The 44434-nt window shown below is 48.5% G+C and carries 34 protein-coding genes, 11 tRNA genes, 1 rRNA gene and 3 other annotated features (1 of these 49 only partly in view); of the genes, 1 reads left to right on the forward strand and 45 read right to left on the reverse strand.

Annotation, left to right across the window (positions count from 1 at the left end; all coding sequences use genetic code 11):
• The 26 genes from BFJ94_RS15970 to BFJ94_RS16100 all read right to left on the reverse strand — a co-directional run.
• A protein-coding gene (locus BFJ94_RS15970; RefSeq protein WP_120463556.1) for an alpha/beta hydrolase crosses the window boundary here: on the reverse strand, positions 1-713 show its 5' portion. The gene continues 151 nt to the left of window position 1, outside the view; 713 of the gene's 864 nt are visible here — the first part of the coding sequence; it begins with the start codon at positions 711-713; its stop codon lies beyond the left edge, outside the window.
• A 99-nt stretch (positions 714-812) separates the two neighbouring features.
• Complete coding sequence (locus BFJ94_RS15975) at positions 813-1814, reverse strand: hypothetical protein (RefSeq protein WP_120463557.1); 1002 nt, start codon at positions 1812-1814, stop codon at positions 813-815.
• Positions 1815-1823: 9 nt separating this feature from the next.
• On the reverse strand, positions 1824-4823 hold the full coding sequence (locus BFJ94_RS15980) for a carbamoyltransferase C-terminal domain-containing protein (RefSeq protein ID WP_120463558.1): 3000 nt from the start codon (positions 4821-4823) through the stop codon (positions 1824-1826).
• Positions 4813-5088, reverse strand: coding sequence for an acyl carrier protein (locus tag BFJ94_RS15985; protein WP_162944302.1), 276 nt, complete (start codon positions 5086-5088; stop codon positions 4813-4815). The genes BFJ94_RS15980 and BFJ94_RS15985 overlap by 11 nt, the downstream gene beginning before the upstream one ends.
• Positions 5063-7732, reverse strand: a complete 2670-nt coding sequence (locus tag BFJ94_RS15990) for a hypothetical protein (RefSeq protein WP_120463560.1) — start codon at positions 7730-7732, stop codon at positions 5063-5065. Before BFJ94_RS15990 ends, BFJ94_RS15985 begins: the two co-directional genes overlap by 26 nt.
• A 6-nt stretch (positions 7733-7738) precedes the next feature.
• Entirely contained in the window at positions 7739-8401 is a 663-nt protein-coding gene (locus BFJ94_RS15995; RefSeq protein WP_120463561.1) for a dTMP kinase, read from the reverse strand.
• Positions 8402-9583, reverse strand: coding sequence for a nucleotidyltransferase domain-containing protein (locus BFJ94_RS16000; RefSeq protein ID WP_120463562.1), 1182 nt, complete (start codon positions 9581-9583; stop codon positions 8402-8404).
• Positions 9584-9608: 25 nt separating this feature from the next.
• Complete coding sequence (locus tag BFJ94_RS16005; protein ID WP_120463563.1) at positions 9609-11192, reverse strand: bifunctional metallophosphatase/5'-nucleotidase; 1584 nt, start codon at positions 11190-11192, stop codon at positions 9609-9611.
• A 31-nt stretch (positions 11193-11223) separates the two neighbouring features.
• A complete protein-coding gene (locus BFJ94_RS16010) occupies positions 11224-12036 on the reverse strand; it encodes an ABC transporter permease (protein WP_205571031.1) in 813 nt (270 codons plus the stop codon).
• A gap of 4 nt (positions 12037-12040) precedes the next feature.
• Positions 12041-12829 carry an ABC transporter permease gene (locus tag BFJ94_RS16015; protein ID WP_120463565.1) on the reverse strand — a complete coding sequence of 263 codons (789 nt, stop codon included), beginning with the start codon at positions 12827-12829 and terminating at the stop codon, positions 12041-12043.
• Positions 12813-13811 carry an ABC transporter ATP-binding protein gene (locus tag BFJ94_RS16020; protein WP_120463566.1) on the reverse strand — a complete coding sequence of 333 codons (999 nt, stop codon included), beginning with the start codon at positions 13809-13811 and terminating at the stop codon, positions 12813-12815. The genes BFJ94_RS16015 and BFJ94_RS16020 overlap by 17 nt, the downstream gene beginning before the upstream one ends.
• A 15-nt stretch (positions 13812-13826) precedes the next feature.
• Positions 13827-14420 (reverse strand): anthranilate synthase component II, encoded by a 594-nt coding sequence (locus BFJ94_RS16025; RefSeq protein ID WP_120463567.1) that lies wholly within the window; start codon positions 14418-14420, stop codon positions 13827-13829.
• Between the two features lie 5 nt (positions 14421-14425).
• The gene (pabB, locus tag BFJ94_RS16030) at positions 14426-15823 is read right to left on the reverse strand and encodes an aminodeoxychorismate synthase component I (protein WP_120463568.1); all 1398 of its coding nucleotides are present in this window, start codon (positions 15821-15823) and stop codon (positions 14426-14428) included.
• Positions 15804-16691, reverse strand: coding sequence for a phosphatase PAP2 family protein (locus BFJ94_RS16035; protein ID WP_120463569.1), 888 nt, complete (start codon positions 16689-16691; stop codon positions 15804-15806). Before BFJ94_RS16035 ends, pabB begins: the two co-directional genes overlap by 20 nt.
• A gap of 15 nt (positions 16692-16706) precedes the next feature.
• Complete coding sequence (locus BFJ94_RS16040; RefSeq protein WP_120463570.1) at positions 16707-17429, reverse strand: DUF2461 domain-containing protein; 723 nt, start codon at positions 17427-17429, stop codon at positions 16707-16709.
• Positions 17410-18576 carry an aminoacyl--tRNA ligase-related protein gene (locus BFJ94_RS16045; RefSeq protein WP_162944304.1) on the reverse strand — a complete coding sequence of 389 codons (1167 nt, stop codon included), beginning with the start codon at positions 18574-18576 and terminating at the stop codon, positions 17410-17412. The genes BFJ94_RS16040 and BFJ94_RS16045 overlap by 20 nt, the downstream gene beginning before the upstream one ends.
• A 27-nt stretch (positions 18577-18603) precedes the next feature.
• Entirely contained in the window at positions 18604-20013 is a 1410-nt protein-coding gene (locus BFJ94_RS16050) for a class I adenylate-forming enzyme family protein (protein ID WP_120463572.1), read from the reverse strand.
• A gap of 29 nt (positions 20014-20042) precedes the next feature.
• Entirely contained in the window at positions 20043-21047 is a 1005-nt protein-coding gene (locus BFJ94_RS16055; protein ID WP_120463573.1) for an aldo/keto reductase, read from the reverse strand.
• Complete coding sequence (locus BFJ94_RS16060; protein ID WP_162944305.1) at positions 21032-22681, reverse strand: carbamoyltransferase family protein; 1650 nt, start codon at positions 22679-22681, stop codon at positions 21032-21034. The genes BFJ94_RS16055 and BFJ94_RS16060 overlap by 16 nt, the downstream gene beginning before the upstream one ends.
• A 59-nt stretch (positions 22682-22740) precedes the next feature.
• Positions 22741-23631 carry a PEP/pyruvate-binding domain-containing protein gene (locus BFJ94_RS16065; protein WP_162944306.1) on the reverse strand — a complete coding sequence of 297 codons (891 nt, stop codon included), beginning with the start codon at positions 23629-23631 and terminating at the stop codon, positions 22741-22743.
• On the reverse strand, positions 23628-24635 hold the full coding sequence (locus tag BFJ94_RS16070) for a hypothetical protein (RefSeq protein ID WP_120463576.1): 1008 nt from the start codon (positions 24633-24635) through the stop codon (positions 23628-23630). Before BFJ94_RS16070 ends, BFJ94_RS16065 begins: the two co-directional genes overlap by 4 nt.
• Complete coding sequence (locus BFJ94_RS16075) at positions 24625-24954, reverse strand: PEP-utilizing enzyme (RefSeq protein WP_162944307.1); 330 nt, start codon at positions 24952-24954, stop codon at positions 24625-24627. Before BFJ94_RS16075 ends, BFJ94_RS16070 begins: the two co-directional genes overlap by 11 nt.
• A 2-nt stretch (positions 24955-24956) precedes the next feature.
• On the reverse strand, positions 24957-25220 hold the full coding sequence (locus BFJ94_RS16080; RefSeq protein WP_120463578.1) for an acyl carrier protein: 264 nt from the start codon (positions 25218-25220) through the stop codon (positions 24957-24959).
• 6 nt (positions 25221-25226) lie between these two features.
• Positions 25227-26510 (reverse strand): coproporphyrinogen-III oxidase family protein, encoded by a 1284-nt coding sequence (locus BFJ94_RS16085; protein WP_120463579.1) that lies wholly within the window; start codon positions 26508-26510, stop codon positions 25227-25229.
• 523 nt (positions 26511-27033) lie between these two features.
• On the reverse strand, positions 27034-28044 hold the full coding sequence (locus tag BFJ94_RS16095; protein WP_120463581.1) for an MraY family glycosyltransferase: 1011 nt from the start codon (positions 28042-28044) through the stop codon (positions 27034-27036).
• Positions 28045-28106: 62 nt separating this feature from the next.
• Complete coding sequence (locus BFJ94_RS16100) at positions 28107-28697, reverse strand: AAA family ATPase (protein WP_120463582.1); 591 nt, start codon at positions 28695-28697, stop codon at positions 28107-28109.
• 902 nt (positions 28698-29599) lie between these two features.
• On the opposite strand from BFJ94_RS16100, the gene BFJ94_RS16110 reads away from it, so the two are divergent.
• Entirely contained in the window at positions 29600-30049 is a 450-nt protein-coding gene (locus BFJ94_RS16110; protein ID WP_120463584.1) for a VOC family protein, read from the forward strand.
• An 833-nt stretch (positions 30050-30882) separates the two neighbouring features.
• Here BFJ94_RS16110 and glmS read toward each other — a convergent pair.
• From glmS to rrf, 19 genes are all read right to left on the reverse strand, one after another.
• Positions 30883-32715 carry a glutamine--fructose-6-phosphate transaminase (isomerizing) gene (glmS, locus tag BFJ94_RS16115; protein ID WP_120463585.1) on the reverse strand — a complete coding sequence of 611 codons (1833 nt, stop codon included), beginning with the start codon at positions 32713-32715 and terminating at the stop codon, positions 30883-30885.
• Positions 32716-33629: 914 nt separating this feature from the next.
• Positions 33630-34970 (reverse strand): phosphoglucosamine mutase, encoded by a 1341-nt coding sequence (gene glmM, locus BFJ94_RS16120; protein WP_120463586.1) that lies wholly within the window; start codon positions 34968-34970, stop codon positions 33630-33632.
• A 35-nt stretch (positions 34971-35005) separates the two neighbouring features.
• Positions 35006-36394, reverse strand: coding sequence for a CdaR family protein (locus BFJ94_RS16125; RefSeq protein ID WP_162944308.1), 1389 nt, complete (start codon positions 36392-36394; stop codon positions 35006-35008).
• Positions 36387-37220, reverse strand: coding sequence for a diadenylate cyclase CdaA (gene cdaA, locus BFJ94_RS16130; RefSeq protein ID WP_120463588.1), 834 nt, complete (start codon positions 37218-37220; stop codon positions 36387-36389). The genes BFJ94_RS16125 and cdaA overlap by 8 nt, the downstream gene beginning before the upstream one ends.
• Before the next feature lie 230 nt (positions 37221-37450).
• Positions 37451-38068, reverse strand: a complete 618-nt coding sequence (locus tag BFJ94_RS16135) for a zf-HC2 domain-containing protein (RefSeq protein ID WP_120463589.1) — start codon at positions 38066-38068, stop codon at positions 37451-37453.
• Between the two features lie 132 nt (positions 38069-38200).
• Positions 38201-38797 (reverse strand): RNA polymerase sigma factor SigW, encoded by a 597-nt coding sequence (gene sigW / locus BFJ94_RS16140; protein WP_120463590.1) that lies wholly within the window; start codon positions 38795-38797, stop codon positions 38201-38203.
• Positions 38798-39054: 257 nt separating this feature from the next.
• Positions 39055-41850: a phosphoenolpyruvate carboxylase gene (gene ppc, locus BFJ94_RS16145; RefSeq protein WP_120463591.1), complete on the reverse strand. Its 2796-nt coding sequence runs from the start codon at positions 41848-41850 to the stop codon at positions 39055-39057.
• 744 nt (positions 41851-42594) lie between these two features.
• Positions 42595-42668, reverse strand: a tRNA-Gly gene (locus BFJ94_RS16150).
• 13 nt (positions 42669-42681) lie between these two features.
• Positions 42682-42758, reverse strand: a tRNA-Pro gene (locus BFJ94_RS16155).
• Between the two features lie 26 nt (positions 42759-42784).
• Positions 42785-42861 (reverse strand) — tRNA-Arg (locus BFJ94_RS16160).
• Between the two features lie 9 nt (positions 42862-42870).
• A tRNA-Gly gene (locus BFJ94_RS16165) sits at positions 42871-42945 on the reverse strand.
• 5 nt (positions 42946-42950) lie between these two features.
• Positions 42951-43034: transfer RNA gene (locus tag BFJ94_RS16170), tRNA-Leu, on the reverse strand.
• 31 nt (positions 43035-43065) lie between these two features.
• Positions 43066-43141 (reverse strand) — tRNA-Lys (locus BFJ94_RS16175).
• A 6-nt stretch (positions 43142-43147) separates the two neighbouring features.
• Positions 43148-43222, reverse strand: a tRNA-Gln gene (locus BFJ94_RS16180).
• A gap of 10 nt (positions 43223-43232) precedes the next feature.
• Positions 43233-43308: transfer RNA gene (locus BFJ94_RS16185), tRNA-Val, on the reverse strand.
• Positions 43309-43334: 26 nt separating this feature from the next.
• Positions 43335-43409, reverse strand: a tRNA-Glu gene (locus BFJ94_RS16190).
• Positions 43410-43416: 7 nt separating this feature from the next.
• Positions 43417-43492: transfer RNA gene (locus BFJ94_RS16195), tRNA-Thr, on the reverse strand.
• Positions 43493-43495: 3 nt separating this feature from the next.
• Positions 43496-43571, reverse strand: a tRNA-Asn gene (locus BFJ94_RS16200).
• A 5-nt stretch (positions 43572-43576) separates the two neighbouring features.
• A 5S ribosomal RNA gene (gene rrf, locus BFJ94_RS16205) occupies positions 43577-43693 on the reverse strand.
• A 68-nt stretch (positions 43694-43761) separates the two neighbouring features.
• Positions 43762-44015: a sequence feature (23S ribosomal RNA rRNA prediction is too short), on the reverse strand.
• Positions 44016-44034: 19 nt separating this feature from the next.
• Positions 44035-44194: a sequence feature (23S ribosomal RNA rRNA prediction is too short), on the reverse strand.
• 19 nt (positions 44195-44213) lie between these two features.
• Positions 44214-44382 (reverse strand) — a sequence feature (23S ribosomal RNA rRNA prediction is too short).
• Positions 44383-44434: the final 52 nt, after the last annotated feature.

Here is a 44434-nt window from a genome sequence, read left to right on the forward strand (position 1 = left end):
AGCGATTGCTCATAAGGCACATCAGTGTCCCGGTCGCCATGCAGCAGCAGGGTCGGCGGATAATCGTGGGTCACGCCAAGGATCGGACAATAGGCTTGCAAAGCATCTAAATCCTCGGCACGATCATATCCCGTCACTTCCTCAACCCAATTGCCATTTTGACGACAGTACATGTAATAGTCATATCGAGCCCAGGAGCCTTCCGATGCGACAACGTTCCCGATCGATGCTTTTGCCCTCTCCAGCGTCACCTTCGGCCGCCGATTATAGAACGAGCTCGGCTTCATAATCCAATCTCCGATAATATCGCCATATCCATAGAAGGATACGATCGCCTTCGGTCTAATCTCTTCAATGGTGCCAGCCAGTAAGCTCAAATAGGCCCCTGCCGAGCTGCCGATCAACGCGATTCGCTCGGGGTCAAATCGATAGTGGGGTACGGCCTGCTCCCGAACCCAACGGACAGCATCCTTAAGATCCTCTACAATATCCGCCAGCTTCGCTCCTGGCGCAAGGCGGTAATCCACACTGACAATAGAGTATCCGGCATTCTTGTACCATTGAATTTGCTGCAATGGCAGCCAGCTTCTGGAGCCAAAGATAAACCCGCCACCGTGCAGGTACACCAGTACCGGAGAGCCTGCTCCATGAGCATAGACATCCGCTCTGATCTGACAATTATCCAACTGTTTATAGATTTTAGTCTCTTTCATAAGACACCTCATCTTTAGACATGGGAATGAGCGGAGCCAGGTAAATCCCATTACTCCGCTCACCCTATAATACTTCTTACATCACCGATATCTGCTTAATTAGAGGCCGGTCTGGACACTCAGGCCCCAGCCGAAGAACTCGCTCTGGGACACCTCAGCCGTCACTGTATTCTCACCTGGCTGCCATTGCACCGGAATCCGGGCAAAGCTTGAGCGGACCCGGCCATCACTCGCTGGAGGATTCCAATTCCAATCCCCTTGATATACTTCCTTATCATTGACCCATAGCCGGATATGATCGCTGAATCCGAGGCTTAGGATCGACTCCCGCCCTTCCGGAACCGTAACGGTTCCCTTCACCAGCACAGTTGAGTCCGGCCCTGCCTTGTGAATTCTATTAATATTCAACGTCCCGTTCTCTTCCACGACAGAGGTTGTCCATTCCTGTTGGTCAGCTAAGCTACTCCCACGAGAGTACGGCTGAGAAATCTGCCATTCGGTAATGAAGGAGTCCGACTGTAATTGCCGCTGATCCGCCAGTCTCTGCTCAATCGGAGCCGCAGGAGTAATCTCCTCAATCGTAAAATTACGAATATAACTCGAGAGGAAATTCCAAATACCTACTTTTCCCGGAGCCCCCCCATGCTGCAAATTCTTAATCACAAGCTGCGGCTCTGGATCATCACCTAAATATACCGTTGCCCCGTTCGGCTCTACGTCAACCGTGAACTTCCTCCATTCACCGGTTGTATTCGGCAGGGGCTTCTGATAGGAAGGGCCATTATAGACCTGCCAGGTCATAGATCCATTCATCACCGGATCATATTGAATCTCCTCAGGGGCCAAATAGATCAGCTCGAAGTTCTCCGCATCCCGGGCGCCAAAGGCAAAGCCGATGAAGCCTACATGCTCAGGAATCACTACATCCGCCTGCAATCGATAAGAAGCGAAGGGTACCTCTTCCTGTAAAAAGATCGCGGAATTCACCTTATGAAGATGCAATGCTTCGCATCCCTGCCAGTGGCCAGGACATGCGCCAGAGTCTCCTAAATCGAACTTGCTCAAATCATCGTGCAGGTTGAACATTAACTTCGTCTTCATCAGAACACCTCATTCATTTATATTTAAATTGAAGAATTGCCAGCGGAATATATCGCCATATGCAGGTCTGGCGCGTTTGATGAATAATTCATAGCCTGAGTACGACTGATTATAAGCAGCATGGATCGTCTCCGTGATCGAATCAATATCCGGCCAGAGGATTTGAAGCTCATTCACCCCATCCTCAGACAGATCCTCCTGGTCGATATCCACCGAATAATTGCTCCATGTTGCAAATAAAGGAAGCCGGGCTATCCTCTTCTTGTTCATAAGCAGCTCAGCATAGACCGGTTCGTCCTCGTCATGACCATGACCTATCGGTCCACGAAGGGTTAATTGTCCACGCAACTTGCTCTTAGGATCAGCGATAAGATAAAAGGTAGAGATGCTGCTGCGCGCGCTATAGTAGCATTGATCCTTACTGTTATAGTCCACGGACTTCGAGCCGGAGAACACGGTAAAATAACTATTTTCCCGATAATACGTCTCCAACAGGTTCACCGACCGATGAGGCAAAGGCTGATGCTGCTCGATCCGCAGCACGTTCATCTCCGCACGGATATCCATCCCTTCCTCTACGAGACATTGAGTCATAGCTCTGGCCAGCCCCAGATCGAGTACCATACAATCCGTGAATTGGCGCAGAATCACATATTGCTTCGTGCACACCGTCTCATATTGGCGATTCAGCACCCAGGGTACCTTTCTTGAGGTCAGGTCGATAAAGGAGCGGAACCAGTCGGTCATCCCCGGCCATAATGTGATAGCTTGCTTGCAGTGATAATACAGAATCTCATACGGTTGATCCCCGATATGTGCACTATGAACCGCAGCATAGAAATGCGACTTGCTCACGGTCTCCGAAGCAGGCCTGTGGAAGGAAGGAGCGACTTCTCCTGATCGTCTTCCAAGCGACTGCAATATTTGCTCCGCTGTGTAGCTCATCGCCAGCTCAATTCCTCGGGGATTCAGATGACAATAATCCAGGAATATATTGAATGAAGGCAGTTCCCCCTCTAAATCCTCAGCGAATCGATCCGGCAAATCCACCGTCCTGATGCCAAAATACTCAGCATGCTTAAGAATCTGCTCGCGGATGAAACTAGTACAGGCTGGGGGCGGCCCAATACGATACATATTCGTATCCCTGGCCTTCTCCAGAGAACGACGTGCCTCATCCAGCATTCCGGCATTATCATAGACTTCGGCCAACAGTTGGTATCCAAGCGGGTTCGCACTGTTCAATTGAACCATTCGTGCAGCAAGCGGGGACAATTCCTCGAACCTTCCAGCTTGAAGCAGCTCCTCCGCCTGTAGTCTCAGCGCATGCCATTCCTCGCTCTCTTCCCCTGGCCAGGACAATGTTTTCTCAGACTCATTGCTCTTCCAAGCCTGCAAATTAAATTCCGGAATGATGAAAATGACCGGGATACCCCTGAGGATAAATGGCTCGTACAGCTTCTCAAAAAAAGCTCTGATCAGCGCATCGCTCTTCTGCTCAAACACCGCTCTAATTACTTCATAACGATGGGGTTCATGAAGCGATTGAAGGATGGTGCTTACCTCCCCCTCATTAAGAGCCCAGAGCGATTTTCGCCAATTATCCCCGGCATAGATGACCAGGACATCGGGCTCCAGCAGACTGCTCTGTAGACATACGCTCTGCAGATCACGCAGTCGAATGCTCACCCGAGCGATATCAACGACCTCCATCTCCTCTGCGCCCAGCGTTCCATTGAGCAACTCCTCCAGACAGGTCGCTGGGTTATGAAAGGGATCGAGCAAGAACCCTCTCGCCCCGGATTCCCCGGCGAATCCAATTCTGGTTCGCGCCCCTTTTGGGGGAATACGCTCCACCTGAGCCCAATGACAGAACTCATGCCGATTTCGCGCATCGCGTACAAACTCCCCTTGGCTGCCCGGTGCTTGCCGTCGCCAAATCCCCACTTTCTCCTCAACGCTCTCTGTCAACAGGGTTCTGGGTGGCAGAGGAGTCTGTAGATCGGCCAGCACCTCCCGGATAAACCGGGCTTCATTGCGCTCACACTCCAAAATAAAAGAGCCTATGACCAACACATCCAAATCTGTGGACAAAAAGGCACATACCGCATCCGCCGGACTTTCCACCCGAGGTTCACCATGTACCTGAAAGGGCAAATGCATAAGGCTGAAATTTCGCCCCTGCCCAGTAATTTGTTTCAATACGCGATCAAGCAGAGGATTATGATCAGGCAGGCCTACAATCTCATGAACTGCAGCAGCCCTATCCAAGCCTTCCTCATATGTCATGGCTTGTAACCGTTCAACGATCGACCCTTGATCCACTCCTGCATCAGCCAGATACAGGATAGAGCGATTGCCTTGAGATCGTGGGCCGAATTCCATTCTTCCTTGGAACCAGCCGACCAGGCGACCTTCCTCTAATAGTTGAGCCGTCCGCGAGATCAGTCCAGCCGAATCCCCCCTGAAATCAGCAAAATCCAGTGCAGCCGCTTCAAGAATGCGAACAATATCCTCGTCAGGATGCTCCGACCCTAAGTAGACATGTTCTAACGGAGTAATGACCTCTCCAGTAAGCCGAGCGTACGAAGCTGCCGCAGCCAATACAGCCGTTCCTCCTCCAATACTCATGCTCTCCTGCTGTATTTCTCCTTCCGCTAATGAGCGGGTACTGGCCGTATACAGCACATCTTGATTTATAAATTCAACAGGCCCCTCAAAAGCCAGTAATTGTCTAACCAGCAGCTCGGTCTGCTTCAGCCGTTGGTCGACCTCATCGCCAGCCCCCGCTTCCAAAGCGTCCATATAAATAGCAATGAGACTAATATCCGTAATCGATAGACCCGCGCTGTCCAGACAAAATCGGAAGGACTTGCTAGGCATCCTGGCAGCATCCTGGCTGCGTGAGAATACTTCCTCCTGGGCCGCATAACGTATCACCCCATCTTGAACCAGACAGCACGCGGCTTCGTCAGGTGCCAGCGAGATTCCGACAAGATTAAGACTCATCGGCGTCCCCCAGCTTCTGATAGATATACTGTGATATTTTCTCAACCGTTGAGAAATTCTCAAATACGAGCGAACTCTGATCCACACAGATACCGAACTCTTCCTCCAGGTCGAACAGCAAATTTACAATCTTTAACGAGTCGATGCCGTGATCATTCTTCAGGTTGGACTGCTCATGAACTCTATCCGGATTGTGAAGGGCGTTACGGCCGACGACCTCAATTACTTTATTCTTAATTTCATTCATATCCATTAGCGTTGGCATGAGCGTGCACCCTTTCATGATTGAAATAGTGGAATTGGCCTTCATTCCATAGGATTGCGCTGCAGTAGAACATAGGGTTGGAATCATAGCTATTAAAAAGATCTAACAGCTGCTGTTCCGCAACCGAGCCGTTTACAATAACTAGCAGTAAGTAACGCCTCGGGTTCAAATAACTAGTCGTTCGAATCAGCGCCACATATTCCCCCTGATAGCTTCTGCCCTGGAATACCAGCTTATTGGGCGACAGCTTCAGCTGCAGAGATCCGGTATCAAACGGCAGTGCTTCGCAGCTATCGAATTCGGCATCATGATAATAGACGATATGGCTATTCTCCAGAGCACCCACCTGCTCATCGAGGCGATGCTGAAGCATATACTTATAATTTCTTGCCCGCTCTCGCAGCGGCTGCTGCAGCAAATGAGTCATGGTGCGGATATACCGCTTCTTGTTCGGATCCGGCTCAGGCACGATGACGGTGCATTTATCGGCATATACGGCTTTGATTCCCATAGCGCTCTGATCCGGCTCCAGCTTCTCCCTCATCAGCTCGTAGGGCACTTGGCTCAGCTGCTCAACCGTAAAGCTCATCTTCCCGCCGCCAGCTGCCAATTGAATTCGAATCAAGCTGTAATCATGCAGCTGCAATGACGCTTCCTCCCCATTCACTCTCAGAACCGTATTAATGCCTAAATCCATCGCATTCCGGTCTATTAAGAGTCGAATGCTCCGGGCCTGATCCGTGTCTACGACAATTTCGCCAGGCTGAACCGCGGCGCGAACTATCGTCCGCTGGCACACATCGGCGACCGCCTCGATTCTCAACCAATAGGATGTATTGTAGATCGGCTCATGCATATGAAACACAATTTCCCGAGGATTCCGGTCCCTTATATGCTGCTGCATTAAGCGGAGCACCTCTCTCGACTGAAAGACCTCAACCGCTTCCTTATGCGAGAAATAATTATAGAGGACATTCCGCACCCGGGGCATATAAGCACTGGATTGCAGAATCCGGGTCGTGTTGAAAATATCATCTTCGATATTCAATAGCTGATATACAGGGGTTGTGCCCAGATTTTCGAGTATCGAATAATCAGGATTATTGATATCCGCCCGGAACGTGCCGACGATATTCATGACAGCGGCGAACTTGCCGGGAAAGCGGGTGGCCAACCCGAAAATTCTCAAAGCACCGGAGCAGACTCCCATCAGATAGACCCGATCCCGATCTACTCCATAATCCTCAATGATCTCTTCGATAAACCGCATAATATCCATTTCATTAATATAATCCTTGTTATAGCCGCCCCTTGCGTACATGCAAGCCCAGATGACATCCTCAAAGCGGTTGTGATACATCTCGTCCGTTCCTTCAGGAACCGTGTTGACCATCGTTCCAAAGGGCATACAGAACACCAGCGGAAACGCCTCTTCCCGCTTATAATTGCGGGGCAGAAATACCGTATAAGCGAGCTTGGCCCCATCGATGCTACTCGTACTAAGGGCCGTCTTGATTCCTCTTGGCGAGAATTTCCCTGCATCGACATCTGCCCCCGCCTCCAGCTTGCTCACCGCATCCTCATATTCCCTTAGCAAATGATAATAGATACGATCATAATGCAGCTCTACCTTCCCATGGTTAAGCCCCTTATCATTCATAGCGAGACTGAGCATGTAGCGATAGAGCTCCAATTGATCTGAACCCATCCCACAAGCAGCCAACCCCTCCAGCAAGCGTTCTCTCTCATCCTCATAATCTCCGATAAAAATATAGGCGGTCGACAAAGCCTCTTCCGTGCTGCTCTCCCCTGCTGAGACGATGAGTTCCACTACTCCTGAGGCGGCCTGGCTTAAATCGATACTCACGGGCGTACCCATGTATACGTCACTCGAATGCCAGATCACGCCCTGACGATTTCTCACTTCCAGCTTCAGCCGTTCAGACTCGCTATTCTGCAAATCATAAGGAAGGATGAGACAGGATACCCGCTTGTCGGTGCAGAAAGGGCGGTCCGGCAGTACATAATAGAGAGATTTCATCTCTTCGAGCTTGGCCGGTGTAAACACCAACTGCTCCCGATCCATCTCCAGCAGCAGGGATACCGGCTTATACGAGATCGTAAATCCGTATTCCCCTTCTGGAAGCGAACGAGTCTCATCATTCACAGCACGTTCCAGCAGAATCGTGTTCACGCCCTGCTTCAACCTGGCAATGATCTGAAACGGCTTGACATGATATTGGAAGGTACTGTGATTGATTAAATGACCGTTGAGCCATACCGTTACAGGCAGCGAGGAACGAGTGAAAATGAACACTTCCTGTTCAACAGGGCTATAGATGGAGCAGAGACAATAGATGCGCTTGTCCTCATCGATCTGGAACATGGATTCCAGCAGATTCTCTCTGCCATCCGCTGATTTGTAATAACGCCAGCTATTCTCCCTTTGCTGCTGCGAGGCGAAGGATACCTCATGCTCCAATAGAATAGGGGACGCCAGGGTCAACGAATCCTCCCCAGGGTCGCTCACACTTCTCACCAGCCATTTTGTCAGAAAATTAGGTACATCTCCGGAGAAAGTAACCGGATAATGGCTATGATTCACTATCAGCTCTAATTCATCGGCATCCTGCTTAAGCCGCACCTCTGCTCACCTCGCTTTCGTCTCCATGAACTGATGATCCGTAAAATACGAATCGACGTAAAACAGCATTTCATCCCATCCATCACGAAGGATGTGGACTTGCAGCGATTGACTTCTCATTAACTGTGAGAAGATGCGGTGATAGATTCGCCGGCATCTCCTCAAATAAAACAAATCCTTGTTTTTAATCTGTTCATTGCTTAGAATGGCTTGATTCATATGAAATAGCTTCTTGCCTCTTAACAGCATTCTCTGATAGCACTCTTCTGGACTACGATCGACAAAGAACACCAGATCCGGCTTTCTGGCCCACTTCAACAGCCAGTTTCCGAATTTAGGGTTAGCCTGATTGGCCTCATCCCTGACTAATCCAGTGTATATATACCTGTCACAGATGAGTGTATGACCCCAAGCTAGTTTTGGGATAATTATACAAAAATAATCTACCATAAAAGATATCCATTGTAAAAAACTATATATATTAGTAGTTAACCATCGCTTTTTAACCAGGTAGGCAGTCAGAGCACGGATCACACGATTTGAATTCCATTCAAATACATAAACGCTGTGACCATATAGAAGCAAATGCGGCGCCAGTTGTTCAATCAAATGGCTCTTGCCGCACGCGCTAATCCCTTCTACTACGACCAAATGGCCAGTTCTCCGCAACTACCCTTCACCACCAACCTGGATTTGCTCTTTTCTACTGCTCCAGAAGCGATCCCTCGGCCCCATCATCTCCTCACTGACTTGAAGCACCCGCGCAGAATCGAACATTCTAGTGAAGAAATCGGCCTCCCATCGGGCCGTGGTCTCATTCTCGATACCGTACTCGTCCAAATAGCCTTTATCCTCCGGCTCAAGAGCCTCCATCACCCATGAAGGAATGACCTCGCCATAGATATAATTGACATAATAGAAAGCGTAATAGATGACCTTCTCACAGCCATGCTCCTCGCAAAAGGCGAGTAATTGATCCCATTTGATCTCATGCTCATATTTCTCAATGTACAAGAGGATGTCCGAGAATTTATACAGCTTCAAATCGCGAAGATCCGCGATCCAGTTCAGCATCACCGCTTCCTTATACAGATGGCAGGATAACTGAATGAGGAAATCCTCATGATTCAGAACATAGCTCTTATAACCGAATACCTCTACTTCTCTCAAGCGGGACAACAGCAGCGGGGTAGAAATCCGATACGGGCAGTTGCCCTTCCACAATATATCGTGATTCAAATCCACCTGCAGCAGACTGACAAAAGGATGCTCTGTTTTCTTGAGACATTCCTGAAGCTCATGGGTCGCCATCTGATGCATCATCTTCTGCTTGCGCGTCCCCGGGATAATCATATCCGTGTTCCTGTCATATTCCCCCTGAATGTATCCCATATCCTCCAAAATGCGGACGAATTGAGCGCTATCCTCCATCGAAATCAACAGATCCAGATCATTAAAGGTGCGTGTCTCGATCGACGGGTAGACATTGGCGGCCAGATAATTTCCTTTTAATATAGCGGCCTTCAATCCTTGCTCATGAAACCGTTCATAGATCGCACCCAGCTCTTCAAAATAATACTGATTGCGCATCGCATACACTTTGCTCTGATTCTTCATCACCTTAACTACTTCTTCTTCCACCAGGTCGAGGAGCTTCATACGCTTCAAATGATAGTACATCATATTGAGAACCCGATGCGTTAAGCCCTGATACAATATATCCTTCCAGTCCAGATATCCGCCTAACAGCTCGCGGGCCTGATTCTCCTGTTCTTCATTCCAGTCGCCACGCGAGCATAATATGACCAACTGTCTTTCTTTTGACAAGCTCTCCACAGGTAATCGCATCATCTGACTCCTCCTCTATCATCGCTTCTTAATTGAACAGACCTGAGCCGTATCTCAAATTAATCGCTTCAATTCTTCCGTCCTCTTGAGGATTAACGACCTTCTTCTCTCGCAGATAATCTGCCAATACATTCATCAGCAGTTCGCCTGTATCGAGCACTTCGGCATCCTTGAATTCCTCATAATTGTCGCCGCCATTATACAAGTAATCGCTGATCGCCACTTTATAGAGCTTGTCCTTCGCAAGTGGCTCGCCGTTATAAGTTACCTCTACCAGCCTTTCCCCGGCCGGCTTGGAGGCATCGAACACATATTTAATGCCGGAGACCTGCAGGAAAGCACCATTCGTGCCGTTCGGATAAGCGAGCAGCCCCCGCTCTATCGCTTTATAGATCGGGTCCCCTTTCATCTCTACCACAATGAGCGAATTTGCAAACGGCAGTGCGCTGTTCAATTGGTATAAGCTGATCTCGCCCTCGTCGATGCTCTCGCGAATCCCTCCGCCATTCAGCAGCGCGATCTCCGCTCCCGCCTTCTCTCTCATTGCGTCGGCCAGCAAATTGGCGAAATTGGTCTCTTGGGTACGCAGCTGCGTCCGTACTCCATTCAGCTTGATCGCCGATGAGCCCACCACTTCCTTCGTCTGCTCCATCGCAACGGCATGATACTTATCAGCGATTTCCGCCATATCCGGATCAGCCTTACCGCCATCCCGGATCGACTTGACCATCCATGAAATGTCCGCCAGCTTGCCATCCTTGAAATACAGATTGGCGATTCCTACATGCGTCGTCCAGGCACCCGCTTCTGCAATATAGGTGTTGCGTACCTTCACTGCATTGGTATATAAGTTATGCCTGCGCCCGCTCAGAATCAGATCGATGCCGTCCACATGCTCGGCCAGCTGCACATCTGTATCATCGCCGAGGTGAGAGAGCAGGATGACCGCATCGGCCTGCCCCTTAATCTCATTCAGTACAGCAGTAACCTCTTGCTCCGGGTCCTTGATCGAGATATTCTGATGCTGATCGCCCGAGAAATTTCGCAGAGCCTGCGGGGTGAGCAGACCGATGAACGCGATTCTCTTCCCCCCGATGTCCACGATCTTATAAGGCTCGAACATTCGCTGCTCATCCATATACAGATTGGCTGACAGCATCGGGAATTGAATCTCATCCTTAATTTCCATAAATCGGTCGATACCGAAGTTGAAATCATTGCTGCCCGGGATCATCGCGGTATAGCCCATCTTATTCGCGACTTCTACGATCCCCTGGCCTTCATCCACATTCGCTTCATTAGTCCCATGGAACATATCGCCGGTATCGACAATCAGGGTATTGGGATTCGACTGCTTTTCCTTATCGTAGAGATACTTCACGACGGGAAGCCCCATCACGCCGTAGATATTCTCTGTCGTATACTGTCCCCAGGCATTATCCGCGAACATGATATGTCCATGGATATCCGCCGTATTCATAATCGTAATTTTCTCATCGTATTGGCCTACCTTTAACAGAACCTCGTCCCAGGTCACATTCTTCATGAAATAATAAACACCAAAGAAGATGAGCAGGACGGCCAGCACGATAATATTCACATATTTCCTCACGGTTTCTCCACCTCTTCGTCATCTAATACAGCTAATACAGCGCATTTCCGGTGCTGGAGTAATGTTTCAATCCATAGTTCCAGACAAGGCACACTAAGGCGAAAAGAACAGCAGCCACGACAGGGTTGAGAAACATAAAACCTGACCAGAATTCATTCATTTCCGGCTTCTTCAAAAAATACTGGGCCGGAAAATAATTGACGAACCCGAAGGGAATCACATAAATCAAAAACTTCTGAATCAATCCCGGGTAGAAGCTGAGCGGATAGGCTGCTATTTTCCGAGAGTTAAAAAACAGCATATTGCGAAGGTTCGTCGTACGAACCGTCCAGAAACAAAAGGTAGAGGCGATCATAAATATGGAAGCCTGGATGAGCGCTCCACCCAGCAGCATGAGGATGTAGAACAGAATCCCGCTCGCCGTCCATTCAATCCCCAGCTGTGAAGCCGTCTTCTGCAATAGAATAATCCCCAGCACACCATGCCCGAGTGCCGCCGTATAGTCCACCTTCGAGGCGATAACCTGAAACAGAATCCCGACAGGTCTGACCAGAAATCGGTCAAATTCACCCGAATAGACCAGATCCTCGAAATCGCGGATACCTGTAAAGAAGAAGACAAACAAGCTGTAGGACAAAAATAAAAAGCTGTACAAGAACAAAATCTCATCGATTTGCCAGCCCTTGATCATCACGAAGCGATTGAGCATAAGAATCAGAATGATGACACCGGCCATCTCCCTGATCATGACTGCCGCAGCGATTAGAACTCTGTCGAATTTATACTGGAGCGTGACCTTTAAGGTGAGTTGAAAATATTTTAGAAATAGTCGTAGAGGATACATGTCTTCACCCTCCCTGCACGATAAGTCTTCGGGTGGCCAGCTTCCACAGCACATGCCCGATCAGGCCCAGTACAGTAATCCAGATCACTTGTCTGAGCAGACTGAAGAGTAGCTGATCCATCGGAATCTGTCCCAAATAAATAGAAATGGGAATGAAGAAGATGGTGTCAAAGGGTGTAAGCTTAATAAAATGAACGAGCTGCTGCGGCATAAACCATAAAGGGATGACCGCTCCCGAGAGGACAAGCACAGCCGTATCCTTAATCGTCACGAGACTAAAGGTCTTATAGAACCAGAAGGCGCTGAGCCATACGATAAAGTTCAAGCTGTACATGACGAAATAACCCAGGATGACACTCAGCAAAAAGCAAAGGAACATCTCGATGGAAAACGGCGGAAGTACGCGGTAGACGAGTGAGTATAGTAGCAGTGTCGGAATGAGCAGCAGTACAATCCGGTACAATAACGCGCCGAAGTGAAAGGAGAATAGATGCAGCCGGAAGCTCAGCGGCTTAAGCAGGTCTGATGTGATCAGCCCTGACTTGATCTTCTTCTCGATCACATATTCATCCATCGTAAAAATTTGAAAGAGGGCCAGGGCCAGAATGACATAGGTGACGATCAGGCTGAACTGCAGATTATCGAGCCCGCCCTCTTCTTCATAGATCGCTCGCCAGATCGCCAGATTAACGAGAATCGTCACGATCGTATTCAATAGAGCTGCGAAATACTCGGCGCGAAATACTAGATTGTTGCGGAAGGACTTCTGCGCAATTTTAAGATACGCTCTCATACGCCGGCGCCCCTCCCTCATAAATCTGCTTGATGATCGATTCAATATCTGTCTCTTGAACCGTCAGATCAAGCACCTCATACCGGCTCATCAGCTCGGCGATCAGCTCGGGAATCTTAACCTCATTCGTCCGGAATTGAAAGGTCTTTGTATTCCCGGCTTCCTTGATCATCTGCGCCCCGGGAAGCTCGATACGGTCGTATTGCCGGCCAAATTTCACGGTCAGCTTGCGCTCGCTGTCGCTGAATTGCCGGATTTCATCGACCTTGCTATCACAGACGATATCCCCACGGTCGATCACAATCATCCGCTCGCAGGTCTTCTCAATATCCTGCATATCATGAGTCGTGAATAGCATGGTAATGCCCTTCTCCTGATTCATGCTGCGGATAAACTCCCTGATCCGTTCCTTGGCGACAATATCCAGCCCGATCGTCGGCTCATCAAAGAAGAGGATCGCCGGCTCATGAATCATGGCCGCGGCGATATCCGCTCTCATCCGCTGACCCAGACTCAACTGCCTGACCGGCTGATGTAGAAATTCATGAAGATCCAGCATTTCACTGAACATATCCATGTTTTTCTTGAATGTAGCGTCCGGGATTTTGTAGATGGTCTTGAGCAGATCGAAGGTATCCTCGGCGGGCAAATCCCACCACAGCTGTGTTCTCTGCCCAAAGACCACTCCGATTTGAGATACATACTTCTTCCGATTGCGGAACGGGTCCATACCGTTGACAATCACCTTACCGGAGGTCGGCTTCAATACACCTGACAGAATCTTTACGGTAGTAGATTTGCCCGCTCCATTCGGTCCGATGAACCCTACCATCTCTCCCTCTGAGATCGAGAAGCTGATGCCGTTCACGGCCCGTTTCTTCTGATATTCGGGCATCAGCAGGTTCTTGATCGCATGAAAGAACCCCTTCTGATTTTTATTCAATTGATAGTCTTTCACGAGTTGCTCTACTTGAATAAGCATGTCACTTCGACCACCTTAAGATAAAAGTACCCCGCTATACGTCTCCGCCATGTCCAGAAAATTACGAATCAACACCTTACCATAGGAGGATAAAATGGATTCGGGATGAAATTGCACGCCTACCGTACAAAATTCCTTATGTCTCACGGCCATAATCGTCCCATCCTCTGCATAGGCCTGTACCTCCAGGCAGTCCGGCAGCGTATCCTTGCGAATACAGAGTGAATGATAGCGCACCACCTCGAATTTCTCGGGAGTATGGGCGAAGATTCCCTGATTATCGTTGACGATCACCGAACGCTTGCCATGCACGACATCAGGGGCCAAATCGATCGTTGCTCCCAGGCAATAACCGATCGCCTGATGCCCGAGACAGATGCCGAAGATCGGGATCACACCGTTAAGCTCTCGGATAATATCCAGACTGACCCCTGATTGTTCCGGACGTCCGGGGCCCGGGGAGATGATAATGCTGTCCGGATTCATACGATAGACCTCATCCAGGCTGATTTTGTCATTCCTATACACCGCCAGATCAGAGGTCATCTCACCGATGTACTGGTACAGGTTATAGGTAAAAGAGTCGTAGTTATCGATTAACAAGACCATTCTTGTCACCTCTCCAACAGTGCTTTTTCCAGCGCTGCCCCTTTATCTAGCGTCTCACGATACTCTTTTTCAGGGACTGAATCCCAGACGATGCCGCCGCCCACCTGATAGCAGGCCTGATCACCCTTCACTAATATGGTTCGGATCACGATGTTCAAATCCATATCCCCATCGAAGCCGATATAGCCGATGGAACCGGTATACAAATGGCGTCGGGTCGGTTCGAGCTCATCGATAATTTCCATCGATCTGATCTTGGGCGCTCCGGTAATAGATCCGCCCGGGAATGTAGCCATAATGCAATCCACGGCATCGAGTCCTTCCTCCAGCTCACCGGTCACTGTCGATACGAGATGGAATACCGTCGCGTATTTCTCTATAGCAAACAGCTCCGGTACCTCTACGGAGCCAAATTTACAGACCCGGCCGATATCATTGCGCATCAGATCCACGATCATTAAATTCTCCGCTTGATCCTTGATGCTGTTCGCAAGCAGCCGATGGTTCTCCTCATCCTCTTCCGGGCTGCTGCCGCGGGGCAGGGTTCCTTTGATAGGACGAGTCTCGATTTTGCCCGAGCGCAGCTGCAGGAATCGTTCCGGCGAGCTGCTGACCACCTGCAGTTCCTCAAAGTCCAAATAGGAGGCAAAGGGAGCCGGGTTGATCGTCCGCAATGTCTCATAGAGATGCAGCGGATGCCTGTCCAATTTCGTCGTAAATCGCTGGGTCATATTCATTTGATAGATGTCTCCGATGCGGATATGCTCTCTGGCGTTGTCGATGGCAGCGCAATACTGCTCAGGCACGAAATTGGAGGCCAACTCGACCCGATTCGCCTGATAGGGCTCATCCAGATGGCTTAAATCCGGTATTTCCCCGGCTTCAATCCGCTGCTTGAGAGAGAATGCCCGAGCTCGGGCTGCCTCCAGATCTCCCTCTGGCAATCCCGCCGATACGGCAAAGATTCTGTTCTCCAAATGATCGATAACGATGATTCCGTCATAGAATCCCATGATCATCTCCGGCAGCTCCAGGTCATCGACGGCTCGCTTCGGCAATTCTTCGATATGATGGCATAGATCATAGGCCAAATAGCCGACGGCACCGCCGACGAAGGGAAGCCCCGTCTGATGCTCGATCCGGTAGCGACGCAGAAGCTCCTGCAGCAGAAGAAAGGGATTACCCTGGCTCTCTCTCGGTTGTCCCCCCTCTGTCACTTCAATGCTATCCCCCTTGGATTTCACCGTGATGAACGGATCTGAGCCGATGATAGAGTAGCGTCCCAAGCGCTCAGGATCCATGCGGCTATCCAGAAAAAAGCTGTACTTGCCGCCGAAGAACAGCTTATAGATGTCGAAGGGACTAAGGCTGGTGTGTACCTCTTCAAGGTGTACGCGATTCATATCGACTACCGTCTCCCCCTTTAAATATTTGTGAGATTACCAGCTTCAATCCCATATATAGCGCAGGAATAATTAATGTGATTAATATCCCGATCAGAAAGCCCTCGGTAAACTTGCCCGCCGGCGTCCTGGTCAATAATGGAGTGACTAAGCCCTCCACGATGTAATATACAAGTAGTCCGCCCAACAACAGGCCCAGCTTGGCCCCCCATCGCTTCGGAACTTCAAAATGGAGCAGCTTCTCGTCCAGATAATAAGCCAGCAAAATACTGATCACCGTGCCGATCGAAGAGAAATACCAGGTATCACTGGCAATCAGCGTGCCGAGGAATAATGCGCCAGCGACAGCCAACAGCTTCAGCTCCAGCCAGCCTTTGCTGAATGTTCCGAAGACCCACTCCGCCAGGATTACCCAGCCTGCGCCGATGATTAATGACCCGAGCACATCCATCGGTGTATGGGCACCTAGGTACAAGCGCGATAGTGAGACGAGCAGGATCACCAGGATAGCTAGTGTGTAAACAAGTTTGTACCTATAGCGAAGAATGAAGGACGTGCTGAAAGATGTTACATTCTGAACATGTCCGCTGGGAAAAGAATACCCCCCGATCGCCACCTCATTAAGAGTACGTACATCGATCTGACCGAAATGGCGCGGAACCTGAAAAATATTTTTCAAAATCGAATTCCAGGCACTGTTAGAGTAAAAAGCGAATCCCATACGATACCCGAAGTCTTTGCTAATACACCAGAAGAACAAGGCAAACAGGATGACAAAAAAGCCGTCGTCGCCAATTCGGGTCGCCTGGATAAAGAATCTATCCCAGAAAGGAGAGGCAAAGGATTGGATAAATTTAACGATCTCCATAAGCCATCCCCCTCTCTATGAGCGTGTGTAATTCGTGGAAGCTTCGGACTGCTTACGCTCTTCAACCTGGCATAGATAACGGTAAATCGGCTCCAGCAGCTTGAAGCCATGAAGCACCTCATCAGCGATATCGGGAGTGAATAGCTTCTTTACATCGCCATCATTATGAACCAGATAAATATTCTTCCTGTCATACCATTGGCGCAGCTCTTCTGAGAGGGAAGGGTCCTGCGGCTTCTTGTACATATCCCCTTCGATGACGTAAATGTCCTGCTTCTCGTAGAACGAGATGGCCTCCATGAACTTAGGAGTATCCTCTGCGATCATTTTGCGGAATACATCCATGGATTCTCGGGTCGCGCTATAATAGCCCATTCCATAGCGGAAGTTATCGGGAGAAATCTCAAAGAAGAAGGCCGGCGCATCCCGCCATTCGGACTTGGGACGCTTGAACGTCAGCCACATCGTGGAGCGATATAGCGATTTATCCTTGGAGAAGCGGGTGTCTCTGTATAATCTGGACAATGTTTTATTAACAGCAGGCCTTACTTCGAACAAAGAATCGATTTGCAAAATATCGGCGGCAAGATCGCTAACCAGATATTGAAAGGGCTGTACCAGGAGCTCCTGATATTCCTTGCGATGCGCCTCATACCATTCCTTGCTGTTATTCAATCTGACATTCTCCAGAAATTGCAGCGCCTCCGGGCGAAAGCCTTTAAATAAATTGTCGCTCATTTTGTCCCTCCGTTACTGACTGAGCCTGCTCCAGGCCAATCTGGCTCAAGATGGCATACACGAATCTCTCCAGCCCGAAGGCAATGCAGCCGGTATGCACATTACTTCCGTCCGTCGAGGTGATATTGAAAGCTTCGGCGAAGTATGTACCATGGTAATTAAAAGAACCCACGGACAGCTCCTTGCCGCTATATGGCAGTAGCATGTTCAGTTCATATTTCAGCTTCAATTTCTGCTGCAGCAGAGCCTTTGGCTCATATTCAGTCGTAAAGAACGGATCATTGCCCGTTTTAATATTCGCCTGAAGATCGATGCGCCGGATCAAATCCTCGGTCAGCTGAATGAACTCTTCCCTGAGCTTAAGAACATATTCATAGGAGCCGACCAGCACGATTTCACGCATGGTGAAATCCAGCAGCCGCTCTACCTTGGTCATATTGATGGATTCGAATCTTTTACATTTCCCTGCCGATGTCACGATGATAGGCTGCTCCGGATCGATGGCCTGATTCTCATACTGCTTGTACACATGCGGGCAAATCGCCAGTTTATTCGCATACGTGGGCTTATCGATATAGCTGCTGTTATAGCAGTCGCAGCCAGCGGACACCTCACTGGAGAAGTCTTGGATCAGCTCGATATCCTCCTTCAAGTGAGAAGCAAACATAAGATGGTTAGGGAATTGGGCGATATAGTGATATTGATTGAGAGTATCGATACTGATCAAATCAGGATATACATATTCAACCGCGCCATGCTGCTCTGCCCACTGAACGAAGGTCTGATCGAGATAACGGTACAGATTGAGAAATTGTTTGCCGAATCCAACCAGACCATTCTCATAAGGGACGACCCATTGATTGGACAGCAAAGCCTCATAGATATCGTACTCTGGAAACTTATGACCCGACTTATGCTCAAAAATAACGTCCGCCGGAACATCGATATAGCTCTCACTGGTCTCTTCTACTAAACGAAAAATCGCCGCTTCAATTTCAGCCGCCTTCTCCTCAGACACCTTGATGAACAGCTTCGCCCCTTGCTCCGTAATATCCTGAATATCTTTGGAAATATAAGCGATCTTATAACGCAGTGATTTCACATACTGTTCATTATCCAGCGGCAAATGGATACATAGCTCCTTCAAATTAACCCCGCCCTTCAGCGCTATCGTTTATGACATCTCCAGTAAATACTTGCCTTGAATTTTGCCCGTTTCCGACTTCGGGATCTTGTCCATGAGATGGACCCTTTTGGGCACCTCTACGGGTAACAGACGGGCTTTGCAAAACGTTCGGATCTCTTCCTCCGTCAAGTCAACTCCTGCACGGATTTCAACGAACGCACTCACCATCTGATGAAAGCCGGAGACCGCAGTCCCCATCACGACGGCATCGGAGATGCCAGGGCAGGCTTTGATAACATCCTCTACCTTCTCCGGGCTAATCTTGGCCCCGCCCACATTGATCACCGGTCTGAGTCGACCCAGCACTTCAATGCAGCCGTCTGACCGGATATGGCCTAAGTCTCCGAGCGTATAGGGGATCGCCGCCTCCGGGCCGTCATAGTATCGCTCCATCGTTCCTTGACTGAACAGCAGCAGCACTCCATCCTCCGAGACTTGAAAATGCCTGTTCGGTAGCGGCCATCCTACGCAATGATCACTGACCTCCAGCGGCATATCCCTATAGACGCACATCGTCCCTGTCTCTGTGCTGCCATAATTGTTGCTGAGCTGTACTCCCAGCAGTTCCTTCGCCTTGGAACGCACCTCATAGGTTAGCGGCCCACCTGCGGAGAAGGCGATCCTCGGAGTGTTGACCTCCGTACCGGGAGAGATCGCGATGAAGTCGTATTGAAAGGGCAGCCCATAGACGACGACCGGATGAAGCTCCGCCCAGATTCTGCGGCAGGCTGAGGGATAGAAGTCGTGGACGTTATATAGCGCTGAGCCCCTCAGCAGCGGCCAAATCAAGCCTCCGCAGAAGCCGTAGGAATGATGAAGCGGAGCCATATTCAAGTAAATACCTCCCGGAGGAAGGCCAGAGGCCTCCTCCAGGGCGAGTATTTCATCTTCGATCGCTGCCCAGCTCCGGATGACAAGACGGCTCTTCCCTGTCGTTCCGGATGTGAACTGTCCCAGCCACTCTCCCTCAGGGACATCAGCGGTGAAATTGAGGTTCCTCCAGACCAGATAACCTCCCGTGCAGATCCCCTCCAGATTCAGACAATCCCAATCGGGGTGAATAAATTCATCTCTGAATCGGGTCTGGTCGGTGATCAGCGCCGCACAGGGGCTATTGCTCAATGCTGCCGCTATTTCATGCATGGGCCATTTACTTCCCAGCAGCACAGGGGAACGACCTGACTGAATCACCGCGATCAGGGCAGCCACGAAGGCCGGGCCTGTGGAGCAGCAGATGGCTACCCCGCCGGATGCAGCGCCGCTTTCCTGAAGGCTCTGTCTCAAGCCCTCCGCCGTCCCCTGCAAATCCACTCCTGTAAACCACTTCCCTGGTTCTGAGGCAATCAGCCTCTCTGTGCTGCTCTGCAAATCCAAAATCTTAGTCAAAATAGACTGCATCTTTCATCACCCTCTTGACCTTGATTACTTCAAGCATGCGAAACAGGATTAACGGTATTCAGCAGGTTCAGTGCATTTAACAGTTCCCCCGGTAATTCATAAGGATCATAGGACAGGACATTCAACAGCTGCTCATCGCTGCTGAAGCCACATAATGCACAGGCCACATTCGGCTGAGCCAATACCCAGCTTATAGCCGCATCCACATATTGAACCTCATACTGATCACATAACTGAAAGAAGACTTGTAAGGCTTCGACTTTGCTGCGATCATCCGTGATTCTCTTGAGCCACTTATTGCGGTAAGGGATGTTCCCGCGCAGATCATTCGTGTTCGTGTTGTCCTCCCTATATTTTCCGCTTAAGAGGCCTTGAGCGAGGGGAGAATAGGCGATTAATCCAATCCCCTCGTCACGGCAGACCGCCAAGACATCCTCGTCGGGTCTTTGCAGGACATTATATTGCACCTGGTTGGCGACCACCTGCAGCTTCGCTTCCTTGGCCAGCCGGGAGAATTCCCCAATCGCCTCCGCGGGCCACATGCTGATGCCGGCATACAATATTTTGCCTTGATTCTTCAGGGTCGCTAGAGCATCTACTGTCTCATGGAGAGGCGTATCTGGATCGAAGCGATGACAGTAATAAACATCGATATAATCCGTGTTCAGCCTGGTCAGGCTTTTGTCGCAGCTCTCCATAATATGCTTACGGGACAGGCCCGCGTCATTCGGCCATTTGCCGACACGGGCATGCACCTTCGTAGATAATACATAGGAAGACCGGGTGATCCCCTCCAGGGATTTACCGAGTAATATCTCCGACCAGCCTGGCAGAGCGCCGTACATATCCGCGGTGTCGAAATGGCAGACCCCCTCGTCCATGGCTTTGGAGATCAATGGGCGCTGATCCTCATTCGTAGAGAAGTTCAGCCAGGTACCGAACCCGATTACAGAAATCTTCAGCCCGGAGCTCCCCAGTCTTCGATGACCGATAGATTCGGCCATTTGCTTGGCATAGATCAGCTTTCTTTCCATATCAAATACCCCTCTAAATACATAAATTCCAGAGGCGAAGCATAGAAGGATCTGATCGCTTCCTCAGGTCTGCAGACGACGGGTTCCCCCGCGATATTGAATGATGTATTGACTACGGCCGGGAAGCCAAGGGTCGTCTTCACCTGATTTAATAGATTCGCATACGGATCATTCGGGTTATTCGCCACTGTCTGCACACGGGTCGTACCATCGACATGGGTCACTGCCGTCAGGTTCTGGCGGTCCCCTGTAACTGGCAGGGTGAACAGCATGTACGGAAGATCAAGCGGCTGACCGAACGCGGTCTCTGTATATTCCTCCAGCATGCTCGGGCCGTAAGGTCTCCAGGTCTCCCGCTTCTTCACATCGATATTAAGCCGATCCTTATTAGCTCCAAGCGCCGGATTAGCGATAATGCTGCGATGCCCCAGGGCTCTGGGGCCAATCTCAATCCCACCGGAGAACCAGGCCCCGATCTTCCCCTCTCCCAGCAGCTTGGCCACAACTTCGATACTATTACTGGAGGAATGCGGTATACCGAGCTTCTTCAGCAGAGCCCCTATGTAATCCGTGCTGAATTTCGGGCCTAGCCCTAGATCCTTGAGCGGCTTCAAAGGCAAGCCGGTCGCTTGATACCATAGCTCGGCAGCAGCTCCAATCGAGGCTCCCGTATCATTAGCTGGTCCCGGGACGAAGATATCCTTGAATAATTGCTCGACCAGCACTTTGCCATTGGATGTGCAATTCAAGGCTACTCCGCCTGCGAGACATAAATTGTCCTCACCGGTTAATTGCTTGGCGAGTCTAGCCAGATGGAGAATTACGGTATCTAATGTCAATTGCACACTAGCCGCTACTTTTGTAATCCGCTCATCAAATTCCGTCTTCTCTTGGTTATAGCAAGTCGCAAGCTCATACTCATATTTTCTGCGGTTAGCAGGGCCAAAATCCTTGATCAATCTCTGCACCCAATATTGAGTCACATGCTCCTGAGTAGGCAGCTCCGGGACATCCATCTCATAGCCGTCCTCCGTCAAGCGCACATAAGGCAGTACCTCGCCAACGCCATAAGGCGCCAGCCCCATCAGCTTGCCTGCTTCCAGCTTGGAGAATCCCGCATATTGCGTAGCCCCTTCATAGAAGAGACCCAGGGACAAATTACTCGACCAGGAACGGAGCAATTTAATCGTGCCATCCGCCTGTCCATGATATAGCGTAGTTCCTACACTCTCTCCCGTTCCATCGATGATGAGGATCGCCGCCGATGGAAAACCTGAGAAACGGAAGGTAGATGCGGCATGAGACAAATGATGATCGACATCCTCAATTTGGGCGTTGCGCGGCTGATAGCCGAATAGCTCCGGCGGAAATAGTCTACGCGAGTTCACTTCATAGTTCGCCAGAGTGCGATCCTGAATTTTGTCCCTTTCCCATGGATAAGCGATCTTATCGACGTCCTCCAGCGTTAATCCGCGGCTCTCAAGGCACCATTTCGCAGCGTTAACCGGAAACTTGCCCCAGGCTCGCTTATTTCTAATTAATCGTTCTTCTTCGACGGCGCATACCAATTCGCCATCTTCAATCAAGCATGCGGAACCATCATGATAAGGAGCTGATACGCCTAAAATTCTCACACCTATTCCCCCAACTTGTGATTTCATCAGCCAATAAAAAGCTAGAATGGTGAATGGCTCTAGCCGTTCGCCGTCCCCCGAAACGCTGTTCTTGTCATGAAAGGGCGAGATTGTATCAGCCATAACGTCCCATCGTGATCCTCGGCCCATTCTACTTCCTGGTCACCCTCAAAGATCGATCTGACGCTGCTTCCAAGGGCCGCCAAGCGTCGGTTGAGCCCGGGCTCGAAAAGCTCGGCTGCCTGCTCTTCGGGATTCAACCCCCGGCGGCTTAGGCCCTGTCCGCTCTCGGCCCGCTCGCATACCTCCGTCTGGCTGCCTTTTCGCGTAATCGCATCCTCTCCCCCGGATAACGAAGCGGTCAAGAAGTCCGGATTCATCGCCCCGGAGACGAGATCGACCGCCAGCCCCCAGGCTCCTTCGGCAATAAATTGCTGGCTTGAAGGTCGGCCTGTGATCATCACCCCGGCCTTCCTCGGAGAAATCAGCTGCTGAATAATAATATTCATCTGCATTCTGGCGTTGCCGAGCCGCTCGGCATATTTGACGGCGACATCGGAATGCAGCGCTCTGACGCACTCCTCTACCGCATCAGCGATCTGATCGATACCACGCACGCCAAGTACACTCTCGAAAATTCCCGCCGCGCTGGCCTGAGCTAGATCCTCGACGGTAGAGCTTGATCGAACTGCAAGAGTTGTCGCATCCAGATCGAAATAAGCTTGAAGCTGTCCGAGCAGCCATGACTTCCAATCCGGACGATCTAATTCAATCAGTTCATAGGGGATAATGATCGCCCTTGGAACCTGTATACCTTGTTGATGAGCAACGCCCAGTCTCCAAGCTTTAGCCCCTATGAGTTCAAGGGAGACCTCCGCTGCCTGCTCGATAGATATGACTGTTCGTATATCAATACCCTCCTTTGTGAAAATTGGAAGTGGGAGGATCATACGCCAAGCTGAATGAGAAAAGCCACTTCCCGGGGCGATAAGCATTTAGAGCGAATCTCGCTTGGCTTACCGTTGCGGATCGTCTCATAGACATGGTCTGGCACTTTGCTGGAAAGGCCGCGCAGCTCTCTTAATGGCGATTTTCGAAACCAGAAAATATCTGCATATTTTTCCGTCTTCTGCTGCCAGGTCCACTCATCCACGATCCCGCTTACCTGCCTTGTCTTCGCGATCAATGCATCGACAAAAGCGCTTATCTGCTCAGTATCCACGCTCTCTCCATCGATGGTGACATGCCATGAGAGCAACGATTGATTCAGCTTGCCTGAATGGTAGATATGGTCATAGCAATCGACTTTAACTTCTGCAGAAGTCATATATTCACATACTGTAGTTATCTTCTTGTGATTAATTAGTAGAGAGGAAGGCCAAAGTTCTGTCGGGGAAAGATTGTGAAATTCGCGAATGACGATTGCCGTATTGTCTGCGGTGATGTATGGGCCATGCACGGTCTTCACCGCGTCATGTCCGCGAAACAGGATGGCTTCTGTATACATGAACAGCGCCGCTTGCAGCTTATGAATGAGATTTGAATCGCCTTGCTTCCTGCTGCTCTTAGGGGGAATATCGGGATGGATGAGAAGATTGGCGCCGTTCTTATTGAATAAATCTCCAGCTTTCAGTGTGTGGGCTGCCCGAAGCATTCTCACCACGAATTGTCTCTGCTCCTCTAGCGGCGTACGCGCTCTCCTCAGGCCGAATATGACGACATCGATGAGACGGAACAGTCTTCCGGGATATTCGAAAATTTGCGCCAGCTGCTGCGGACCGTTCTCCTCATCCCAGATGGCATTCAAATCCTCGATGAACTCCTTGGCGAACACATCCGTAAACAGATGCATAATCGATGAGATCCGTAGTGGCCAATCTTCATAATCGTTATATCCCCACGCTACCTTCAGGGATTCACGATACCCTTTGAGAAGCTCCTCATTATCCAACAACTAGCACCTCTCCTTGATCGGCATGGACTTCGATATAGCTGCCGTCTTTAATCGCCTTCGTGGCATCATTGACCTGGGTCATGCAAGGGATTCCGATTTCACCCGCTACGATGCAGATATGAGCCATCACCGCACCGGATTCACAGACTAGTGCTCCAGCATCCAACAGCATAAGAGAATACTTCGGGTTACTATGAGGAATAACTAGAATATCGCCTTTGTCAAAAGGCCTATCATTGTCCGGACCTGCCACATATGCCTTGCCCTTATATACTCCCGGGTTAATGACAATGCCTTGCAGCGTCTTATTGTTGTCCACGATCATGACCTCGCCTCTATTTTTTTGAAAATAAATTCACAGAGTTGATCATAATTATCGAATAAATCCGGGCAGAGCTCCCCGTCAAAGACAGCTACGCCAAAGCGCTGTTCAATAGCTACGACCAGCTCGATCAGTTGGACCGAATCCAGGCCAATATCGCGCAGCAATGAGGTGTCACCCTTTAGTTCCTCCTGCACCTGTGTAGAAGATAATCCGTTAGCCAGCAATTCACCCAGCTCTTTTTTTACATCAACCAATAACATTCTCTATCATCCCTTTCGGCTAATATGAGCGAGCATGTCTTCCTGTAGATGTGTTGGATAGAAGAAACGTGCCACATCATCGGCAAAATCATAATACTCGGATTCCAAATACAAATGATCTTCGTCCAAACGCAGCAAGCCTTTTCTCGTTAGATCACTGATTTGTTTACCATATACATCTGTCAGTTCAACACCGAATTTATTGATAAAATCCTGACGCTTGATCTTCAAGTTCTTGAAGCTCATGACGACGTAGCGAATAATCTCATCACGCTTCGACAGCTTGTACGATCTCGATATCGGCAATCTCCCGTTCGTCACCATATCTACGTACTCTTTCATATCCGACGTATTTTGGTACATTGAACCGTTAAAGGAGGAATGCGATGAGAGACCGATCCCTATCATTTCCCCCCCATACTGTATATTCTCCCGGTGTCTGTCGATGTAGTGGGGACTAATGACGAAGCTGGAATTGTTGGACATGAAGTAGCCCTTCGATTCCAGGAATCTCCTCGCCCATCTGAAATGCGCGGCTTCAACATCATCGCTCACTAATATTTCCGGATTCTCCCGCAGCTTCTTGAAGAGCTTGGTATTGTAGAATACCTCCATCTTATAGATTGAGATATTCTCCGGGCCAAAGCCATATAGGGCTTCCACCGAGTTCTTCCACGATTCTTCTGTCTCATGCAGCATACCGGACATCAGGTCGCAATTGTCCCAATCAAATCCTGCCATACGCACACGATCATAGGTATCATAGAAGATCTTCGAGAGGTGATTACGACCGTTCTCTTTCAGAACTCGGTCATCCAGGCTTTGAACGCCCATGCTGATTCTGTTGACGCCTAATTGTTTAAGAGTATTGAGTTTCTCTTGGGTGGCTTCTCTTCCAGGTCTTACTTCCACGTTGAATTCAAAATCGGAGGTTTTAGGAAAGATAGATTCGAGAGCTTGGACAATCTTGATGAATTGTTCTGAGGTAAGCATGGTCGGGGTACCCCCGCCGAAGTAAAGAGTTTGCATGGAACAGTATTGTACTTCCGGCCGTTCTGCCAGCAAAGCAATCTCCTGCAGCAGCACATCGACATAAGCGGCAATTTCATCTCCGCCCTTCGATTCTTCGACACGGTAGTAACAAAAGTTGCATCTTTTAGGGCAGAACGGCAGGTGGAGGTAAATATTAATCGGCCGTCTCTCCCAAATTGTGGATACATTTTTTGCTGATAGTACGCTGTACGGTGGATAAGCCGTTACAAAGGTTTCCCGCTTGAGCGTAAGTTCCATACATTCAACCCTTTCTCTTCAATTTAGCTTTTTAATAATCCCTCTGTATTGGCATATATGACTTTTTTCAGAATCATATTACATTTTCTACTTTCTTTTGTCAATTATTCCTTGTATATTTATGGGTCAATAGGCCAAATCGTGGTATATCGTTGCTAGGGAGGAGGTTGAACGATGTATAAATGCAGGCTTTTGCATGCGAAACTACCTATTTTGAGGAAATCCCTGCAAATGTGCAGGAATTTGCTTGCGCGGGTGGGGATTCGGCGCTCTAACGAAACACCATATCGTTATTTCGACGAAATCAGCACCTTCTCGACTCTAACGAAACTCCATATCGTTATTCGGGTAGAAATACGTCATTTCGCCTTGTATCTGCCCAAATAGCGATCCCCTGTTTCGTTAGATTTCTAAATCGCCCCTTTTGACGCAAATAGCGATACCTAGTTTCGTCACAATTTAGTGGGCAGCACAAAAGGCCGCCAAGATAGATAGCTCCCTCGACAGCCTTAATAGATTGACGTTATATCTGGTTTTGCAGCAGCAAAATAATGATAGAGAACAAACCGAAGCAGATATTAATTAGCGACAATACGAATACAACCTGCTTGGTGTTCAAGCCTGTTCTTAATAAGCGATAATGAGCCTGACTAGCATCCGCTTTATACACGGGAATTCCATTGATAAAACGTTTGATAACGACAAAAATATTGTCGAATATCGGAACCCCCAAAGCCAGGATCGGAATAAACAACGACAGCGTTGTTGCTTGCTTCAAGGCACCGTCCAAAGCGACAACTCCCAGCATAAATCCGAGGAAGGTGGCCCCCGCATCGCCCATAAAAACCTTTGCAGGCGGTTTATTATACCGTAAATAAGCAAGAGAAACCCCGATAAGAATGATCGCAATGATTGCGGAACCCGTCTGCCCCTTCGCTGCAGCGACAATGAACAATGTAGTAGAAGAGATACTTGTCAGCGAACCAGCCAAGCCATCGATCCCATCAGAGAAGTTGATCACGGTCGTCACGCCGAATATCCATACTACTGTAAATATCAACTGAAGCCAGACTGGAAACTGGATATATTCATCCGAAAAAGGAGCCGTGAATCCGGTAAAAGAAATGCCCGAATAGAATACAATAACGGCTGCGGCTACTTGGACAATTAGCTTCGGGAGTGCAGAAAGCTCTTTGCCCTGCGTCTTCATCCAGTCATCTACAAGACCGATGCTGAGAATCAGGCTGCCGCCAATCAATATAGCCACATATTCTTTAACATCATCCGGCTTCACAAAAAAGAGATACGCGATTACAAAGCCTATAAATATAGCGATACCTGCTGTCAAAGGAATTGACTGCTTATGTATCTTTCTATCATTATTCTTCACAGGCTTATCAACAAAATCGATCTTATAAGCAAACTTCCTCAGCGGCGGAATTAAAACATAAACGACAAGAAATGACACCACTAACGCAGCAATGTAGTTAATAATTATCCCTCCGAGATTGCTAGTGTTAAATGAACCTACCATTCTATTCTATTATATTACGCTATGCAGCTACCGTGCAGTGACGAAATCTATGAGCGATTCTTTCAATAGTATATACTAGATCCTGAATTTTGGGTATATTCGGTAAAAATTGTCGATCTGATGTACTCGGCGCGTTCTTCGATACTGCAACGCGGAAGCTCGACTAATTCGTATCCAAGTTCAGTATAAACGTCCACCATCATGTCAAAGGTTCGGTGGGCTGTTTCCAAATCCTGTTTTCGTTCGGCATCCTGTCGATAAATATCCGGCCAAGGCGGGGCGATAAAGACCCGTTTATTGTAGCGGAATAATTCGCCAGCGCGCTGGATATGAATCGGAACATCCAACCCCTCCAGTCGAAGATATCCGATGATATCAGGCACACCCCGATCAAACAGCACGGGAGCCCTATTCCCTTGCTCCAACCCTTGTCGGTATGAGCGCATTTCCCAAGATAACATGAGCTCAGCGAAGAGTATTCTGTCTTCCCAAGGCAGCGCCGCACCGCCTATCATTGTTTGCTCCTGGATGATGCTTCGCCCTGCCTCGATCGACCGCATGAAGCCTTGCTGTTCGAGATAATCGAGGAGCGTACTCTTCCCTGAGCCAGGGCCACCTGTTACGACATAAAACTGTTGTCCATCAAACTGCATAAAATCCTCCTTAGATCGAGCTTAGCTAAGCGAATTGGATCATGATCTTTTTCGCCAGACAGCCGTGCTATAATTCAATTAAGTCAATACGTTCAATACAACTCATTTATAGAATATTATAAAAAAGTAGGTGGGGAAATATGGTATGCAAAGAGTGCTATAGTGATAATCCAAGGATAACACCCATTTTAGAGCCCGAGAATTGTTTAAAAAACCATACCCAATACATATGTTCAACTTGTGGGAGATGTATATGTATTGATAGAGATGATAAAAGAGGTCTGTATAGATGGAACTTTCCATTTAAATCATTAGAGATTGCTAATCTCTATTTGAGAACATCCGAAGCAAGTTGCAAAGATACTTGTGGAATATATGAGATCATAGGGAAAAATAATAGAGTTTCCTATAAGATTTTTCATACCGAAGAAGATCTGGAAAATTATTTATTAAAGAACAAAGACAAATCGTGTAGGGATAAGAAACCTGCTTATATATCCGAACAATATATTGAAAGCCCCAATGCTCAAATTCGCAAATTGAATCCTGATGAAATAGAAATATATCTTAAGGAACAAAAGCAGTCTAAGCACTGAAAAAATAAATTACCTATATTTCATGAAAACTTTGTGCTTTTCTATTACTTCAGGTGAGAAAACATAATCGTCATTTGCAATTATTATTTTTACCCAACTATCTTGTAGGGGATCTAACTTGATTCAGAGTAGCTTCTGTTGGTTATTATACCTTATTACTGCATCAAACGTAGTATTTGGTAATGCGATTTCTTAGTCATTTTGTGTCGCTCTCCACTTGATTAAGCTCCTCTACCACATCTCGTGTCTTTCCCTTTTACCTATTCCTCAAGTTGGAATATACTTACCAATAAGGAGGCGAGTGGTTTGATCCAAGGTCTGTTTGAGACACATATCCATGTAACTAATCTGGAACGATCAGCCGAGTTTTACGAGAACACGCTTGGGCTGGAATTTGCCTATCAGGACAATCGGCGAGTAAGATTCTATTGGATTGGACACAGAGGAAAGGCAATGCTTGGCATATGGGAAAAAGAACCTGCTCAAGTTATTCGACAGCACTTTGCTTTTCACACAACGATTGAACATATGAAGCATGCAGTTCCGTTTTTAAAAGAACGTGGACTTCCTATCCGGAACTTCTTAAATGATGGTACGGAACGCCCCTTTGTCTTCGCATGGATGCCCGCCGTGTCGATCTACTTTGCTGATCCAGACGGGCATTCCCTAGAATTCATAGCCATGCTGCCTGATGAGCCGCAGCCCGAATTGGGCGTAGTACCCTGGGATGAGTGGGAAACGGCACATGGCCGGTAGGTAGACTGGTGATTGTTTGACTTTCCTATTTTCTTGATTTAAATACAATATCCCTAATTTCAACATATCATCTATCTTCATTGTTATACTAAAGCCACAATCCAAACCTCAGTGTGAACCTTCTCAGGCCCCCGCAAGGAGAACCGACGGAACGAGCCAGGACTTTCCACTGACAAACGGTCAAAAATGACCGTTAGAGCACGAAAACAACAACTACGCTCTTCTAACGGACACTTTTGACCCTTAGAAGCACAAAATGCAATTTCTCGCGACAAATCCCCTTGTAACGGACATCATTGTCCGTTACAAGGGCAGGATGCCACAGGATCAACGCTAACGGACAATGATGTCCGCTAGCGTCGATCCTGCCAGAACATGGGGATGTCCACATTTTAGGGCACGCAAAAGGCGCGTCTCCAAGTCGGGAGAGCACTGAAATTATTGTCTCAGGCTACCCTCTAGATACATTAATTTTAATTAAATTTCATGTTGGTTCCATACATTTTTATCATTAGACGCCGTGTGCACATCCCAAAAGTCGTGTTACGCCCCTGTCCCCCACCAAATCGCCCCAGACCCTTACCCCACTTGGCTTTAACGTCTCTCACCCTAACTTCCTTGCTTCAACACGAGTAAATAAAGTCGAGTTAAAAAAGCAGGAGAAAAGCTCGATTTATCAGGGATTAGAGGGTCATACGACCCGCTCGAAAGATAAAGGAAGCCGAGGAAAACAGGAGTGGATACCTGAGTTTCGCTCGGCTTTTTGATACGACTTTATAAGCCTTGGGAGAACTTAAATTTGAATTCACAACGCCACTCTTTAATTCAATCCCCTACTCCACCGTCACGCTCTTCGCCAAATTCCGCGGCTTATCTACGTCGTTGCCTCTGGCGAGGGAAGCGTAGTAAGCGAGCAGTTGCAGCGGCACTACGGACAGGGCCGGAGTGAGGATCGGCAGCGTCTTCGGAATCGCAAAGGCCTGATCGACTGATTTCAGGAGATCGGTGACATGCTCTTCATGGGTGAGCGCCATAACGTCAGCGCCACGCGCCTTGACTTCTTTGATGTTACTTACTGTTTTTTCCAGGACAGATTCCTGGGTAGCCAGAGCGATGACCGGAACGTCCTCCTCGATCAGAGCCAGGGTTCCGTGCTTCAATTCACCTGCGGCATATGCCTCAGAGTGAATATAAGAGATCTCCTTCAGCTTCAGCGAGCCCTCTAAGGCCACTGCGTAATCCAGGCCACGGCCGATGAAGAACAGGTCTTCATGCTTGGCGATATGCTCAGCATATGCTTTAATAGCATCGACATTAGCCAGTATACTCTCCACTTGCTCAGGCAATGCATGCATGGCCGCGATCACATGGGCGATCTCTTCTGCCGATTGCGTACCACGTACTTGAGCGAGGTACAAGCTGAACAGGTAAAAAGCGATCAACTGCGAGGTATACGCCTTTGTCGAAGCAACGGCAATTTCAGGCCCCGCAAGTGTGCTAATGACATCATCCGCATCGCGGGCAATCGAGCTGCCCACGACATTCGTGATCGCCAGTACATGAGCCCCGTTCGCTTGCGCTTCACGCAGCGCGGCCAGGGTGTCGGCTGTTTCGCCGGATTGGCTCACGACGATTACCAGCGTGTCAGGAGTAATCAGCGGCGAACGATAGCGATATTCAGAAGCTACATCGCACATCACCGGTATCCTCACCAGACGCTCGATGACGGCCCCTCCGACCAGACCAGCATGAAAGGCTGTTCCGCATGCTACGATATGGACGTTGTTGATCGAACGTATTTTCTCATCTGTCAAATGCAGATCCGGCAGAATAATACGGCGTCCGCTCTCATCAATCCGCCCTAGCATCGTGTCACGATAGGCTCTAGGCTGCTCATGGATCTCCTTGAGCATGAAATGAGCAAAGCCGCCTTTTTCTGCAGTGACTGCGTCCCAATCGACATTAATCATTTCCCGAGAAATAAAATTCCCTTCGATGGTCATCAATTCGACAGCATCCTTAGTCAATACAGCCATTTCTCCATCGTTCAAGATATACACTCTACGCGTATAATTCAACAAGGCCGGTATATCGGAGCCAATGAAGTTCTCGCCTTCACCAATACCAATAATTAGTGGGCTCGCTTGACGCACAGCGACCAGCTTATCCGGTTCATACTCCGTCAATACCCCTAGCGCAAAAGCTCCACGCATATAGCTAATTGCCTTCTGAACCGCCTTCACGATGTCTCCATCGTATTCACGCGCTACCAGATGGGAAATAACCTCGGTATCTGTCTCCGAGACGAATTCATAGCCTTGGCTAATTAGCTCATCCTTCAGTTCCAGATAGTTCTCAACGATCCCGTTGTGCACTACCGAGAATTTCTTGCTGCTATCCGTGTGTGGGTGAGAGTTCACATCAGACGGCTTGCCATGGGTTGCCCAACGTGTATGTCCAATCCCGGCACTGCCTACCAGCGGCGCGTCCTCCAATTTATGCTCCAGATTGGCCAAACGCCCCGTTGCCTTGGTAATCTTCAGGCCATCCTTCGTATACACAGCGATACCCGCGGAATCATAACCGCGATATTCCAGCTTCTTAAGCCCCTCGATCAAGACCGACTGGGTGTCTCTCTTCCCAATATATCCAACAATTCCACACATACTTATATAATCCTCCGTTTCAATTCTGCAGTAATTTATCGCAAGCAGAACAGGAGCGGAAGATGCTTCACGCGGTATACAGAGACAGAACTATTCAATTATCAAAATGCAGGTTCTACGATATGAAAAATAATGAAAATCACATCAGCCCAACGTTCTATTTTTCATGAATGTCCACTGCTGCTCCGTCCACCACGGATTCCTCCGCTCATTCTCTCGCGTACACTCATGAGTTTCGACTAATCGAATTCAAACTATACTGCATCCTTCCGCAAGGTTTGTCGGAACAGTCGCCTGTTCGTTTTGACTTTACGGTTACGGTGTGATGCCACACCGGGAGGTCCCCGCCGAATATTTCGAACACCCCCACCTCGTCAGCTTGCATTTGCCGGTTCAGAATCTTTGGCATGAATCAGTCTGATTAGCAGTGTTACACTACATCATGTCAAACTGACACCGAATTCCTACCCGCGCGAAACCAAGCTCTGGCGCTTATGTTGCTATGACCTCACGATCCTCACTTTCTTTACTTGAATATGCTTATTATATGCATCTGCGTCCAATTTTGCAATTATTCCTCTCATCCCTAGGCTGCCTTGTTTCTCAAGGCCTGCAAATATCAGCAATATCAGGCAGTGAGAACACGAAGCAGAGACCAGCTTGAATTGTAAGGAAACTAGGTATCACTATTGGCATCTAAAGGAGCGATTTAAAGATCTAATGAAACTGTGTATCGCTATTGGGGCAAATACAGGGAAAAACGACGCATTTCTACCCGAATAACGATATCGAGTTTCGTTAGATTCGAATGAGTGCTGATTTCATCGAAATAGCGATATGGTGTTTCGTTGCAAAAAGCCGCCCAAACAGCGCTAACTCCACTGCCCGGCGGCTCATAATTATATAAATATCGATTAGACCAGTTCTCTCTCAACTACAGCGACGATCTCTGCCACTAACTGTTCGATCTCTTCTTTGTCCGGCCCTTCAGCCATAACGCGAATCAGGGACTCTGTACCGGATGGACGCACCAGTACGCGGCCGTTGTCGCCAAGCTTGCGCTCCGCAGCGGCCACAGCCTCCTCAATCGCCGCATTGCCCGCATATTTGCTCTTATCCTGTACGCGGACATTCACGAGCACCTGCGGATATTTCTTCATGATTTTCTTCAATTCGCTCAGCGGTTGACCGGAGGAAAGCAGTGTATCCACCAATTGGATTGCTGTGAGAATGCCATCGCCCGTCGTGTTATGATCGAGGAAAATAACATGACCCGATTGCTCCCCACCCAGGTTATAACCACCGCGAATCATCTCAGCCATGACATAACGGTCTCCGACCGCAGTTTTCTCCGTATGGAGGCCTAGCTTCTTAATGGCCTTGTAGAACCCAAAATTACTCATTACCGTCGATACGACCGTACTATCCTTCAGCTTGCCCGCCTGGTTCATCGCGTTGCCGCAAATGCAGAGGATATAATCGCCATCCACTTCTTCACCCAGTTCATCGATTGCTATCAGTCGATCCGCATCACCGTCAAAGGCCAGCCCGATATGCGCGCCGAGACGCACTACTTCCTCTTTCAAGCGTTCAGGATGGGTCGAGCCGCAATGATCATTGATATTCAGTCCATTCGGCTCAGCGCCAATCGTATGCACCTCTGCGCCAAGCTCCTTGAATAGTCTTGGAGCCAGCTCATAAGCAGCTCCGTTCGCGCAATCCAGTACCACCTTCAGCCCTTCAAAGGAACGGTTAATCGTCGTCTTCAAATGCTCTAAATATTTCAGTTTGGAATCATAATCAACTGTTACCGAGCCCAGTCCGCTACCGATTGGCCGAGGGAGCTCATCAATCTCTTTGTCTAGCAACTCCTCGATCTCCAGCTCTGTCTCATCCAGAAGCTTGAAGCCGTCGCTACCGAAGAACTTGATTCCGTTATCCTCCACCGGATTATGTGAAGCCGAGATCATAACCCCAGCATCCGCGTGGAGCATCCGTGTCAACAGAGCCACCGCAGGTGTCGTGACCACACCGAGTCGAACTACGTCGGCACCGATCGACAGCAGGCCGGCTACAAGAGCAGATTCCAGCATAACGCCGGAAATCCGCGTATCCATCCCGATGATAACCTTCGGCTTGGCTGCTTGCCCTGTAAGTACATATCCCCCACAACGCCCAATACGATATGCTAATTCAGCTGTTAATTCCTGATTTGCGATTCCCCTTACTCCATCCGTACCAAAATACTTCCCCATGTTTTCACTCCTCAAGTATTTTAAAAAACGTATCATTAGCCCCCGCTATTACTATCCGTGTTGTTCCCGACATTATTCGAGTCAGTTCCGCCGCTGCTATCCCCATTGCCTTCAGCGGTAGATCCGTGATCAGATCCTTCTCCGTTATTGTTATGAGGTGGCGGGCTCTCCGGGTCCGTCGTGGCCGGATGGGAGTCTTTATCCGTTAATTCCACTTCGATCTCAAGAGGCTCTTCCGATTCCGCCAGCTTCACATAATGGGGCAATGTCACCTTTAAAGGCACCGAGTGTATACCTGCCCCGAATTTGCTCATATCCGCCTCCAGCGTAACATCCTTCGCATTCAACCCGTTCAGCTGTTCCTTCGTCCCCAAGACCGTTAAAGACAGCTTCTTATCAGAAGGCTGTATAAATCTCGCTGTGAGATTGGAGCCCAAATTAAGCAGAGTAATAGGTATATTATCGATGACCTTCTGCGAGGCAGGCTCGACCTTGATCGTCACCTGCACAGAACTAGGCTCGATTTTCTCAAATCCGGCAGGCGGAGTCAAGTCCAGCGTATATTTCGTTTCCAGATTACCCTTATAATTATTCAAATCGACGGTAATCGGGTAAGAGGTGATCTTCTCCATAGCCTCCTTAGAGCCGTATACGACGACCCCCTTCAAATCTGTATCGACACCCGCCAATACATATCCGGCAGGAAGCTGTCCCGTCTGGCGCACCTCCAGCGGAATACTTTTATACGTCTTATTCAGCGGTACATCAACATCGACCGAATCCGGCGAAATCTCTGCATTTTTCATAATCTCGCCCTGCTTGTCGTAAGCGGCCAGCTTAACCGCTTTCCCCTTGAGTGAATCATTCAATCCAGTAATATCTATTATCCCCTGTACCTTCTGCAAGTCATCGATTTCACTCTCTGGCAGCGTAACCTTCACAACCTCTGTACTCGTAAGTGGAGTTCCGACCTCGAACCCTTTCTCAGGAGTTCCCTTGGTAATAATCGTCACCGGTAAATCCTTCGTCTGCTTCGGTTCAATCGTTACATTGACAATCGAAGGTGTCATAGACACCAATTGCACGCCTGGAGGCAGCTCCGTAGACAGAGGTAGCGTGAATGTACCCGGCCCTACATCCTTCAAATTCAGCTTCACTCGATAGTTGGAGAAATTCGTAGTTAGATCTGTTTTTCTCCCTTTGACCTCGAGCCGTACTTTATCTGGATCCAGGTTATAGAGGACATAATTGTCGCTATCAAAACCGGTAACCTGAATATTGACATTATCAATCACTCGTGGCTTCAAATCCGGCGTAGTCACGACGGTAGTCCCGCTATCGATATGCACCATGGCCCATAGAATAATACTAATCACAAGTGCAATGATTTTCACAATATTGTTATGACTTAACCATTTATCCATTCTTCTTGCCAGCCTCCTTCGTACGCCAGAAGGACTTGCGCTTCTCATTCGGGCTGGAATCCGGTCCAAGCTCCTCATATAATTTAGAGATCAGTGATTCTTCCTTGATATCCCGGACGACTTGTCCATCGATCGCCAGCGAAATTTGGCCCGTCTCTTCAGAGACGACGATGGAGACCGCGTCCCCAACCTCGCTGATGCCGATAGCAGCACGATGTCGCGTACCCAGCTCTTTACTAATAAAAGGATTCTCGGACAGTGGCAAATAACAAGCCGCCGCCGTAATCTTATGCCCCTGAATAATGACCGCCCCATCATGAAGCGGAGTATTCGGAATGAAGATATTGATCAGTAATTGAGAGGTAATCACCGATTGAATCGGGATGCCCGACTCGGTATATTCATTAATTCCCGTATTCCGTTCAAAAACAATTAATGCTCCGATTTTTCTACGTGATAAATAATTCAGCGCCTTAATAATTTCGCCGATCTCCCGGGCAAATTCCTCCTCATCAGCGATTCCCCGGTTGAATAATTTTCCCCGCCCAAGCTGCTCCAAAGCTCGTCTAAGCTCAGGCTGAAAGATGATGAAGATAGCGACGACACCGAAGGTGAACATCTGATTCATCAGCCATTTCAATGTGTATAAATCAAACCAGGTACTAACCGCCCAGATCAAAACAAGAACAAGCAGCCCCTTCAGCAATTGAATAGCCCTTGTCCCCCGTACAAGCAAAATCAGATGATAAATTATATAAGTAACGATCAGGATATCGATAATATCCTTAATCCAGTCCTGCCAGCTCATATTCGCAAAATAATCCATGGTGTAACCCCCGGTTTTTCTTCTAATTCGATCAAGTCGACTAACTAGAAGACGCTTATGTATATCTAATAAGTCTGCTCAGATATACGGCAATGTAATCTATTTTATTTATTTCTCTAAACTATAGGTTATAACGTTCCCGGGTCAGATGCAAGTTTCAGGAAAATAACATATAAAAAGACGCCATCTGCTTAGAGAGGGCGCCAATCTGTTGTTATATCACTACCTGCTTACCTATAGGCGACATCTGTAAAGGTATTGCTGATTCTGTACCAAATCCAGTCCAGAGCCTGATCAATTCTCTTGACCTTACCGGAAATATGAGCCGTCGAGGCCTGATAATAAGAGCCATCGATGACGGTCAAATTTCCTTCAACATTCCCCAGAATCTCCGCTTTGCCGTTCTCCACCGTCAAATTGCCCGTTACAGTGGACCCTTCAGGGACTGTGACGATATTCCCATTGATGACGACTTGATCCAGATCGCCCACCTTCACGATCAGTTGATTATCCGCCTTCATCAAGGATAGCGTACTGAACAGCATCACGAGCAGGAATATTGCCGCCGCTGTCAGAGCTGGATGCTTCTTAATCACCTTCAGCCATACCTGCTGCTTGCGCTGCTTCGGAATCTCATTCATAATCCGACTCACTAATCCATCCGGAGCCGAAATACGAGTATGCCTTAATGTCGCGAACAACGTCATTTCCGTCTGCTCCAATTGCTGGAACTGGATACTGCATGCGGAACAAGATTGTAAATGACCTTTGAGCTCCACGGCCTGCTCATGCGTTATATCTCCGTCAAAGTAATCATGCATTAAAGTGGAGGCATGTTTGCAATCCATATCAGCCATTCCTTTCGATATCAATACTATGAAGAGCCATACACAGTATGGAAATAGTCGTCCTAACATACATTACGTTACGGAGCGAATAACGTTTCAAAAAGAAATCCCATTTAATTTAGTCCAGTTTTTTTAGAAAACTGCCTTATGTTCCAGCTTTTTGCGTAAAAATTCCCGTCCCCGGTGGACCCTCGTTTTCACTGTCGTTACAGGCATATCCAGAACATCACCGATCTCCTGCAGCGACAATTCCTGTAAATACCTAAGCACAATTACGGACTTATATTTAGCAGGCAACCCTTCGATGGCTGTATGAATCATTGCCTGAGTCTCTGACAATAAATATTCCGATTCTGGCGTTCGTTCGTCTCCCGGTATAATCGCATAACCATCCACCCCATCCTGATCGTTCATTCCCGCATCAAGATAGTAGTTCGGCTTGCGCTTACGCAGACGATCTATGCATAAATTCGTAGCAATCCGATAAATCCATGTAGAGAACTTCTGCTTCTCATCATAGCGATGGAAGTTCTTGTACACACGCAGGAATGTCTCCTGAACTATATCCTCAGCTTCATGCCGATTAGATAGCATCCGATATGCCAAATGAAATATTTTATCCTTATATAAGTCAACGAGTTCTGCAAATGCCCCTTGGTCACCTTTGCGGGCCAACTTTACCAATCTCGTATCAAAATGATCAGCCACTATGATTTCCTCCAGATCCATGGACGGGCTCCAATCAAACCCCTCATGCCTGTCCGGCCTTCTCCCCGATCTGCTATCCAGGAATAACCCGTTCATCGCCGGTACTTCATTCAAATGTTAATTCAAGTCTTTATAAAATGCAATAGAATTAGGGCTTTTCCATGAACATTATCCCTTTGGAGAGATATATTCATAAGAAAACGAGCCGAAAGCTCTCCGAAATAGGAGGGTTCGGCTCGTCAATGATTAGCGTTATATCGGAATCAGGCGAGCGAGTATCAGCCCGTATTGCGAAGCCCTGCGGCGATTCCGTTAATCGTAAGCAGCACTTCACGAAGCAGAATTGCATCATCCTGGCTCTTCTCGCGAGCGTCACGCAGTTCTGTCAGCAATTGTACCTGCAGGTAACTGAGCGGATCTACGTATGGATTCCGCTGACGAATCGATTCTTGCAGCGCAGGAGCGTCGTCGAGAATTTCCGTAAGTCCGGTAATCTTCAGAACCATTTCCTTGGTGAGATGGAATTCTTGCTCGATCTGTCCAAATACGCGATCTCTTACTTCCTCATCATCACACATTCCTGCATATTCTCTGGCGATAATGAGATCCGCCTTAATAATCGCTAACTGCAATGTGTCGATCAAGGAACGGAAGAAGGTGAAGTTCTGGTACATATCCTGTAGAACCTTCAGCTTCTGCTCATCACCTTGGTAGAAGTTATATAAGCCTGTTCCCGCAGCATACCATGCCGGGAATAGATAACGGCTCTGCGTCCAGGCGAACACCCAAGGAATAGCGCGCAAGTCCTCAAAGCGATCGCTGTTCTTACGCTTCGATGGTCTGGAGCCAATATTCAGTTCTCCTACTTCCCCAAGCGGTGTCGATTCTTTGAAGAACTTCAGGAAATCCGGATCACGGAATACGAGATCCTGATATTTATTCAGGGAAGTCTCCGAGATCTCGGCTGCAATCTTATCCCATTCTTTCTCCTGCTGATTGTTGTCTACATATAGCTTCGCGTTGATGGCTCCCTTGATCAATGCCGAGGTAGCTTGTTCAAGACTGCGGTATGCGATCCCTTTGAGGGAGTAGCGGGAGGAGATAACCTCGCCTTGCTCCGTAATCTTGATACCCCCGCCGATCGTCTCTGGCGGCTGTACCAGAATACTGCGGTTCAGCGGCATGCCTCCGCGGCCGAGCGCTCCGCCACGTCCGTGGAAGAACTTCAGCTTCACCCCATACTTGCTAGCCGTCTTGGTGATCTGCTTCAGAGCTACACGCAGCTCCCAATTCGCTGTGACCACTCCGCCGTCCTTATTGCTGTCGGAATACCCCAGCATAATTTCCTGTAGGTCGTTCATTGCAGCTACAGACTGGCGATAGATCGGCATTTCGAACAGACGACTCATGATCGCCGGAGCTTCATGCAGATCATCGATCGTCTCGAAGAGAGGAACGGATTGGAGCGTACATATAACGGTACCGTCCTGCTCTTTGCAGAATAACCCAACTTCCTTGGCGAATACCATAACTTCCAGTATATCGCTACCTGCTTCAGTCATACTTATCAGGTAGCTGGTAATACACTGCACACCGAATTCCTTCTGCGCTCTATAGATCGTGCGATATACATCGAGACATTCGGTCGTGCCCTCACTATATTCCTGATATGGCGAGGTCAGAGGCCGAGGATCATTCAACAGCTGCTCCAACAGCACCAGCTTCTCCTCTTCCTCCAACTCGGCATAATTGCTTGTAATATTCATTTTGGCCAGGATTTCCGTCATGGCTTTCTCATGTTCCTGACTGTGCTGACGAATGTCCAGTGTAGCCGTGTGAAAACCGAAGAGCTCCACCTGACGGATCATTTGACTCAGATGCGTATCCGCAACGTAATCCGCATAGTGATGACGCAAGCTGCGGTCAATAATTTTCAAGTCGGTAATTAGCTCCTGGACGCTCTCATAGCGCTCTGAAGTCCCCCTCTTGGCGTCATCGAGAACATTATGAAGCTTCTCTGTCATATAAGTCAGCTTAATACGATAAGGCTCTTTCTCATTGCGCCATTCTGGCGTCTTATTCAAGGTAACCTGGAGCCGATCCTTCTGAATCGAAGCCATTAGCTCATCCGTTACGTCAACGATCGACGTACTGAAGCTAAGGTGCTTGAACATCTCGGCCAATGTACGCTGGTATTCCCTAACGGCCAGCTTGCGCTGCATCTTCAATGTCTGCCAGGTAATATCGGCAGTCACCGACGGATTCCCGTCCCGGTCTCCACCGATCCAGGATCCAAAGCGCAAATATTTCGGCACATGCCAATGATGCTCAGGATAGTATTTACTCAAGCAGCGCTCCAATTCCTGATAAACATCGGGAAGCACGTGGAACAGCGTCTCATGGAAATAGTACATTCCATTTCTGACTTCATCGAGAACCGTAGGCTTGCGGTCTCTTAATTCGTCAGTCTGCCAGAGTGTAATGACTTCATTCAGAAGCTTCTCTCTCAATTGTTCCCTTTCACGAAAAGTTAGTGTAGGATTATCAAGCAACATGACATCGTCAGCGATCCGTTTATGAATATCGAGGATTGCGCGACGCATAGCCTCAGTAGGATGCGCCGTTATGACGAGCTCAAGCGACATTCCCTCCAGAATCTCTTGCGCCTCATCATAAGCGAACCCTTGCTCCTTCAGGAGACGCACAGAGGCCTCAATGGAGCCCGCTTGTACAGACTCGCCAGCGGAGCGCTCGTAATCCCGTTTGCGGCGAATACGATGATTCTGTTCAGCGATATTAACTAACTGAAAATAAATTGCAAATGCACGGATCACTTGGTGACGAATCTCGGGTTCAAGAGAGTTTATCATTTCTTTAAACTCTTCATGCAAATCCGGTAAGAAAACCGCCCGCAAGGACTTACTCGTCTCTCTGATTTTCTCGACGATATCCAGTAGCTCGTTCCCACCTTGATGCACTAAGACTTCTCCCAGAATATTCCCAAGAAATCGGATGTCGCGCCTTAGAAGGTTGTTCGAATTGCTCTTGCCGGCGGTTACCGCTAGTTCAGTCATATTTCTCCCCCATTCCATCCCTATTCCGTCTTTCTAAAGCCTTCCTAATATCATACAATAAACTGCCCTGAAAATCTTCACTTTATTTGTAAAGAATTCAACATTTCTCATACACAGCAAAGGAAAAAGAACCCAAAGGAAGTCTAAGAATATCGCCTCTTGTCGTTGAATGTTGGCCTGTCGGTTGCTTTGTTTCGATATTGCGGTAATGCGGTAAAACAGGTAATTGTATAGTCTTCATCTATAACAAAAAACATCATCTTGTTGATGATGTTGCAGTTATAGATTGGATGCTTATTGACCCGAATGCGCAGCCTTTAATGCATATGCAGAGCTAGATGTTCTGCCAAACCAAGCTATACTCCGTATACCATATACCGTATACTGTATATTATTACATAACATTATTATAATAGCATAGCTCTGGATGTATTTCAAATGCTTGGCGTTGCAGCTAGTATGCATTTCGCTTGAATTCATCGCTCTATATCCAGAATTGGCTCAAATAGGGGACTAGTGTTTGGTTAGAAAAAAGCCTGCGAAAATGCAGGTTTTTTCTTCTGATCAGCTCCATTTCAGCCAAAAGGCTGGAAAAGCCTGCACATTTGCAGGAATTTATTAAGAACAGGGAAGTTAGAGTTGAAAAGCCTTTTTGCAGTTTTCGAGTTTTAGATGAGAAGTTCGTTACGTTTCGAGAAAAATATAACAAAAAAACCGCCTGCTTAAGGCGGTCTGTATTATGTATGGAGCGGGTGATGGGAATCGAACCCACGCTACCAGCTTGGAAGGCTGGAGTTCTACCATTGAACTACACCCGCACAATATGAATGATGGTCGGGACGACACGATTTGAACATGCGACCCCCTGGTCCCAAACCAGGTGCTCTACCAAGCTGAGCTACATCCCGTAAAAAATATAGATATTTAATTTAAATGGCGCGCCCTAAGAGATTCGAACTCCTGACCTTTTGATTCGTAGTCAAACGCTCTATCCAGCTGAGCTAAGGGCGCATATTTAGATGGAGCGGACGACGGGAATCGAACCCGCGACCCTCGCCTTGGCAAGGCGATGCTCTACCGCTGAGCCACGTCCGCAAGTATGGTGCGCGTGGAGGGACTTGAACCCCCACGTCAAAGACGCTAGATCCTAAGTCTAGTGCGTCTGCCAATTCCGCCACACGCGCACAATCACACTATATACTCGAATGAGTATACTGGTGAGCCATGAAGGACTCGAACCTTCGACACCCTGATTAAAAGTCAGGTGCTCTACCAACTGAGCTAATGGCTCATAAAATGGCTGGGGATATAGGATTCGAACCTATGAATGACGGAGTCAAAGTCCGTTGCCTTACCGCTTGGCTAATCCCCAATAATTCATATGGTGGAGGCTAACGGGATCGAACCGCTGACCCTCTGCTTGTAAGGCAGATGCTCTCCCAGCTGAGCTAAGCCTCCATATGTATGAATCATTTTAAAGAAAGTGGTGACCCGTAGGGGATTCGAACCCCTGTTACCTCCGTGAAAGGGAGGTGTCTTAACCCCTTGACCAACGGGCCACATACGTGGAGCTCTCAACCGGGATCGAACCGGTGACCTCATCCTTACCATGGATGCACTCTACCTACTGAGCTATGAGAGCTAATGGCTCCCCGAACAGGACTCGAACCTGTGACAACTCGATTAACAGTCGAGTGCTCTACCAACTGAGCTATCAGGGAACATTGCTTGGCAGCTTCCTACTCTCCCAGGACCCTTCGGTCCAAGTACCATCGGCGCTAGAGGGCTTAACGGTCGTGTTCGGGATGGGTACGTGTGGAACCCCTCCGCTATCGCCACCAAACGTTCAAGGTTAATCCTTGAAAACTGGATACGAAACTACATTTGCATTTAGATGTTTTGGATAAGCCCTCGACCGATTAGTACCTGTCAGCTCCATACATTGCTGCACTTCCACCTCAGGCCTATCAACCTCGTCGTCTTCAAGGGGTCTTACTAGTTGGGAAATCTCATCTTGAGGGGGGCTTCACGCTTAGATGCTTTCAGCGCTTATCCCTTCCGCACTTAGCTACCCAGCTATGCTCCTGGCGGAACAACTGGTGCACCAGCGGTGCGTCCATCCCGGTCCTCTCGTACTAAGGACAGCTCCTCTCAAATTTCCTACGCCCACGACAGATAGGGACCGAACTGTCTCACGACGTTCTGAACCCAGCTCGCGTACCGCTTTAATGGGCGAACAGCCCAACCCTTGGGACCTACTTCAGCCCCAGGATGCGATGAGCCGACATCGAGGTGCCAAACCTCCCCGTCGATGTGGACTCTTGGGGGAGATAAGCCTGTTATCCCCAGGGTAGCTTTTATCCGTTGAGCGATGGCCCTTCCATGCGGTACCACCGGATCACTAAGCCCGACTTTCGTCCCTGCTCGACTTGTCAGTCTCGCAGTCAAGCTCCCTTTTGCCTTTGCACTCTGCGAATGATTTCCAACCATTCTGAGGGAACCTTGGGGCGCCTCCGTTACTCTTTAGGAGGCGACCGCCCCAGTCAAACTGCCCGCCTGACACTGTCCCCGTACCGGGTCACGG

The organism is Paenibacillus aceti (assembly GCF_003614185.1).
In the GTDB taxonomy this organism is placed as follows: Bacteria; Bacillota; Bacilli; order Paenibacillales; family Paenibacillaceae; genus Fontibacillus; species Fontibacillus aceti.

Coding starts and splice junctions, on each gene's coding strand:
- BFJ94_RS15975 (WP_120463557.1), bottom strand. CDS start 1,814: ATGAAGACGAAGTTAATGTTCAACCTGCACGATGATTTGAGCAAGTTC.
- BFJ94_RS15980 (WP_120463558.1), bottom strand. CDS start 4,823: ATGAGTCTTAATCTTGTCGGAATCTCGCTGGCACCTGACGAAGCCGCG.
- BFJ94_RS15985 (WP_162944302.1), bottom strand. CDS start 5,088: ATGCCAACGCTAATGGATATGAATGAAATTAAGAATAAAGTAATTGAG.
- BFJ94_RS16000 (WP_120463562.1), bottom strand. CDS start 9,583: ATGATGCGATTACCTGTGGAGAGCTTGTCAAAAGAAAGACAGTTGGTC.
- BFJ94_RS16010 (WP_205571031.1), bottom strand. CDS start 12,036: ATGTATCCTCTACGACTATTTCTAAAATATTTTCAACTCACCTTAAAG.
- BFJ94_RS16015 (WP_120463565.1), bottom strand. CDS start 12,829: ATGAGAGCGTATCTTAAAATTGCGCAGAAGTCCTTCCGCAACAATCTA.
- BFJ94_RS16020 (WP_120463566.1), bottom strand. CDS start 13,811: ATGCTTATTCAAGTAGAGCAACTCGTGAAAGACTATCAATTGAATAAA.
- BFJ94_RS16025 (WP_120463567.1), bottom strand. CDS start 14,420: ATGGTCTTGTTAATCGATAACTACGACTCTTTTACCTATAACCTGTAC.
- pabB (WP_120463568.1), bottom strand. CDS start 15,823: ATGAATCGCGTACACCTTGAAGAGGTACACACCAGCCTTAGTCCCTTC.
- BFJ94_RS16035 (WP_120463569.1), bottom strand. CDS start 16,691: ATGGAGATCGTTAAATTTATCCAATCCTTTGCCTCTCCTTTCTGGGAT.
- BFJ94_RS16040 (WP_120463570.1), bottom strand. CDS start 17,429: ATGAGCGACAATTTATTTAAAGGCTTTCGCCCGGAGGCGCTGCAATTT.
- BFJ94_RS16050 (WP_120463572.1), bottom strand. CDS start 20,013: ATGCAGTCTATTTTGACTAAGATTTTGGATTTGCAGAGCAGCACAGAG.
- BFJ94_RS16055 (WP_120463573.1), bottom strand. CDS start 21,047: ATGGAAAGAAAGCTGATCTATGCCAAGCAAATGGCCGAATCTATCGGT.
- BFJ94_RS16065 (WP_162944306.1), bottom strand. CDS start 23,631: ATGATCCTCCCACTTCCAATTTTCACAAAGGAGGGTATTGATATACGA.
- BFJ94_RS16080 (WP_120463578.1), bottom strand. CDS start 25,220: ATGTTATTGGTTGATGTAAAAAAAGAGCTGGGTGAATTGCTGGCTAAC.
- BFJ94_RS16085 (WP_120463579.1), bottom strand. CDS start 26,510: ATGGAACTTACGCTCAAGCGGGAAACCTTTGTAACGGCTTATCCACCG.
- BFJ94_RS16095 (WP_120463581.1), bottom strand. CDS start 28,044: ATGGTAGGTTCATTTAACACTAGCAATCTCGGAGGGATAATTATTAAC.
- BFJ94_RS16100 (WP_120463582.1), bottom strand. CDS start 28,697: ATGCAGTTTGATGGACAACAGTTTTATGTCGTAACAGGTGGCCCTGGC.
- glmS (WP_120463585.1), bottom strand. CDS start 32,715: ATGTGTGGAATTGTTGGATATATTGGGAAGAGAGACACCCAGTCGGTC.
- glmM (WP_120463586.1), bottom strand. CDS start 34,970: ATGGGGAAGTATTTTGGTACGGATGGAGTAAGGGGAATCGCAAATCAG.
- BFJ94_RS16125 (WP_162944308.1), bottom strand. CDS start 36,394: ATGGATAAATGGTTAAGTCATAACAATATTGTGAAAATCATTGCACTT.
- cdaA (WP_120463588.1), bottom strand. CDS start 37,220: ATGGATTATTTTGCGAATATGAGCTGGCAGGACTGGATTAAGGATATT.
- BFJ94_RS16135 (WP_120463589.1), bottom strand. CDS start 38,068: ATGGATTGCAAACATGCCTCCACTTTAATGCATGATTACTTTGACGGA.
- sigW (WP_120463590.1), bottom strand. CDS start 38,797: ATGGATCTGGAGGAAATCATAGTGGCTGATCATTTTGATACGAGATTG.
- ppc (WP_120463591.1), bottom strand. CDS start 41,850: ATGACTGAACTAGCGGTAACCGCCGGCAAGAGCAATTCGAACAACCTT.